This is a genomic window from Rhodothermales bacterium (assembly GCA_041391505.1).
Taxonomy (GTDB): Bacteria; Bacteroidota; Rhodothermia; order Rhodothermales; family JAHQVL01; genus JAWKNW01.
In genome coordinates this window covers 1-57,671 of sequence record JAWKNW010000002.1, presented here as the reverse complement: position 1 = coordinate 57,671, position 57,671 = coordinate 1, and the positions used below count along the sequence as shown (strand labels likewise).

General features: G+C 66.0%; 46 protein-coding genes. 22 read left to right on the top strand and 24 right to left on the bottom strand.

Features of this window, described 5'->3' with window-relative positions; genetic code table 11:
• The first annotated feature begins 90 nt into the window (after positions 1-90).
• Together R2834_02330 and R2834_02325 are read left to right on the top strand one after the other, a co-directional pair.
• Positions 91-1,092 carry a sugar phosphate isomerase/epimerase gene (locus R2834_02330; protein MEZ4699142.1) on the top strand — a complete coding sequence of 334 codons (1,002 nt, stop codon included), beginning with the start codon at positions 91-93 and terminating at the stop codon, positions 1,090-1,092.
• 115 nt (positions 1,093-1,207) lie between these two features.
• Complete coding sequence (locus R2834_02325) at positions 1,208-2,524, top strand: Gfo/Idh/MocA family oxidoreductase (protein ID MEZ4699141.1); 1,317 nt, start codon at positions 1,208-1,210, stop codon at positions 2,522-2,524.
• Positions 2,525-2,582: 58 nt separating this feature from the next.
• Here the strand turns inward: R2834_02325 and R2834_02320 are convergent, their stop codons facing one another.
• The gene (locus R2834_02320; protein MEZ4699140.1) at positions 2,583-3,536 is read right to left on the bottom strand and encodes a hypothetical protein; all 954 of its coding nucleotides are present in this window, start codon (positions 3,534-3,536) and stop codon (positions 2,583-2,585) included.
• 293 nt (positions 3,537-3,829) lie between these two features.
• Here R2834_02320 and R2834_02315 point away from each other — a divergent pair, with 293 nt between their 5' ends.
• From R2834_02315 to R2834_02300, 4 genes are all read left to right on the top strand, one after another.
• Positions 3,830-4,243: an arsenate reductase ArsC gene (locus R2834_02315; protein MEZ4699139.1), complete on the top strand. Its 414-nt coding sequence runs from the start codon at positions 3,830-3,832 to the stop codon at positions 4,241-4,243.
• Between the two features lie 63 nt (positions 4,244-4,306).
• Entirely contained in the window at positions 4,307-5,461 is a 1,155-nt protein-coding gene (locus R2834_02310; GenBank protein ID MEZ4699138.1) for an NAD(P)/FAD-dependent oxidoreductase, read from the top strand.
• Positions 5,462-5,463: 2 nt separating this feature from the next.
• Positions 5,464-5,697 (top strand): 4Fe-4S binding protein, encoded by a 234-nt coding sequence (locus R2834_02305; protein ID MEZ4699137.1) that lies wholly within the window; start codon positions 5,464-5,466, stop codon positions 5,695-5,697.
• Positions 5,698-5,762: 65 nt separating this feature from the next.
• Positions 5,763-6,728, top strand: a complete 966-nt coding sequence (locus tag R2834_02300; protein MEZ4699136.1) for a TIM barrel protein — start codon at positions 5,763-5,765, stop codon at positions 6,726-6,728.
• 6 nt (positions 6,729-6,734) lie between these two features.
• Here the strand turns inward: R2834_02300 and R2834_02295 are convergent, their stop codons facing one another.
• Together R2834_02295 and R2834_02290 are read right to left on the bottom strand one after the other, a co-directional pair.
• Positions 6,735-7,028, bottom strand: coding sequence for a hypothetical protein (locus tag R2834_02295; GenBank protein ID MEZ4699135.1), 294 nt, complete (start codon positions 7,026-7,028; stop codon positions 6,735-6,737).
• Positions 7,029-7,101: 73 nt separating this feature from the next.
• Positions 7,102-7,455 carry a S24 family peptidase gene (locus R2834_02290; GenBank protein MEZ4699134.1) on the bottom strand — a complete coding sequence of 118 codons (354 nt, stop codon included), beginning with the start codon at positions 7,453-7,455 and terminating at the stop codon, positions 7,102-7,104.
• A 222-nt stretch (positions 7,456-7,677) separates the two neighbouring features.
• Here R2834_02290 and R2834_02285 point away from each other — a divergent pair, with 222 nt between their 5' ends.
• The 3 genes from R2834_02285 to R2834_02275 all read left to right on the top strand — a co-directional run bounded on the left by R2834_02285 (position 7,678) and on the right by R2834_02275 (position 11,105).
• Positions 7,678-8,691, top strand: a complete 1,014-nt coding sequence (locus tag R2834_02285) for a Y-family DNA polymerase (GenBank protein ID MEZ4699133.1) — start codon at positions 7,678-7,680, stop codon at positions 8,689-8,691.
• A 1,427-nt stretch (positions 8,692-10,118) separates the two neighbouring features.
• Positions 10,119-10,310, top strand: a complete 192-nt coding sequence (locus tag R2834_02280) for a general stress protein CsbD (GenBank protein MEZ4699132.1) — start codon at positions 10,119-10,121, stop codon at positions 10,308-10,310.
• A 381-nt stretch (positions 10,311-10,691) separates the two neighbouring features.
• Complete coding sequence (locus tag R2834_02275) at positions 10,692-11,105, top strand: T9SS type A sorting domain-containing protein (protein ID MEZ4699131.1); 414 nt, start codon at positions 10,692-10,694, stop codon at positions 11,103-11,105.
• 197 nt (positions 11,106-11,302) lie between these two features.
• Here R2834_02275 and R2834_02270 read toward each other — a convergent pair whose 3' ends face one another.
• Positions 11,303-11,773 carry a YbaK/EbsC family protein gene (locus tag R2834_02270; protein MEZ4699130.1) on the bottom strand — a complete coding sequence of 157 codons (471 nt, stop codon included), beginning with the start codon at positions 11,771-11,773 and terminating at the stop codon, positions 11,303-11,305.
• Between the two features lie 370 nt (positions 11,774-12,143).
• Here R2834_02270 and R2834_02265 point away from each other — a divergent pair, with 370 nt between their 5' ends.
• The 3 genes from R2834_02265 (at position 12,144) to R2834_02255 (ending at position 14,091) form a co-directional block, all read left to right on the top strand.
• On the top strand, positions 12,144-12,941 hold the full coding sequence (locus tag R2834_02265) for a hypothetical protein (protein MEZ4699129.1): 798 nt from the start codon (positions 12,144-12,146) through the stop codon (positions 12,939-12,941).
• A 52-nt stretch (positions 12,942-12,993) separates the two neighbouring features.
• Entirely contained in the window at positions 12,994-13,320 is a 327-nt protein-coding gene (locus tag R2834_02260) for a hypothetical protein (protein ID MEZ4699128.1), read from the top strand.
• 294 nt (positions 13,321-13,614) lie between these two features.
• A complete protein-coding gene (locus R2834_02255) occupies positions 13,615-14,091 on the top strand; it encodes a hypothetical protein (GenBank protein ID MEZ4699127.1) in 477 nt (158 codons plus the stop codon).
• Positions 14,092-14,117: 26 nt separating this feature from the next.
• Here R2834_02255 and R2834_02250 read toward each other — a convergent pair whose 3' ends face one another.
• Together R2834_02250 and R2834_02245 are read right to left on the bottom strand one after the other, a co-directional pair.
• Positions 14,118-15,329 (bottom strand): response regulator, encoded by a 1,212-nt coding sequence (locus R2834_02250; protein MEZ4699126.1) that lies wholly within the window; start codon positions 15,327-15,329, stop codon positions 14,118-14,120.
• A 69-nt stretch (positions 15,330-15,398) separates the two neighbouring features.
• Positions 15,399-17,435: a PAS domain S-box protein gene (locus tag R2834_02245; protein ID MEZ4699125.1), complete on the bottom strand. Its 2,037-nt coding sequence runs from the start codon at positions 17,433-17,435 to the stop codon at positions 15,399-15,401.
• A 216-nt stretch (positions 17,436-17,651) separates the two neighbouring features.
• Here R2834_02245 and R2834_02240 point away from each other — a divergent pair, with 216 nt between their 5' ends.
• Together R2834_02240 and R2834_02235 are read left to right on the top strand one after the other, a co-directional pair.
• Positions 17,652-18,506 carry a hypothetical protein gene (locus R2834_02240; protein ID MEZ4699124.1) on the top strand — a complete coding sequence of 285 codons (855 nt, stop codon included), beginning with the start codon at positions 17,652-17,654 and terminating at the stop codon, positions 18,504-18,506.
• Positions 18,494-19,321: a mechanosensitive ion channel family protein gene (locus tag R2834_02235; GenBank protein MEZ4699123.1), complete on the top strand. Its 828-nt coding sequence runs from the start codon at positions 18,494-18,496 to the stop codon at positions 19,319-19,321. Before R2834_02240 ends, R2834_02235 begins: the two co-directional genes overlap by 13 nt.
• 35 nt (positions 19,322-19,356) lie before the next feature.
• Here R2834_02235 and R2834_02230 read toward each other — a convergent pair whose 3' ends face one another.
• The 9 genes from R2834_02230 to R2834_02190 form a co-directional block, all read right to left on the bottom strand.
• On the bottom strand, positions 19,357-20,358 hold the full coding sequence (locus R2834_02230) for a hypothetical protein (GenBank protein MEZ4699122.1): 1,002 nt from the start codon (positions 20,356-20,358) through the stop codon (positions 19,357-19,359).
• A 154-nt stretch (positions 20,359-20,512) separates the two neighbouring features.
• Positions 20,513-21,529, bottom strand: a complete 1,017-nt coding sequence (locus tag R2834_02225) for an FAD:protein FMN transferase (GenBank protein MEZ4699121.1) — start codon at positions 21,527-21,529, stop codon at positions 20,513-20,515.
• Complete coding sequence (locus R2834_02220; GenBank protein MEZ4699120.1) at positions 21,529-22,206, bottom strand: NusG domain II-containing protein; 678 nt, start codon at positions 22,204-22,206, stop codon at positions 21,529-21,531. Before R2834_02220 ends, R2834_02225 begins: the two co-directional genes overlap by 1 nt.
• 51 nt (positions 22,207-22,257) lie before the next feature.
• Entirely contained in the window at positions 22,258-23,463 is a 1,206-nt protein-coding gene (locus tag R2834_02215) for a DUF3570 domain-containing protein (protein ID MEZ4699119.1), read from the bottom strand.
• Entirely contained in the window at positions 23,456-23,671 is a 216-nt protein-coding gene (locus tag R2834_02210) for a DUF4266 domain-containing protein (GenBank protein ID MEZ4699118.1), read from the bottom strand. Before R2834_02210 ends, R2834_02215 begins: the two co-directional genes overlap by 8 nt.
• A gap of 15 nt (positions 23,672-23,686) precedes the next feature.
• Positions 23,687-24,187: a TlpA disulfide reductase family protein gene (locus R2834_02205; protein MEZ4699117.1), complete on the bottom strand. Its 501-nt coding sequence runs from the start codon at positions 24,185-24,187 to the stop codon at positions 23,687-23,689.
• Between the two features lie 152 nt (positions 24,188-24,339).
• The gene (locus R2834_02200) at positions 24,340-27,231 is read right to left on the bottom strand and encodes a carboxypeptidase-like regulatory domain-containing protein (GenBank protein MEZ4699116.1); all 2,892 of its coding nucleotides are present in this window, start codon (positions 27,229-27,231) and stop codon (positions 24,340-24,342) included.
• Between the two features lie 127 nt (positions 27,232-27,358).
• On the bottom strand, positions 27,359-28,330 hold the full coding sequence (locus tag R2834_02195; protein ID MEZ4699115.1) for a FecR domain-containing protein: 972 nt from the start codon (positions 28,328-28,330) through the stop codon (positions 27,359-27,361).
• Complete coding sequence (locus R2834_02190; GenBank protein ID MEZ4699114.1) at positions 28,327-28,950, bottom strand: RNA polymerase sigma-70 factor; 624 nt, start codon at positions 28,948-28,950, stop codon at positions 28,327-28,329. Before R2834_02190 ends, R2834_02195 begins: the two co-directional genes overlap by 4 nt.
• A 485-nt stretch (positions 28,951-29,435) precedes the next feature.
• On the opposite strand from R2834_02190, the gene R2834_02185 reads away from it, so the two are divergent.
• The 7 genes from R2834_02185 to R2834_02155 all read left to right on the top strand — a co-directional run bounded on the left by R2834_02185 (position 29,436) and on the right by R2834_02155 (position 44,622).
• Positions 29,436-31,046, top strand: a complete 1,611-nt coding sequence (locus R2834_02185; protein ID MEZ4699113.1) for a CHAT domain-containing protein — start codon at positions 29,436-29,438, stop codon at positions 31,044-31,046.
• Between the two features lie 56 nt (positions 31,047-31,102).
• Complete coding sequence (locus tag R2834_02180; protein MEZ4699112.1) at positions 31,103-34,504, top strand: hypothetical protein; 3,402 nt, start codon at positions 31,103-31,105, stop codon at positions 34,502-34,504.
• A 14-nt stretch (positions 34,505-34,518) separates the two neighbouring features.
• A complete protein-coding gene (locus tag R2834_02175) occupies positions 34,519-35,463 on the top strand; it encodes a hypothetical protein (GenBank protein MEZ4699111.1) in 945 nt (314 codons plus the stop codon).
• Positions 35,464-35,513: 50 nt separating this feature from the next.
• Positions 35,514-41,270, top strand: coding sequence for a FlgD immunoglobulin-like domain containing protein (locus tag R2834_02170; GenBank protein ID MEZ4699110.1), 5,757 nt, complete (start codon positions 35,514-35,516; stop codon positions 41,268-41,270).
• 202 nt (positions 41,271-41,472) lie between these two features.
• Positions 41,473-42,621 (top strand): acyl-CoA dehydrogenase family protein, encoded by a 1,149-nt coding sequence (locus R2834_02165; protein MEZ4699109.1) that lies wholly within the window; start codon positions 41,473-41,475, stop codon positions 42,619-42,621.
• 145 nt (positions 42,622-42,766) lie between these two features.
• On the top strand, positions 42,767-43,516 hold the full coding sequence (locus R2834_02160; GenBank protein MEZ4699108.1) for an electron transfer flavoprotein subunit beta/FixA family protein: 750 nt from the start codon (positions 42,767-42,769) through the stop codon (positions 43,514-43,516).
• Positions 43,517-43,656: 140 nt separating this feature from the next.
• Positions 43,657-44,622: an electron transfer flavoprotein subunit alpha/FixB family protein gene (locus tag R2834_02155; GenBank protein MEZ4699107.1), complete on the top strand. Its 966-nt coding sequence runs from the start codon at positions 43,657-43,659 to the stop codon at positions 44,620-44,622.
• Between the two features lie 150 nt (positions 44,623-44,772).
• On the opposite strand, the gene R2834_02150 is transcribed toward R2834_02155, so the two are convergent.
• Both R2834_02150 and R2834_02145 read right to left on the bottom strand, forming a co-directional pair.
• Positions 44,773-45,765, bottom strand: a complete 993-nt coding sequence (locus tag R2834_02150) for an ABC transporter permease (protein MEZ4699106.1) — start codon at positions 45,763-45,765, stop codon at positions 44,773-44,775.
• A gap of 129 nt (positions 45,766-45,894) precedes the next feature.
• Complete coding sequence (locus R2834_02145) at positions 45,895-46,896, bottom strand: sugar ABC transporter substrate-binding protein (protein MEZ4699105.1); 1,002 nt, start codon at positions 46,894-46,896, stop codon at positions 45,895-45,897.
• A gap of 224 nt (positions 46,897-47,120) precedes the next feature.
• Here R2834_02145 and R2834_02140 point away from each other — a divergent pair, with 224 nt between their 5' ends.
• On the top strand, positions 47,121-47,405 hold the full coding sequence (locus R2834_02140) for a hypothetical protein (GenBank protein ID MEZ4699104.1): 285 nt from the start codon (positions 47,121-47,123) through the stop codon (positions 47,403-47,405).
• A gap of 45 nt (positions 47,406-47,450) precedes the next feature.
• Here the strand turns inward: R2834_02140 and R2834_02135 are convergent, their stop codons facing one another.
• From R2834_02135 to R2834_02105, 7 genes are all read right to left on the bottom strand, one after another.
• Positions 47,451-48,191 (bottom strand): ATP-binding cassette domain-containing protein, encoded by a 741-nt coding sequence (locus R2834_02135; GenBank protein ID MEZ4699103.1) that lies wholly within the window; start codon positions 48,189-48,191, stop codon positions 47,451-47,453.
• Positions 48,192-48,196: 5 nt separating this feature from the next.
• The gene (locus tag R2834_02130) at positions 48,197-48,631 is read right to left on the bottom strand and encodes a GNAT family N-acetyltransferase (GenBank protein MEZ4699102.1); all 435 of its coding nucleotides are present in this window, start codon (positions 48,629-48,631) and stop codon (positions 48,197-48,199) included.
• A gap of 234 nt (positions 48,632-48,865) precedes the next feature.
• Positions 48,866-51,769 carry a ThuA domain-containing protein gene (locus tag R2834_02125; protein ID MEZ4699101.1) on the bottom strand — a complete coding sequence of 968 codons (2,904 nt, stop codon included), beginning with the start codon at positions 51,767-51,769 and terminating at the stop codon, positions 48,866-48,868.
• Between the two features lie 127 nt (positions 51,770-51,896).
• Entirely contained in the window at positions 51,897-52,679 is a 783-nt protein-coding gene (locus tag R2834_02120; protein ID MEZ4699100.1) for a (Fe-S)-binding protein, read from the bottom strand.
• Positions 52,680-52,799: 120 nt separating this feature from the next.
• Positions 52,800-54,146, bottom strand: a complete 1,347-nt coding sequence (locus R2834_02115) for a (Fe-S)-binding protein (GenBank protein ID MEZ4699099.1) — start codon at positions 54,144-54,146, stop codon at positions 52,800-52,802.
• 125 nt (positions 54,147-54,271) lie between these two features.
• Positions 54,272-57,022, bottom strand: a complete 2,751-nt coding sequence (locus tag R2834_02110) for a family 16 glycoside hydrolase (protein ID MEZ4699098.1) — start codon at positions 57,020-57,022, stop codon at positions 54,272-54,274.
• Positions 57,023-57,106: 84 nt separating this feature from the next.
• The coding region (locus tag R2834_02105; protein ID MEZ4699097.1) for an aldo/keto reductase at positions 57,107-57,671 on the bottom strand (565 nt) is incomplete at its 5' end.

The following is a 57,671-nucleotide window of genomic DNA, read 5'->3' as shown; positions in this document are numbered from 1 at the left end:
AACTGGCCGGCGTGTCAACACTGGCGTAATTATGAATTTGCCGTACATTGCTCGAACGACCTTACCTTAAGCAACCCTGGGTATCCAACGATGAGCAACCGTTCACGCACCACCGACGACGCATCGTCATCCTTCTCACGCCGGCATTTTCTGGGCACCGCCGCCGCGGCGGCCGCCGCCTATTCGGTCTGGCCAGGCACGGCCAGCGGGCGTGCCCCGGCCCTCATCGGGAAGGCCAAAGGCGTCAAGATCGGCGCGATCACCTACAGCTTCCGCACCATGCCCAGCAGCGCGGAGGAACTCCTCGGATACCTGACCAAGATCGGCGTCGACACCACCGAACTGATGGGCGGGCCCGCCGAAGAATTCGCCGGCGCACCCAAGCCCCCGAGCTGGTCGCGCGTGGGTACGCGCATGACCGACGCCGAACGCGCCGAATTCCAGAAGGCCCGCGAGGCGTACGACAAGGAAGCCAGCGCGTGGCGCAAAAACGCTTCGATGGCCAAGTTCGAGGAACTGGGCAAGATGTACCGCGCCGCCGGCGTCGAGGTCGACATCCTCAAGCTGGGCGATCCCCGCTGGTCGGATGCCGATATCGACTACGCCTTCCGCGCCGCCAAGGCCGTGGGCGCCCGCGGCATCTCGTTCGAGATCTCCGACGACGCCGCCACGCGCATGGGCCCCTTCGCTACGAAGCACCAGATGATCATCGGCATGCACAACCACACGCAGGTGGCCGATGAAGGCTTCAGCTTCGACCGCCCCCTCGAGGCCTCGAAGTACGCCATGCTCAACCTGGATATCGGGCACTACATCGCCGGCCTCGGCACCTCGCCGATCCCGATCATCCGGAAATACCACGATCGGATCTCGCACCTCCACGTCAAGGACCGCCAGTCGCCCGACAACGGCGGGGCCAACCTGCCGTGGGGCCAGGGCGATACGCCGATCGGCCCGGTGCTCCGCCTTCTGCGCGACGAGCAGTACCCCATCACCGCCATGATCGAACTCGAGTACGACGTTCCCGAAGACTCGGACGTGCTTACCGAGATGGCCAAGTGCGTGGCGTACTGCCGCGGCGCGCTCTCCTGAGCCCCCCTTTTTCGCATCAAAACCCGGAGGGCCTGTATGGCCCTTCGGGTTTTTTGCTTTTTTGCGGGCCCTGCATCATACTTCAGCAGTCCCTCTCACCTCTTCCCACACCGCCATGAAAACCCCGCTCGCCCAGGGCCGCCGCCGCTTCCTGCGTCAGGCCGCCGCCACCGCCGCCACCGTCTCTATCCTCCCGCGCCACGTGCTGGGCGGCCCCGGCTTCCGGGCGCCGAGCGACCAGCTGGTCATCGCCGGCGTGGGCGTCGGCGGCATGGGGCGCATCTATCTGGAAAACGTCGAGAGCGAACATATCGCGGTGTTGTGCGATGTCGATCAGGCGTATGCCGCGCCGGTCTTCAAGAAATACCCCAAGGCGCGGGTGTATCAGGACTACCGGAAGATGTTTGACGGCGAGGCCGGCATCGATGCCGTCGTCATCGGCACGCCCGATCATACGCACGCGCTGATCGCCCTGGCGGCCATGGAGCGCGGCAAACACGTGTACTGCGCCAAACCCCTGACGCGCACCATCGCCGAAAGCCGGCAGCTCCTCAAAGCGACCCGCGCCGCCGGCGTGGCGACGCAGATGAGCACCCAGGGACAGGCCGAAGACGGCCCCCGCCGGCTGCGCGAAATGATCGGAGCCGGCGCGATCGGGCCGATCGACCGCGTGCACATCTGGTCCGACCGCCCCATCTGGCCGCAGGGCATCGAGCGGCCGGCAGCGGCGATGGCCGTCCCCTCTACCCTCGACTGGGACCTCTGGCTCGGCCCGGCGCCCGTGCGGCCCTATCACGAAGCCTACCACCCGTTCCGTTTTCGGGGATGGATCGATTTCGGCACCGGCGCCCTCGGCGACATGGGATGCCACGGCTTCGACCCGATCTTCCGCGCGCTCGATCTCAGCGCCCCCGTCGCCGTGCACGCCAGCTCCTCGAAGATGCTCGGCGAAACCTACCCGACGGCCTCGATGGTCCATTACGATTTCCCGGCGCGGGGCGACAAGCCGCCCGTCCGCCTCACCTGGTACGACGGTGGCCTGAAACCGGCGCGGCCGGCGGAGATGGCGGCCGGCCAGGAGCTCGGCGCTGACGGCATCCTGTTCGAAGGGGCGAAGGGCAAGATCCTCTCCGGCTTCACCGGGCAAGACCCCCGGCTGCTGCCCGAATCCGAGATGGCGCACTACCAGCCGCCGCCCCAGACGCTCGCGTCGTCCATCGGGCACTACAACGAGTGGATCGAGGCCAGCAAGGGCGGCGAGCCGGCGCCCTGCCGCTTCGAATGGGGCGCGCCCCTCACGGAAATCGTGCTGCTCGGCAACATCGCCCTCCGCACCGGCCGCTCCCTCACCTGGGACGCGCGCCAGGCCCGCTTCGCCGGCGACGACGAGGCGAACGCGATGCTCGAAGCGCCGGGGCGGACGGGGTGGTGAAGGAGTGGGGGAGTACGGGGGTAAAGAATTTCGCCCGAATCCCCCCCCAACCCCCCCGCTATTCCATCAACACCGGTTCAATACGGAACACGTTCGCGTCCCGCGCATCCACCGACACCTTCAGCCAGTGCACATCCGCGGCGCCGAAGGTCTCGACGCGGGTGAAGTGGATCAGGCGTCGCCCGGTGCCGGTCTCGAGCAGGGGTTTGTCGATCCGGAAGTAGTGCGAGTCGCCGTGCGCGAGTACGACGGGTTTGCCGAAGGCGCGCGTTTCCTCCTCAAGGGCCGCCAGAAAACGGTCGAACGGCGGCGCCACCCGGTTGTCGAACCCCGGGTTGGCGTGGATCATCAGGAACACGCCGGGGCTGTCGATCGCCCGGGCGCGCTCGAACGCGGCGTGTAGCCACGCGATGGCGGCGTCCATCCGCCGGGCGGATTCGGCGTCGTCGGCTTCCGTGCGCCCCTCGAAGGGCAGCAGGCCGTTCTGGCTCCCGACCACGTGCAGGGCCGCGAACACCACGCCGGCGCGCTCCCAGCGCACGTGCTCCGGAAATTCGGCGTAGCCGGGCTCCGCCGCCTGCGTCGTCAGCGCCATCGGGCGGCCGAGGCTCTGGCCCGGCGTCGGGTAAAAAAGAGCCCGGAGCCTTGCGAGGCGCTCCAGCGGCTGGAATCCGCCGGCGGTGGCGCGGTGGCAGTCGGTCCACTCGTTGTCGCCGGGGATGAGGACGAGCGGCAGGGTGAAGCGCTGCAGCAGGGCGAGCCGTTCGCTCAGGTAGGCGTCGGTGCAGGGCGAGGCCCCGGTCTTGATGTCGCCGGCGTGGAGCACCCAGGCGAGGGACCGATCGCCGTTGATGGCGGATTGCAGGCGATCGAACCGCGGCAGGTCGGCGTCGGCGTAGGGCATGTCGCCGATGAGCGCGAACGCAAACGGCGGGGCGGCAGCCGGCGCCGGCGGGCGGGATGCCGCGCACCCGGCGAGGCAGACGATGAGGAGGATCCAGACGTAACGCATGCGCTGCGGTTTGGGGTTTCGGGTTCAGGGCACCGGAAGGTAGCAACGGCGGACGTCCCGCGCCGGGGTGCGGGCCCAACATCACAAAAGGATCATCCCGCCAGGTTGTATCCCGCTCCGTCCGCACCGAAATTAGGTGCTGTCTGGAAAACCGTTCAGATAGCAACGCATCCTGAACGTGATTCAGGCTCCAACGCCGTTCTGGAGGTTTTTTGGATGCTCCGGGTCGACCCGAACGATTTTTCAGACACTGCCCAGGCCGGCACCCGGTCGAAGTCACCCGGACGACGTCCATGGAAAAGAAAAACGTACTCTTCATCTGCACCCACAACTCGGCGCGCTCGCAGATGGCCGAAGGTCTGCTCCGCGCCCGGTTCGGCGACCGCTACAACGCGTTCAGCGCCGGCACCCATCCGTCGCGCGTGAATCCGTTCGCCGCGCAGGCCCTCGCGGAACGCGGAATCGACGCGTCGAGCCATACGTCGGACTCCGTCGACGTCTACCGCGATACCCCGATGCACATCGTCGTCACCGTGTGCGACTCGGCGAAAGAGACCTGCCCGTATTTTCCCGCCCTGGAGCGCAACATCCATCACCGATTCGAGGACCCCTCGGCGACCGAAGGCAGCGATGCCGACAAGCTGGCGGCGTTTCGCCGTATCCGGGACGAAATCGAGGCCTGGATCGAGACGGCCTTTGCGCGGTAGGGCTCGAACGGATCCGCGACCACGGCGTACCTATCCCCCTTTCCCACTTCAACGGTTGCGTGTTTGGACTACGATGTCGTCGTCATCGGATCGGGGCCGGCGGGGGCCACAGCGGCTCGCCGCGCGGCCGAGGGCGGGCTGCGGGTGCTGCTGGTGGACAAACGCCAGGAGCTCGGCGCGCCCATCCAGTGCTCCGGCGCCGTCAGCGCGCATGCCCTGTCGGATGCCGCCATCGCGCCCGACCACGAGATCGTGGTATGCCCCATCTACGGGTTCGCCGTCTACGATGCCGCCGGCCGGCAGACGCGGCTGGATTACCGCCAGCTGAAGCCCGCCGATTACGGGGACCGGCCGCTCGGGTATGTGGTCGACCGCCGGCGGTTCGACCGGCACTGCATGACGCTCGCCGAACGCGCCGGCGTGACGGTGTGGCTTAAAACGGAGGCGCTGGGCTATACGCCCGGGGGCGAGGCCGGCGCCGAGGTGGCGCTCCGCCAGTTCGGCCAGCCGCGTACGGTGCGTGCCCGCGTCGTCGTCGGCGCCGACGGCATCATGTCGCAGGTCGGGAAATGGGCGGGGATGCGGACCGACATCCGCCTCAACGAGCTGGCTTCCTGCCTGCAGTATGTGGTAGATGGCGTCGAAACCGACGGACTGCTCGAAATCGTGACCGGGTACGACTGCGCGCCCGGCGGGTATGCCTGGGTCTTCCCGAAGGGCGGCGGTTACGCCGAGATCGGCCTCGGGGTCATCCGCTCGGTCACCGACGTCGACGCCCGGACCCATCTGGAGCGGTTCATGCAGTCGTCCTTTATGGCGGAGCGGTTCCGGAACGCGCGCATCCTCGAGATCCAGGGCGGAGGGGTGCCTCTCGCCGCGCCACTCAAGCAGCCGTATGCCGACAACCTCATCCTGGTCGGCGACGCCGCGCGGCACGTGAACCCCATCACCGGCGGCGGCATCCACACGGCCCTGCGCGGCGGTGTCATCGCCGGCGCGTTTCTCGCCGATCATCTGGCGGGCGGCGGGCGGCTGGACGCCGCCGGCCTCGCCGGCTATCACGAACGCTGGCGGGCCGAGCTGGGCGATGCCCTGAACCGCATCTACGCCATCAAGCGCGCGATCTTCCGGGGGCGCGACCGGGCGGTGCAGGATGCGCAGCTGTACGACGCGCTCGCCGGCTATTTTCATCCGGAATCGGCATTCAAAAAGGTATGACCATGGCCGAACCCGTCGTATTCGAGGTCGATTGGAACAGCTGCATCCGCTGCGCGGCCTGCATCGCCGTATGCCCGCATCCGCCGGGCTTCGTCTCGCCGTTCGACACCATCGCCGTCGATACCCCCTGCGACATCGCCTGCATGCGCTGCGAGGCCGTCTGCCCCGTCACGGCGATCCGGCACGAGAGCGTCCCGGCCGGCAATGTTTCTGAGTCGGGGCCGCGCACCCCTTAGCCCTTTTCATGGGCAGTGATTACCTTGGTGTCGACCCCTGTTCGGACGACTATCCCACCGATGCCATGATGACCCGTCGCACCTTCCTCGCCGCCGGCGCCTCGGCGACTGTCCTCGCCGCCTGCCAGCAAACCCCGACCCCCGCCGTCGCCCATCTGGACCGGGTGGGGCTGGGACTCTTCACCATCCCCCGGCTGCTGAACGACGATTTCTCCGGCACGCTCGCGATGCTGGCCGGCATCGGGTACAAGGAACTCGAATTTTTCGGACCTTACACCTACAGCGTGCCGGAGGCGCACGCCTACTGGAATCCCATCGGCGAGCAGCTGGGCATCCCGAAGACCGGCTATTTCGGGTACACGCCGCAGGAGATCCGATCGATGCTGGATGAGCACGGGCTGACGTCGCCGTCGATGCACATCGACCTGCCCTCGCTGCGCCAGAGCCTCGGCCCGATGCTCGAGGCGGCCACGACGATCGGGCAGCGCTATGCCGGCATCTCGAACATTCCGGAGGCCGATCGGCCCAACCTCGACGGGTACAAGCGGATGGCCGACGAGTTCAACGAGATCGGCGCGAAGATGAAGGACGCGGGCGTGAAGCTGCTGTATCACAACCACGGCTACGGGCTGGTAGAGATGGAGGGCGAGATCCCGCTCCAGGTCGTGCTCGAACGGACGGATCCTGATCTGGTAGCGTTTGAGATGGATGTGTACTGGACGGTGGCCGGCGGGGCGGACCCCGTCGCCTATCTGGAGGCCTACCCGAACCACTACCGCCTCATGCACCTGAAGGACATGAAGGAGGCGGTCCGGTTCGCCGGCGACGGCAGCGACGCGCAGCAGTGGATCGACCTGTTCCCCTATATGTCGGATGCCGGCGACGGCGTGCTCGACCTGCCGGGGATCCTGTCGGCGGCCAGGCGGGTCGGCGTGCAGCATTTCTATCTCGAACGCGACATCGCCGAAAACCCGAAGGCCACGCTCGAAAACAGCTATCGCTACCTGTCTACCGTCGATCTCGTCGCATAGCGCCCGTCAGGGCTCGGTGTCGAACGCGTGATGATGATGGTGGTGCGCGACTTCGCGGGGCGGCGTCGGGCGGCGGATGATGTAGGCGCTCGCGACGGTGCCGAAGAGGATGATCGCCGCGGCTACCCAGTTCAATTCGTGGGATACGGCCGGCGTGCGGTACTGCTCGTCGCCGAGGTACTGGGCGATGGACTCCCGGACCGGGTTGTAGAACGGATTGCCCCGGATGGGCTCGAATCGGATGATCGCGGCCGCCAGCGTGAAGCCGACGATAAGGATCGCAAACTGCTTGACCTTCATAGGTGTCCTCCGGGTGTTGAAGGGTTCACCTTGGAGTATCGGCGGCAATCCGGGGATGATAACCCGCACCCCCTCATTTCACCCGGTACCGGTTGATCGCGGCCACCACCACGCCCCAGATCTCGTCGTCCTCGCCGAGGGGCTCGTCCGGGTAGTTCGGACTGGTAGCGCGGAGCACGGGGCGGTCGGCCACGAAGCGGAGGCCGCGCAGCATGAAATCCCCGCGGACGGTGGCGACCACGATGTCGCCGCTGCGGGGTTCGAGGGAATGATCGACCACCAGCAGCGCGCCCTGGCGGATGCCGGCGCCCTCCATCGCATCGCTCGAGGCCCGGATGAACTGGGTGGCGGCCGGCCGCTTCACAATCAGTGTATGCAGGTTGAGCGGTTCGTCGGTGTAATCCTGCGCCTGTGTTTGAAAACGCATCGGGGTTGTGTCATAGCTATCGGCCGGGGGGATCCGAACGTCAGGAAATGACCTTGAGGCGACACGCAACGTACGGCGCCGAAAATCGCCGTCATACATCCGACACAAAAATTACACATGCTTCACACATACATCCGGACAGGCGCTCCGAGATTGTACTCGCGGTGGGGTATGCCCCTCCCCCGGTCCCTCCTTGATCGCTAATCGCTAATCACAACTCCCTTGGTCGCCCTCGTCGATTGCAACAACTTTTTTGTCAGCTGCGTGCGGGTGTACGAGCCGCGGCTGCGGGGCCGGCCGGTGGTGGTGCTCTCCAACAACGACGGGTGCATGATCGCCCGGTCGAACGAGGCGAAGGCGCTGGGTCTGCCGATGGGGGCGCCGGCGTTCAAGCACCAGGAGACGATCCGCCGGCACGGGGTGGTGGTCAAGTCGTCCAATTTCACCCTGTTCAACGACATCTCCGAGCGGATCTACGGCACGCTGGGGATGTTTTCGCCCGAGGTGGAGAAGTACTCGATCGACGAGAGCTTCCTGCGGCTCCCCGAGATCGTCGATCCCACCCGCATCCAGCGCGAGGTGTACCGCTACACCCGGATCCCGGTGTCGGTGGGCATCGCCGGCACGAAGACGCTCGCCAAGGCGGCCAACAACCTGGTGAAGCGCAACCCGGCCTTCGAGGGCTGCCTGCGGCTGCCGGCCGGCGAGGGGGCCGATCCGTTCCTCGAACAGGTGGAGGTCCGCAGCGTCTGGGGCATCGGGGGGCGGTGGGCGGCGAAGTTGACGGCCCTGGGCATCGGCAACGCCCGCGAGCTGAAATACGCCCGCGACGCGTTGATCAAGCAGAAGCTGAACATCGTCGGCCTGCGCGTGGTGCACGAGCTGCGGGGGATGGCGTGCATCGGGCTGGAGATGGTGCTGCCTGACCGGCAGCAGACCATCTGCTCGCGCTCCTTCGGCGCCCCGCTCGAGGCCTACGACCGGGTGCGCGAGGCAGTGTCCGCCTACACCGCCATCGCCGCCAAACGCCTCCGCGACGCCCGCCAGCAGGCCACGACGATCCACGTGTTTATCACCACCAAGAGCTTCGGGCAGGGGCCGCACTACAGCAACTCGCACGCGGTGATGCTGCCCGAGCCCACCGCCTACACCCCGCTGCTGATTCGGTATGCCTCGAAGGCGTTCGACCGATCTGGCGGCCGGGGTACGCCTACCGCCGCGCCGGCGTGGTGCTGACCGGGCTATCCAATAACCGCTTCGTCCAGCTGGACGCCTTCGAGGGCGACCGCCGGCAGAGCGAGTCCGCCCCGATGCGTGCGATGGACTCGATCAACGAGCGGTACGGCCGCGATGCCGTCTTCCTCGGCTCCACCGGCACCGAAAAGGAGTGGCTATCGCGGTGCACCGAAAAACCGCCGTGCTACACGACGCAGTGGGGGATTTGCTGCGGGTGGCGTAGGATCGGGGCATCGCAAATCGCAAAAGGCCAATCGGGGGACGGAGTTCGTAGGCCGGCGCAGCGTCGGATGGCCGCAGATGGAGGGCGAGGAATGATCCCCGCTTTCGCGAGGAAGAATCCCCGCTTTCGCGAGGGGGACGCTCCGGGAGAACGCTTTCGGCTCCATGTGCACGTACGAAGTCCCCTTTTTGACGCAGCATCCAGGGTCGGGGGCCCGGGTCGCGTGACGCTAAAACCCGACGCCGGCCCCTGCGCCAGCTCCTCCACAAACCGCCGATCCCGCTGCGCATTGCCAACACCAGATCCAGATCGAGCTGCTCCGGGCGATCCACCACGCAGTCCTTCACGAACTCGATGCTGAGGTCGCCTGGAAACCGCGCTCGCCGAAGGCCCGGAAGAGCGCGGGTAGTCGATGTCGGCTTCTTCGAGGAAGGCCATCGCGTCGTTCTTGCGGCCCTGGAAGTGGATGTGCCGGACATGCTCATGCAGCGCCTCGAAGTCGGCCACGGCCCGCGGCGTGTCGGTGAAGTCGTACGGCTGGAAGCAGAGGCCGAGGTGGGGGAGCCGACTTCCTCGAGGAAGCGCGCTGCCGCCGGCACGCTGTCGCATAGCGTGTTGGCGTGGGTCTCGGCGGTGACGTCCATCCCGTGCCAGTGCGCCCACTCGACAAGTTCGCGGGCGGCGGCGATGAGCGCCGGCGGGCGTCCGCGTCCGGTCGCCGGAGGCGCGCATGCCGGCGAAGAGCTTCACCCGCCGGGCGCCGAGCCGGGCGGCGTAGCCGACGGTCCGCTGGAGCCGGCGCTGTTCCTTGAGCCAGGCGTCCCCGCGAGGTGAAACTGGGGATAGAGGCCCACGATCGGGCAGGCGATGGAGCGCCTCCGCCGCCTCGACCAGGCGTTCGAAGGCATCGGTCCGCAGGGCGGTCAGGTGGTATTGCCACACCTCGAGATGGTGGAAACCGGCCCCCGCGCAGGGCCCAGGAGGTCCTCCAGCGCGTAAAAAGGCGTCTTGTCGGCTGTCCAGCGGTTGGGCTCAAGGGCGATGCTGTTCAGGAGGATCGGCATCAAAAAGACTGTTTTGGAACACGGAGGGCGGTTGTATGTACAATATTTGCATTGATTTATGCAAATCTGAATGAGTCGATGCGGTCCCGCCGGTCGTTCGCCGGCTTCTGGAGCATGTTCAACGTTAGACGAGGTGACGCATGGCTACGCCGCGGATGGATGAAAGCTGGAACCGTATTAAAACACAAATTCGCGCGATCTTTGGCGATGCGCTCACGGATACCGAACTCGACAAGGGCCGTCGCGATCTGAACAAACTGGTCGACATCATCCACGATGTGACCGGCGAGCCGCCCGCCTCGATTCGCGGCCGGATGAACGCCATTATCTGACGTTCTGCCGGGCCCTGCTCCCCGCCGCGCGCTGTGTCCACCTGGGGCATGGCGCCTTTTCCCGGCAGCAGCCGGGCGTGGAGCACCCAGGCGGCCCTATACGGTCTTCCGACCCGGTCCGCTATGCGCGGGCCGGGTCTTTTTGTGCCGCAGCGCGCATTCCTCTCCCAGCAGCGAGGAGTTCCTCACACGCGTGCGACCCCTCTTGCCGTAGATTGCCGCCCAGGCATGGCGCTCGCTTCAGGGCGTCGGTACTCTTTGTATTGCCGGCTTGCCAGCCGGGAGGGACGATCGATGGACGCAGTAAAAACCAGTTCGGGAAGAAGGAGGCCGGCGGGCGCGGGACGACTCAGGATGGCGCTTGGCGGACTTCTGACGTGTGTGCTCTGGTTGGTGCCGGCCTACGCACAGGTGGGCGCTGTTCAACGGATCCCGGCACAGATCGACGCTACCCCGGATCGCCTCGCGATGGATGCCCCCGGCCGGATCCCCGCAGGGGTGGGGTCGCTTCTCGACGATTCGGGGTTACCGCTGCCCGAATCGCCGGCCGGCGCCCATCCCAACCCGTTCATTCCGGTGACAACGGTCCGCTACGCCGTGCCGCAGACCGGATGGGTGCGGGTCGCGGTATACGACATGCCGGGGCGCCAAATCCAGGTACTCGTGGACGGCCTGATGGCGGACGGTACGCACGAAGTAACGTTCGACGGCGGCGGGCTGCCCGGCGGCACGTATGTGTACCGGGTCGAGACGCCGACGGCCATCGAGACCTACACGATCCTTTTGCTCAAGTGACGTTGCGTACGTTAGCGAGGCGGTCACTGAATACGGGATGCAGGATGCAGGATGCGGGATTTTAACCGAAAAACGGCGCCATGGATAGGTGATCCTGCATCTCTGCATTCTGCATCGAGACAGGACGCCCGATAAAAGGAAAAGCCGGCTCGCATCGCGCGGGCCGGCTTTTTTTGTCCATGGGATCCACGCCGGTGCTACGCCATCTCGTACGCAAAATGGAGCACGATGGGGTCGACGAGTCGCGCGAAGTCGGAGTACGACATCTGGATCAGCTCGGTAAAGGTGCCGGCATTGAAGGCGATGCGTTCGTCCTCCGTCAGCTCGGCGGCCACGAACACAGGGATGCCATAGAAATTGCCGAAAGGCGGCATCGCCCCGGCTTCGCATCCCGGAAACAGCTCCTCGAAATCGTGCTCCTCGGCCAGGGCTACGTCCTCCGTCCCCACGGCGCCGCCCAGCAACATGAAATCGATTTTGGACGATGCTGGCAGCACGGCCATCGCCAGGTCGCCATTCATCGTAATGATGACCGTTTTTGCCAGTTGTTTGCCCGGGATGTGCGCCGACGCGGCGATTTCCTGGGCCGTATAGGCCGGCGAGTGGAGGATGGTGACGTACTTGATACCACGTTCGTCCAGAAAGGCCTTGACGTTTTTCGCAGGCATGACACACCTCGCAGGGTTGGTTGCACAGCGGAAGAAAACACCTGCCGGCTTGCCGCAGGGTCACGTGCAGTATACCATCTCATAATGCCCGTCGCTGCCGGCACACGCGCGGCCCTCGCTGTAGGGCCGCATCCGTCGTGATCGATTCGTGGCAGGTGTACAGCTCTTGGACAGTCGCGTGGGCCCGAATGGTTTCCGAGGGATGGGAAGATGCACTATATAAATCCATCTAAATTCTTGTAAGTCATTGTCGTGCAAATGCTTATGGGATATGCCCGGACGGCGTGCCGCGATGGGGCCGCCGGCTGCCCGTCCGGATGGCACGGAGCTTGGCCTCTGGACGGCGTTCCTGTCACGATCCGCGCTACCCATGCCGATGTCACGCATCCCGAAACCCATCCCGTTCCTCTTCGCACTCAGCCTGTACGCGCTCACCGGCTGTCATACCTCGATTCTGGCGCCGGATCCGAACGACTCCGAATTCACCCAGGAGCAGGTCGGTACGGGGGAGACCGGGACCGGGGATACGGGTACGGGGGATACCGGGACCGGGGATACGGGTACGGGAGATACCGGGACCGGGGATACGGGTACGGGGGATACGGGTACCGGGGGCACGGGGGATACCGGGACGGGCGATGGCGGCACGGGAGCCGGCGATGGAGGCACTGGGGCCGGCGATGGAGGCACCGGAGCCGGTGATGGCGGCACGGGAGCCGGCGATGGCGGCACGGGGGCCGGTGATGGTGGCACGGGAGCCGGTGATGGAGGCACTGGGGCCGGCGATGGCGGCACGGGAGCCGGTGATGGCGGGACGGGTACGGGCGACGGGAATGAGGATCCGGGTTCCTGGCCGGCCGAGCTCAGAGCCCCTCTGGCGGCCACGCCGGACGGCGGGGCGGCCTATGGCGACGCCCGATACGAGTTGCGGAGCGATCGCATCACGTTCAGCACCGAGATCGCACAGGTGGCCTTTAACGGCATCGGCAAGGTGATCGTGAAGCGGGCGGGGGCCGTGGTCCTGGATGAGGCCATCCGCGTCGCCGGCGGCCGGGGCGATCTGAACCTGGATTCGCGGGATGGCGATGCCGTGCCCCGCCTGCGCGCCGGCGACACCATCCAGGTTTTTTCGCCGGACGGCACCGAAATCCTGAGCGGTTCGTTCTGAGGCCGCGCGCACGGCCTCACCCGGGCGCCGTGAATGCCCTACACGGTAGGCGGTGAACGAACGTACGCGGCGCATCGCGAAGATCGTCTATACTCTATCGATGCCGGCGCTGCATCAGGGGCCGGCGGTATTCGAGCCAGAGGACAACGCGATGATCCACTACCGATTTTGCGCCAACAAACCGCCTCTATTGACCTGCGACGCCTGCGAGCGTCCGATCGAAGAAGAAACGGCTGTGCTCCTGCGATCGCATTGTGCCTTGCCTGAGGAAGCGACCTATCACGTGCATCCGGAATGCCTCGCATCGTTTGAAGGGACCCATCCGGGCGAGTGGGACGTGATCGACCTGCATTCGCTGGAAGCCGGCTGGCTGATCTGACGGAGCGGACGCCCCGGGCGGCGGAGACCGGATGCCGCATCAAAATCGGGCCGCACCCGAGCCGGAACGCGCATCGCGCGCTTCACAGCCCTTCGCAGGGTCGAATGCGCGTCAGCCCTCCACGGTGTGTCGGGGCGTGCCGGGATTTTTTTAGCGCGAGCGGAGTATGCGGGGTAAAACGTTTTTACGTTACGGGGGCTATGTGGCAGATCGATCTCTAGCGGATCCCATCCTGGCTACTCCATACCTGGCCCCGGTCGCTATTCTCCCGCGTGTTATTCCGATCGCAATCGCTTGTATTATCTCACCTACGTCTTGCACTGGCTGGCCGGTTGTCTGGGCATCCTGGCCTATATGATCGTTTTTTCGTTCATGCCCAGCCTTCTCGGGGTGGCGAGCAGCGATCATGTGCGCGCGATCGTTCTGGGCATTCCCCTGTCGGTGGGTGTGTTGCATTCGTTCCACACGGCCTGGCAGATCGGACTGCTGGTCGTGGGCGCCGCCCTGTTCGTCTGGATCTCCTTCATGTTTCTGATGTCCACGCACAACCTGATCGTCGGCGTCGTCGGCGATGCGACGCGGGACCGTGAGGACGGGGAGCGCTCCGCGCAAATCGCCATGGCGGTGTGCCTGGTGATCCTGGCCCTCGTGTTTGCCTGGATCATGTTCGGATCGCTCTTCACGCTGGGCGCGCCCATCTACGCCCTCCTTCTGATCGGCGGGACGTTTCTGCTGCTCCGCCAGAATTACGGGGAGTTTATCGATATCTGAGCCGGCGCGCCTCGGTTCGGCCCGGCTCAGAGGATGGACAGGTTTTGCTCGATGCGCTGCTGCGCGATGCGGCGCCAGTCGTCCAGCTGGGGCGTCACCCCCAGGCGATCCAGATAGGCGTAGTCGAAATCCGCGTAGTGTTCGCTGCCGAGCAAGGGATCCGAGGATTGTTCGTGCACCAGGATATTGGCGACGTAGATGGCCTGGGGCAGGTCGAACTGATCTTCCGACATCCTCCAGGGCTCGTGATGGTGCGCGACGGCTTCGACGATGCTGTGCGGCAAGCCCCAGAGGTTGAGCATGTAGGCCCCGATCTCGGCATGGCTCACGCCGTACTCGCGGCGCTCCACCACATGCATGGGCAGCCGGCTTTCCTTCATCAACGCGACGAGGCGCTGGTACCGATCCGGGTCTTCCGACGCCAGCACGCGCTTGCCGATATCGTGCAGCAGGCCGGCCACGAACAGTTCGTCGAAGGTGCTTCGTCGGGGAAGGATGCGCGTCGCGACGCCGGCGACGAGCAGGGCGTGCCGCTGCATCGACTCGAGCCACTGTTCCGGCGGGTGGGTCTTCCGCGCCTCCGGATTAAAGAGTTCGATGGAGAGCACGAGGTTTTTGACCAGCCGCAGCCCGAGCTGGTTGATCGCGTGTTCGATGCTGGTGACTTCCTTCCGGGTGCCAAAAAACCCTGAATTGGCGATGTGCAGCAGCGTGGAGCTGATGCTGGCGTCCTGTTCGACGATGCGGGCGATGCCCGGGATAGAGATGGTAGGGTCGTTGAGGGCGCCGAGGAGCGCCGAATACACCCGCGGGATCGCCGGCAGGCTCGACAGGCCGCCGATCAACCGGCGCAGCGTGTCGTCGACGAGGAGATCCTTCAAGTCGCACGCCCGCGTGAACACGCTGCGGAGCGCGCCGGCTTCGCAGGGCTTGCTGAGGAAATGATGCGCCACGGACAGGGCGCGCAGCATGGCGCTCAGCTCCGCATGGCCCGAGAGCACGATCCGCACGATATCCGGGTAGTCCTTCTGCACCCTCGACAGCAATTCCGAGCCGTCCATGCCGGGCATGCGCATGTCGCTGACGATGACGTCGAACGGCGCCGAGGCCAGCATGGAGAGGGCTTCCTCGCCCGAACTCGCAAACTGCATGTCCCATTCGTTCCGGTAGGGACGGAGCATCCGCCGGATGCCGTCCAGAATGCGGGATTCGTCATCTACAAAAAGAATGCGTCTCATGATACGGTGCGGTTATCTGGGTCTGTGCAGGCGACGCGCGGCATACCGGGTGCCGGGGAGGACGCACGGTCAATGGGAAAGCGGGAGGGTGATGATGAAGGTCGTGCCGACCCGTTCTTCCGTGACGAAATCGAGCGAGCCGCCGTGTTTGTCGACGATCACGGCGTAGGCGATGGCCAGCCCCTGGCCGGTGCCCTTGCCGACGGGTTTGGTCGTAAAAAATGGGTCGAATACCCGCTGTTGGATATCGGCAGGAATGCCGGCCCCCGTATCCTGGACCCTGATTTCGACCGATTCGCCGATGCGCCGGGTCGATATCGCGATACGTCCCTTGGTCAGGCCGTCGGGCCCCACGACATCCTCGATGGCGTGCGCGGCGTTGACGATGAGGTTGAGCACGACCTGGTTCAGCTCCCCCGGGAGACAGGGCACGAGGGGCAGGTCCGGCGACAGGTCCGTCTCGAGTTCGGCCACGTATTTCCATTCGTTGCGCGCGATGGTCAACGTCGTCTCGATGGCGTGGTTGAGATCGATGTACTTCTTGTCCTCGCTGCCGGGGTGCGAAAATTCCTTCATGGCCGCCACGATGTTGGCCACGTGGTTGATGCCTTCGAGGGACTGGCTGATGGCCTTGGGGGTCTCCTCGAGCAGGTAGTCGAGGTCGGCCGCCTCGAGGGCCGCCCGCTCGGCCGCGATGGTGTCCGGGCTCAGCGAGCCTTCGCCGGCCTGCTCGAGCAACGTGTCCAGCCGCTCGGCGAGCGGATAGATGCTGCCCACGGCGTCCTGCAAAAACCGGATGTTGTCCCCGATATACTGGATCGGGGTATTGATTTCATGGGCGATGCCGGCGGCGAGCTGACCGATCGATTCGAGCTTCTGGGCCTGGCCGAGCTGCGCCTCGAGCATCTTGCGCTCCGTCACGTCCATCAGCACCCCGTTCCACAGGACCGACCGGCCGGCGGGCGATTCAGGCCGCGAGGCGCTCTGCACCCAGCGCATTTCCCCCTCGATCTGGATACGGCCCTCCCAGATGGCCGGCGACAGGCTCGGCTGCGCCGCCGCGAAGGCCTCGAGAAACGCGTCGCGGTCGTCGGGGTGGATGAGGTCGATGAGCAGCGAAGGCGACTCCTGCACCAGGCCGGGGTCGATGCCGAGGATCTCGCCGGCGCCGGGGCTGACGTACGGAAACGCGATCACCTCGTTGTTTTCGAGTTCGAGCTGATAGAGCATCCCCGGGACGTTGTCGATCAAGCGGTTGAACCGCGCCATGCTTTCCTGCTCGGCCTTGGTCTGCTCCGCCTCGATGCGGTCCTGGATGTCGGTCACGGTGCCGATCCACTCGTCGACGCTGGCATCGACGTTCAGGACGGGCACGGCGCGGAGATCGATGTGCCGGTACTGTTGCTGGGAGGCATTCCAGAGCCGGCAGCTCGTTTCGAAGATCCCTCGTTCCTTCACCGTCTCGTACCAGAGGTGGCGGATGGACTCGCGGTCGTCGGGATGGATGGCTTCCAGCCAGCCGAAGATGGCGTGCGCCTCCCAGGTCTGCCCGGTATAGTGCTCCCACGAAGGCTGCGGCATGGAAAAGTACCCGCCGGGGCTCGCGTTCCAGACGATGGATGACGTCGCGGCGACGAGGGATCGGAATTTCTGTTCGCTACGCCGCGCCGCCTCTTCCACCAGCATGCGTTCGGTGAGATCGCGGACCGTCAGGAAAAAGCGCACCTGGGTGGCGGTCTCGATGCTGGCGATCGAGAGGTCCACGAGGAAGAAGCTCCCGTCTTTCCGCCGGCCCCGGCAATCCATGTGGGCCGAGGCCCGCATGTACTGGTTGAGCCCGCGTTTGGCCGACTGCAGCCAGTCGAGCGTGGCGTTGGGGATGATTTCGCTGGCCGGCAGCCCGTCGATTTCGCCCGGTTCGTACCCGAACATCTTTAACGCTGCGGAATTGACGATGCCGATCCGACCGTTCTGAAACAGGGTGACGATGCCTTCGCCGCTGCTTTCGATCACGGCCTCGAGGGAGGCTTCGCTCAGACGCAGCGCTTCTTCGGAGGACTCGAGGGCCTCGCCCCAGGCTTCGTAATAATGTGAGTCCTGTTTCATCGCGCTCTGTTCTGAAACCCCATCGAAGGCGGCCGGTCGCGCGGCCCGGTTTGCGGGTCGGGCGCCGGCCTCCGAATAGCGCTAGTTTCGGCGCCCGGGTGGTTCGAGTTAAGCGGATCGCTCGTTTCGCGGAACGTAATGGACGGGTGCGAGCTAACATGAAGCCGGCAAAACGGGAAAGCCGCGGCGGCGGCGCGGTTGGTGCATCAGGGTGTTATGATTACTTCGACGGACAAGCGGAACTGGGATCCCTGGTGGGGAGCGTTCACCCTCGACGAGGGCGGCGCGAGCGTGTGGAAGGTGGGGCCGTGCACCATCTGGGTGGCGCGGCTGGCCAACGAGTGGCGGATCGCCCGGTATCAGGTGAACGATCCGTATCAGGACGGGGCGGAGGTCGGGCATGGACGCACGCTGGACGAATTTACCGCCTTCCTCGACGAAAAAGGGGACGCCGCGTCCTTGAACCGCTTTGGCTTCAAGGTGCCCGGTACGGAAATTCATGTCCGGCCGCGTCTGGCCGATCGGGCCATGGTCGTCCAGCCGGAAACGCCGCTCCACATTCTCCCGCGCGAGGAAGTGACGCTGTACATCAGCACGCCGCTGTGGGTGCAGTTCGAGGCCGGCACTCCCCGCCGCGTCCTGCAGGAGTTCCCGCTGTACCGCCCGTCCGACACCTGGTTCGGCGCCTCGACGATCGAGGGCGAGTTGTGTTATGCCGGCCGCACGGCAGCCCGGATGCGTCTGCAGGACCTCACGGCGCGGCCCTACCGCGTCATCACCCCCGTGCGCGTGAAGAACCGGGCGGAGGATGCGCTGCTGCTCAACCGTTTCCAGGTGCTCGTGCAGTACCTCTCGATCTTTGAGTCGGCGAACGGACACCTGTGGACGCAGACCGTGACCGTGGAACGCGTCCGGAGCGGCGATTTTGCGGCGATGAAGATCGGGGCGGGCACGCCGGCGGAGGCCGGCGAGACGCGGCCGATCGAGCGTCCGCGCGAGGCGATCGAGTCCAACCTGATCTTCCGCGCCTTCGGGGGGCTGTTTAAGGATAAATCGATATGGACATCCTGAACGATCTCTGGCAGAGCTTCGGCCAGTATTTTGCGAGCGACAACGCCGTCCACGTCTACCGGGCGCTGGTCATCCTCTTCATCGGCTACCTGCTGGCGAAGGCGATCACGGCGCTGGTCATCCAATCCGTCGGCAAACGGTCCACGCCGCATCATGTGATGCTGCTGCGTCGCGTGAGCTTCTACACCATCCTGGGCATCTTCGCGTCGTGGTCGCTCGTCTCCACCGGCTTCGAGCTGAGCATCCTCCTCGGGGCGGCCGGCGTCCTGACCGTGGCGCTCGGCTTCGCCTCGCAGACCTCGGCGTCGAACGTGATCAGCGGCCTGTTCCTGATCGGCGAGAAGCCTTTCGAGATCGGCGACATCATCCGCGTCGGGACGACCACGGGGGAGGTGCTCTCCATCGACCTGCTCTCCGTGAAGCTCCGCACCTTCGACAACCTCTTCGTGCGCATCGCCAACGAGAACCTGATCAAGTCGGAAATTACCAACCTGAGCCGGTTCCCCATCCGCCGCATCGACATCCAGGTCCATGTGGCGTACAAGGAAAATCTCAACCAGGTGATGGACGTGCTCCGCGATGTGGCTACCGCGAATCCGCTGTGTCTGCAGGAGCCGAAGCCGCTATTCATCTACAACATGTTCGCCGACTCCTCCGTCCACTTCCAGTTCTCCGTGTGGGCCATGCAGGAGCATTTCCTGGACGTGAAAAACCAGATGCACATGCAGATCAAGGAAGCCTTCGACGAACACGGGATCGAGATTCCGGTGCCGCATCGCAAGCTGGTCATGGAAGAGGGCATGTTTACGCGGTAAAGGGGGGAAGGAGCCTCCTCCTCCCCCCATTCCACCTAACGCTTGCCCCAGGCGCCGCCGCCGAAGTGATGGCGGCCGCCGTGCATGCCGCCGCGATGGCCCATGCCGCTGCCGCGGACCGTGAGGGCGTCGTGGATCTGCACGATTTCGAACGAGGTGGCATCGAGGAGCGCCTCGAGTTCGGCCAGCCGCGTGGTTTCGAGTTCGTCGATCGCGGCCTGGAAGTCGGCGACCGTCAGATCGCCGGCGGCGAGCTGGTCGTACAGCGATTCGCGGGCGGCGAGCTGATCCGCGTAGAGCCCGTCCATCGCGGCGATCTGCGCGTCGGTGAGGCCGAGCACGTCGTTGCGGACGGCATTGACCTCGGCGCGGAAGGCCTCGAATTCGGCTTCGCGGTCGGCGCGGAAGGTCTCGAGCGCCGCCTTCTGATCCCCGGTGAGCACCGCGTCGATTTCATCCTGCTTGGCGGTTCGCAGGGCCAGCATCTGGGCGAGGAAGTCGTCTTCCGTCAGCGTGCCGGCGTGGTAGGCATCGACGAGCGCGCTCATGGAGGCGCGGTAGCGGGTGTGGATCTCCTCGAACGCGGCGATCTGTTCGTCCGTCAGGTTCAGGACCGAGTCGGCGGCGGAGAAGCCGTGATGGTCGGAGCCGCCGAAGAAGCCGCCGGCCCCGTAGAAGCCGCCGGCGCCCGGGAAGCCGAACAGGCCGCGGAACGAGAAGCCGTCTTCCAGATCGGTCGTGCGCGCGAGGAGTTCGGCCTTCTGCTCGTCGGTGAGCGTGGCCTGGTATTCGGCCGCCAGTTCCCAGAGGAAGCCGGGTGACCGATCGGCATGATCGAATTGGGCGTAGGCCTGCGTCAGCGCGGCATCCTGGGCGGCGCTGAGACCCAGCTCGCTGGAAAGGGACTGACTCAGTTGCGCGAGCTGCGGGTCGTCGAGGGCGCCGGAATCCGTCGTACTGTCGCAGGCGGACAGGGCGACCCCCAGCACGAGAGCGGCCAGCAGCGGTTTTGCGGTGATGAGGAAACGTCGATTCATGGTCGTTAGCCGTAAGAGCGCCGGAGGGGTCTGGCGATGTCGGCGCCTGAAGTCCGTCGCGATGTGGTTGCGAGATGGGTGTCCCCTACATTACCCGTAGGGGCGAGGCGACGCGTATCCTGAAACAGCGGTGCGCCGCTAAAAAAGGCGGGGCTTACTCCCAGGTTTCGAGCTGGTACGCGCGGAGCCGGTCGCCGGCGTGCAGGCTGCCGTCGGCGCCGATGACGAGGAAGGGGGCGTCGATGCGGCCGGCCGCGGCGCCGGCCGGGCCGATGAGGAACAGGTAGGTGGCCATGGCATCGGCCTCCTCGGCCGTGGGGGCGACGATGGTGGCGCTCCGGCTGAGCGTTCCCGGGTAGCCGGTGCGCGGGTCGAGGATGTGGTGGTAGCGGACGCCGTCGAGGTCGATATACCGCTCGTAGTCCCCGCTGGTGGCGACGGCGATGTCGACGGCGTCGAACGCGGCGACGACTTCCTGGGTGTTGCGGGGGTGTTTGACGCCGACGCGCCAGGGCTGGCCGTCGGCTTTTTCGCCGGCCGCGAAGATGTCGCCGCCGGCGTTGAGGAGGAAATGCGTCATCCCCTGCTCCCGTAGCACCGCGACGCCGCGGTCGATCGCATACCCCTTGGCGATGCCCCCGAGGTCGATCCGCATGCCGGGTGTTCGGAAGGCGACGGTCGTATCCGCCGCGTTCAGCACGATGCGCCGGTAGTCGACGAGCGCCCGCAGCGAATCGATGGCAGCCCGATCGGGCACGACGATGGGCGCGTCGCCGCTAAAGCCCCAGCGGACGCTGAGCGGCCCGATCGAAACGTCGAACAGCCCGTCGAACCGGCGGGCGTAGGCGACCGACCGCTGCAGGATCTGGAAGGTCTCCATCGACACGTGCACCGGATGGCGGCCGGCCTCGCGGTTTATGCGCGAAATTTCGCTGTCGGGTTTGTGGTAACTCAGGAGGTTCTCGACGCGCTCCATCTCCTGGAAGGCGGCGACGAGCGCCCGCTTGCTGGCCTCGACGCTGGGCGTGCGCACCGTGGCGTCGACCCGCGTGCCCATCAGGTACTTGCCGACGTTCACCTCGAAAAGCGTCTCGCCGGCCTGGGCGAGAGTCCGGGCCGGCGAGCAGGCGAGCGCAAGGAGCGCCAGTGCGATACACGCGATGCGTTTCATCAGAACGTAAGGCTGTCGATGCCGTTGGCGCGTGGCCCGTCGATCTGCACGCTGATGCGGGCGGGGATGCAGACCAGCGACTCGCCGGCCCGGTCGATCCCGCCCAGCCGGGTGCAGGTCTTGTGCCGGCAGCTCGCGTCGACGATGCGGGCCGCGCCCTGGTCGACCGCCACGGTCACCGAGCCGTACGGCCCCTCGATCCGCGTCGCCGGCAGGTCCCGCGTCAGGTCCAGCCGCATCGCCACGCGGTCCTCGATCTGGACGATGGCCTCCGTGGCGGCGCCGCCGGTGGCGTGCTGGAAACGCAGCAGCACCGGGTCGTTCACGGGCATCGGCAGGCGCAACGCCTGCGCCGTTTCCCGGAGCGCTTCGGCGAGCGCGTCGTCGCCGGCGCGGTAATCGACGAGCCCCGGCCGGGCGAGCACGATATCGCCGACATGCGCGCCCTGGATGCGCTGTTCGCGGAAGGCGATGGCCCCGCCGCGGAACGATGTCTTCAGCGCCGCTTCGGCGCGGCGGATGGCTTCATCGGGGCGGTCGGTGAGGATGGACAGGCTGAATCCGGCCTGCGAGGCGGCGGGATGCGCGAGGGTGCGGCCGTAGGCGCCGTGCGCCAGCGCGGCCGGCACGGCGAGGGCGCCGAGGCGGAGAAACGTTCTGCGATCGATGGTAGGCATGACAGGCTTCTTGAAAGAGGGAAGATAGGACACGGACTCCGTGGGCCGGCTTCACTCGAGTTTATAACGTAAACCGACGTTGAAATACGCGGCGACGAGGCCGCGGCGATTCGAATAGGAATCGGGGTTGGCCGTCTGGCGCTGGTAGATGTTGAGCGACAGATTGATCTGCGCCCGATCGTCTTCCAGGAGCGCCCAGCCTTCGAGACCCTTGCCGCCGAGCAGCGTGAGGTCGAACTGGAACTCGGTGGAGACGGCCTGATCCAGCTTGCTGTCGACGGTCATGAAGTTCTGCAGGATGCTGTACGAGGGCTCGTAGAAGTCCGCCGCGCCCTGCAGGTAGGATCGGACCCCGACGCCGAGGTCGACCGCCGGCGCCATGTGCCGGTTGTAGTTCACCGAGACCGTATGGGATTGGACGTTCCAGGTATCCCAGTAGAAGCGGTACCCCAGCTGGATCGTCGACGCCGCGTTGAGCCGGTAGATGCCGCGCAGCGCGGCGGCCTGCCGGATGCGGGAGTCGGGGCTGGCGGATTCGTATTCGGTGCCGCCGATCGTGACCTTTTTGTAGGGATCGGCCAGGTAGCCCGAGTTATCCGAGTAGGAATACAGCCCCTGCATGATCAGGCGCCGGCTGATGATCTGGCTCAGGCTGCCGCTCACCGTGAACACGTCCTTGGTGCGCGTCCAGTTTTCGCCCGTCGGGAAGCTGCGGTCCCAGCTGCGGACGATGCCGAGTTGCAGGGTGGTGTTCTTTCGAGCCAGATACTGGGTGATCGAGCCGGCGATCGTCGCCGAAGCGTAGTCGTTTTCGTGGCTGTAGATCCCGTTCATGGACACCAGCCGGCCGGCGACGATCTGCGTGATACCGCCGCTCAACTCGTGGCGGATATCGTCCGGCCCCGAGATGACCTGCCCGCCCAGCCCGCCGCCCCGGGAGGAAGCCGCCGACACGGCATCGACGCGCTGGCCGCGCTCGCGCTCGTCATCGTCGTCGCCGCCGCCGCCCGTGCCGGTGGACGATGCGTTCCGGATCGACGCGGCGGATACCATGTCGACCAGGTACCGTCCGGTGAGGCTCGTCTTTTCCCCCACCCGTTTGGTGAGCGAGACATTGGGGTAGATCACCGTCACGTCGAAGTTGTCGAAATAGCCGCTCAGGTTGAGCTGGATCTCATCCTGGGGCAGCTCCTGGGCGCGGGCCCCGGTTGCGAGGCAGACCGCCAGGAGCAAGCCGATCAGTGCGCGTTCAGCCACAGCCGCAACCTCCGCTTTGCGCACCCGTCGCGCCGACCGAGCCTTCCCGGTAGTCGATGTGGTGCTCCTTGAAGCCGGCTTCGATGGGGTTTTCATCGAGGATCATGATGGGGTCGGCGAGGCCTTCCCGTTGCCAGGGTTGCACCGTCACGCAGCCGGACGCGGCGAACGCCACCAGGCACAGGGCGCAGCATGCAAGTTGTTTCATGTGGTTAGTCCCCGTTCAGTGGGTTTCGGCGAGCAGCGTTTCGATTTCCTTCAGGTAGCGCGGCTTGTCCGAGTCCTTGAAGCCCGAATGCCAGTAGCGCACGACCCCGTTGGCGTCGACGACGAGGGAGGTGGGCATCGAATCGATATCGTACAGGGCCGGCAGCTTCTTTTCCGGGTCGAACACGACCGGGAAGGCGATGCGGGGCTTGATGTCCTTCAGGAAGTCGTTCATGTTCGCTTTTTCATCGTCGATGTTGATGGCGATGACTTCGAACGAGGCTTCCGGAAAGTGGCGTTTTAATTCGCCGAGGTAGGGCAGTTCACGCCGGCAGGGCCCGCACCAGCTCGCCCAGAAATCCAGAAAAACGACCTTGCCCCGGTAGTCGGCCAGGGTGATGGTCTGGCCGTCGCCGGTCGTCCCGGTAAAGGGCGGCGCCGGGGCGCCGATGCGGTCGTCGTAAGGTCTGGGAGAGGCCGCCGTCATCACCAGAAGGAGGAGCAACAGGGGGGCCATTCGAGTCGATCGGTGCGTCATAGCGCAAAGGCAGGATGGTACATGAAGCGTGTTACACTACATACTCCCGGGGCGTCCAGAATGCGTAGGGCTGTCGCCGGCCTGCGAAAAATATTTTACGGCGTGACGGGAGAGGGGGCGTGGGGCATCTCTTAGAAGCCCAGCCGGACCGTAATCGTCGGCAGGAAGGGGGCCAGGGGGCGCTCGACGACCCGGTAGGTGCCGGCCGTCTCATCGTACGCGAGGCTCCACTCGTCGACGTTGGTATGGGCCAGGAGGTTGGCCAGCGAGAGGCGTACCTGGACGTTCGCGTCGTTCACGCGGCGCGTATAGGCCAGGCTGGCGTCGAGGCGGTTGTACATGGGCAACCGATGGGCGGTGGGGTCGGAGAGGTCGAACGGGGCGAAGAGCTGGGTCGCGGCCACGGGCTCCAGGTAGTTGTAGTAGGCTTCGCGGAACGCCCACAGCCGGCCGATGCTGGCCTGCCAGCGGATCGAGGTGGTCCAGTTGGGCGCCGGCGTGGCGTCCATGGACAGGGTCACGCGGTGCGGGACATTCCACGACGTGGGCAGCCACGCCCCGCCGAAGCGGTTGGCGATCTGCTGTTTCGCGACGCTGTATTCGTAGCTGGCGGCAGCGACCAGGTGGTCGGTCTTTTTTTCGATCGACACGGCCGCGCCGTAGGCGAAGCCCCGGGCGCCGGTGAGGATCTCGCCTTGCCGGCTCCAGTACGGCGTGTTGATGGTGTTTTGCGCGAGGCCGGCGTAATCGATCACCAGCTGATGTGGCTGATTTTTGTAATAGGATTCGAACCGCACCTGCCACGTAGGGGCCGGCATCAGCAGGAGCGCCGCCGTGGCATGGTAGGCCTTGGGCGGCCGGAGGCCGTCGTCGACGGGGAGCCAGAAGCGCATGTAGGGCAGCACCGCGTTGACATCGATCGCCGCCACGTCGTACTGGTTGACGAATTGCCGGAAGATGCCCACGGCGGAGCGGAAGGCCCAGGGGCCGAGCGGTCCCTCGGCGGCGTCGTAGCGGAGGGCGGCGCGCGGCTCGGCGTACACGGTGGCCTCATTGCCGAGATGCGTGAGCCGGATGCCGACTTCGAGATGCGTCCGGAGGCCGAGCCCGATCAGGTCTTCGGCATACAGGCTGGACCGCTGGTGGTCGCTCTGGATCAGGGCGCGCCCCCGCGAAATCGGGTTGGGACCCCGCGCGCCCGGCAGCTCGAGGGCGAAGGCGCTCGAGCTGAATCGGTTTTCGATGCCGGCCGTGATGAAGTGGGATGAAACGGGGCTGTAGTTGACCTCCGCCCGCATCCCGAACTCGTCGATGGTGTTGACATCGTTCGTCGCGGCGTGCGTCCACGTAGCGCCGCTCCCGGGTGCAGGGGCGTCGTCCTCTTCCTCGTCGTCGCCGCCGTACTCGCCATAATTCCGCTCGAAATACTGGGAGAGGTCGAACCGGCTCACCCAGCCTCCCACGGAGGCAAAGGCGGCCTTGCCGATCACGCTTTCGTAGCGGACCTGCCCCATGGCGTTCGACCACCGGTACACGCTCTCGAACTGCAGCGGCGTGGTGTTCCGGGCATGTTCGCCGGCGAAGGACTGCGCGATCGCGTCGACGTTGCCGAAGGTGTTGCTGCCCCGGTAGAAAGAGGCATACAGGCTCTTCGAGGGCGTGAAGGCCACGCGCATCGCGCCGTGGAGGTCGCCGAAGTTGAAGTCGTCCCGGATGCGCGCTTCGGACGACCGGCCGGCGGTCAGGGAATCGGGGAGGAGCCGAAACGTGTTCTGGTGTTCGCCCTGCTCTTCCGTCTCGACGAGCGACGCCGGCGTGAGGGTGTCGAGCAGGAACAGATCCGGCGCGCTCCACTGGCTGAAATGCGATTCCAGCGATGCCGGATGGATGACGTTCCAGATGCTCTTCCGCCCCGCCAGCATCCAGCTGGCGTGCAGGCCGTTGCGGTCGCCCCACTGGCCTTTCCACCGTGCATTCAGGCTGAGCGGGTCTGCCTGGACGGTCAGCGCCGCGGGGCCGCCGCCGAGGGCGTGCTCGGCCTCGATGACGCCGGCCAGGTTGCTGCCGTAGCGCACGCTGTAGCCGGCCTTGCGCACCGTCAGGCGGCCGAGCGCGAACGGACTGAACGGACCGATGACGCCGCCGTTCGGTATGGGGATGAAGATGGGGGCGCCGTCGAGCACATAGGCATGATCTCCCGCCTCGCCCCCCTGCACGTGCACGTCGGCCATGGCGTCGCCGACGCGGATGCCGATGATGGTGTTGAGGCTGCGCGTGACGTCGCCGCCGGCCGACGGCGCGTCCGCGATCGCCTTCGCGTCCCGCTCGGTTTCCTGCAGCGACTCCGACGGTAGCCGCCAGTTCATGTCGGATACGACGATGGGGGCGGTGATGATGGCCTCTTCTTCGAGCGCGATCCGGATCGCCGTCGACCCGCCGGCTTCCACCGACAGGGTGTCCACCGTATGGCGGTATCCCACATAAGAAATCGCGATCGGGTATCGGCCCGGTTTCAGGCGGTTGAAGGCGAAGCGGCCGGCCTGGTTGGTGACGGCGCCGCCGGAGGCGTCGGCGAGGAGGACATGCGCGTCCGAAAGGGGTTCGCCGGTGTTCGCGTCGACGACCTGGCCGGTGAGGGCGCCGAAGTCGCCGGCTGCCTTGCTATCCGCGATCAGCACGTAGGTGCCGGACGAGAGGCGGAGGTAGTCCAGACCCGTATCGCGGAGGAGACAGGCCAGCACCTGCTCGATCGGCGCGGCCTCGATCTGGCAATAGGTCTCTTTGCCCGCGACGAGATCCGATTCATAGACGAGGTTGACGTTCGTCTGGGCGATGAGGGTTTCGAGGGCGTTGGCGAGCGGGATGTGGAGGGCGTTGACGGTATGCAGCCGCACTGTGCCGGCGCCCGCCGACTGTGCGCGAGCCGAAATGGAGATGCCGGCAGAAAGGATCAGGCCGGCAAGCAGACAGGCGGCCCAGCGACCGGGCTGCCCGTAACTATGATCGAACGCGGGTTGCGGCATAAGAACCAGGTGCTGTCTGAAAAACCATTCAGACAGCACCGTATCCTGAACGTGATTCAGGATCCAACGCTGTAATGGAGGTTTTTTGGATGCTCCGGGAAGACTCGAATGATTTTTTAGACACGGCCTAGGTACCGGGATCGAACAGTTCGAAACCGCGCCGAGTTTCCCGGTACTGCAATCCCAGCCCGCCGCAGAGGTCCCGGATGAGCGCCTCGGCCGATCCCGGCTGGCGGATCGAGACGCTGAGCCGCGTCGCCCGCCGGCTGGCCGGGGTGACGGAGAGCTCGATGGCGTACCGCCGCTCGATGTCCGTCAGAATCGAGCCCAGGGGCCGGTCGCTGTAGATGAAATCGCCCTGGCGCCACGAAAGCACCCGATCCGCGTTTTCGGGGTCGACGGCACCGACGGCGATGCGTGCGTCCTCGACGACGGCGGTCTGCCCGGGTTCGAGATACGCCGGCTCGCCCTGCTCGGCGTCGCGCGGCGTGAGCATGACGCGCCCGGTCTGCAGCGTGACCGACGTGGCCGGGTTCATGTCGTTGGGCCACGAGCGGACGTTGAAGGTTGTCCCGAGCACCGTCAGGAAGGCGTCGTGGGTTTCGACGACGAAGGGCCGGCCGTCGTGGGCGACGTCGAAGAAGGCCTCGCCTTCGAGCGCGATGGTGCGGGTCGATCCGAAGCGCCGGGGATACCGCAGCGTGGCGCCGCTGTTCAGCTCCACGGTGGATCCGTCGGCGAGCGTGACGGCGAGGCGATCGCCCAGCGGGGCGGTGACGGAGAGGGGGCGCGACCAGATAAAGAGGCCGATGGCGCACAGCGCCGCGACGGCGGTGACACCGGCGAACCACCGCGAGGTGGCGCGGCGCGCCGCAGGCCGGCGATCCCTGCGGCCGGGTGCCGCCGGCGCGGGGGCGCCGGTCACGGTTTCCAGGTGTCGCCAGATGGCATCGAGACGGGCCGGATCCGGGAAACCTTCCGCCGGCTTGCCCGACAGGCGCCATACCTCGGCCAGGCCGGCGGCTTCGTCCGCCGCCAGCTCCCGCATGTGTTCGCCGAGGCCATTGGGGATGGGAGTATGTCGATCAGGTGCGTTCACGGTGCATGCTTCTGCTGTTGTAGCGCGTTGAGGCGGATCCGGAGATCCTTCAGCGCGAGGAAAATATGCGTGTTGACGGTGCGTTCGCTGAGCCCCATCAGTTCGCTTATTTCTTTGTGCGTCAGGTCGTGTTGCCGGCTCAGGAGAAAGGCCTCCCGCCGGCGTTCGGGCAGTTCCTGGATCCAGGTGTCGATCTGGCGCTGGAGCGCCTCGGCGTCGAACCGCTGGTCCGCGGCGACTTCATCGCTTTGCGCGAGGGCGATCGGTCCCAGGTCGTCTTCTGAATCGTGCACGATATAACCGTTTTTGCGTCGAACGTTCAGACAGGCGTTGCGCGTCATCGTGTAGAGCAGCGCCTGCAGCGACGAGGCCGGGTCGAGCGCGGCGCGGCGTTCCCAGATCTTGAGAAAAACATCCTGGAGGACATCGTACGCGCCAGCTTCGTCGTGCAGGATGGTCTGGGCGTATCGCACGAGTTTCTCGCTCATCGCCTGAAACAGGGCTGCATACGCCGCACGATCCGAATCGCGGAGCCTTCGGGCCCATTCCCGAAACTGGTCGCGGCGCTGGTCTTCCGCGGGTCTGAGGGCGTTGTGCCCTGGGCGAGTCGGTGTATCCATAGGCGTTCTATGGGTATGCTACACGGGAAACGGCCGGGATGCGTAAGGAGGGTCGATGCATGATTTTCCGGGCCCGCGACGCGACGAGACCGCGTGGTTAAAGGGCTTTCGGTCCGACCATCCCGACAAAAACCCGCTCCCGGTGTCGGGGCTCCGTTCGGAACTGCGTAAAAAATTGTTTTATTAGGGTTTCATACGGTATAATAAGCGTCCGCGTTCGCTCGCGACGTCGCGTCCGTCCTGTCCCCAATGCGGTCGTCCCCCCCGATCAAGCTGGTCGGCCCGTTGCTACCCAACGGCATGTATCCGTAGGGCCGTTTTATATCGACCGGCGTCCGGGCGCGATGGCCCGGTCGGTCGTACCATAGAGTCCGCGCCGGGAGCGGGAGCCCTCTATGGCCTGGTTTAAGCGAATGCTGAGCCAATTCCCTCCGTGTTGCTGTGTACGACGGTGAAGGATACACTGCCGCCGTGGAATCAACGGAATGAACAAGGGATCGATCACATATCAGGATTTTACCCTGAAGATAGGGCCGATGAAGGGGGAGGAGTATGCGGTAACCCTCCAGGATGCGGCATCCGGCACGTCGGTGGGCGATCTGTGGTTCAACATCGCGTCGATTGCGGCGCCCGGGAGCGCCGGCGCCGGCGGCACGGCCCCCACACGCGGCGAACGGGAGAAAACCCCGCGGGCCGGGGCGATGAAGGGCGATGAGCTGGGACTCCTGCTCTTCAAGGAACTCATCAAGGAAGGCGCCCGGGACGCCTACATGAAAAGCCTTGGGGCCACGCAGTCGCTGCCGGACCGCGCCCTGCGCGTCAAGCTGGTGCTCGACCTCAAGATGAACGGCATGGACCGGATCGTCGGTTTGCCGTGGGAGTTACTCTTCGACGATTCGCAAAACAGTTTTCTGAATCTGTTGCCTCGCGACTGCTCCGTCGTGCGTTATCTGAACATCGCCCGTACGGCGAATGTGACGAAAGCCATCGAGCCGCTCGGATACGAAGGGCCGCTGCGGATGCTGCTCGTGATGGCCAACCCGGACGACCCCCACCTGCCGAAGCTGAATCTGGAGGCGGAGCAGAAGAAGATCCTGGAACGCTTCGGCGGGAAGGATTCGCCCATCCAGGTCGAGGTCGTGGAACATGCCACCACCGAGAAGCTGATGGCGAAGCTGGAGGAGGGCCCCGAGTACCACGTCCTCCACTTCATGGGGCATGGCCTGTTCAAGGACGATGGCGAGGGCGTCCTCGTGATGGAGGACGATGAGGGCCAGCGCGACGACCTCAGCGCGAACAATCTGTATTATTTCATTCTGTCGAAGGCGCAGTCGATCCGGCTCGTCTTTCTGAATGCGTGCGACACCGCCAAGAACCGGGTTGCGAACGAACGGCACCCCTTCGCCGGCGTGGCCCCGGCCATCGTCAGCACCGGCACCCCCGCCGTCATCGCGATGCAGAAGCCGATCTCGGACCCCGGCGCGATCGCTTTCGCCGAAACGTTCTACAAGCGCATCGCCGAGGGCGCGCCGGTCGATTTTGCCGTCAATGAAGGGCGGCTGCAGATGTTCAACAAGGAGCCGGGGACGTTCGAATGGGCGACGCCGGTGCTGTTCATGCAGGCCGAAGACGGGGTGCTTTTTACGCCCAAGACCGCCGCGCCGGCGCCCGAGCCCGAGCCGGCCTCAGCCGCTGCCGGGGCCTCCGTCTACATCCTCTGCCGGTCGGCGGACAAGGAATTCCTGATGCCGGTCTTCAAATACCTGCGCGCCCAGGGGTTTACCGTCGGGAAATCCCCCTTTGAAGGGGAGGAAAACACCATCCGCGAGGCCGATCGCGCCGCCATCGCGACATCGGATGCCGTGCTCATCCTCTGGGGATCCGGAGGAGACGCCTGGCGTCGCGAGCGCAACGCCGACATCAAGGAGGCGCTCAAGACGCGGAGTCCGCTCCGCGCCACCCACCTGTACATCTGCGGGACGCCCGACGACGACAAGGAATTTTTGATCGACGTGGAAGAACAGGAATTTATCAATGCGCTGCAGGGTTTCGATGAGGCCCTGCTGACGGACTTCATAGCCAGATTGAACGCTTAATCACCCCAGCGATGCCCACGGATACGGTTGCCGACCACCCACATCGTGAACGAAAGATGGTCTATCTGATCTGCCTCGAAACGGATCGGAAGCAGATCATCCCGATCTACAAATACCTCCGGAAGCACGATCTGGATGTGGAGACGCCCCTGTTCAACGGGACGCCCAACCAGCTCCGCGAAGCCGAGCAGACCCTGCTGAAGGCCTGCGACGCCGTGCTGCTTTTTTATGGCGAGGGCAACGACGACTGGCGATACAGCAAGGACATCGCCATCAAGAAGGCCTCGGGCTATCTCCGCGCCCGGCCGTTGCGCGCCTATGCGACCTATCTGCACGGGGTGATCAACGACGACAAGGCCTGCCTCAAGCGGATGGAGGCGAATGTGATCGACGCGAGCGCCGGCCACGAAGACGCCCTGCTCGACGCGTTTGTCCACCAGATCGAAACGGACACGGAGCGGTCCTCCGCCCTGCAGGTCAAGCCGTATCCCGGGCTCCGCCCGTATCGCCGGCGGGTTGCCGAGGCGCCTTGCGAAGCGCGCAGCGGGGAGGAGCACTTCTTTTTCGGGCGGGACCGCCACATCGACGCGATGACGGCCAAGCTGGCCGAAACCCGTTTTCTCTCGGTGCTGGGCGTCTCCGGCAGCGGGAAGTCGTCGCTGGTCACGTCGGGCATGCTGCCGGCGCTGCACGGCGGCTACATGGCGGATGCCGGGCCGTTCTGGCACGTCGCCTACATGCGCCCGCAGGAGGATCCCATCGGCAACCTGGCGCGCTCGATCGGACGGACCTACGGGGAAGACAAGACCGACGCCGGCGCCATCGAGGCGCGGCTGAGGGCGGGCGAAGCCGGCCACGAACCGCTGCTCAACCTGATCCAGCTCTATGAAGAACTCCAGCCGGCCGACCGCGCGGAAGCGTCGTCCGACCGGCCGGACGAGCCGAAGACGCCGCGGGACAACCTCCTCGTGATCGTCGACCAGTTCGAGGAGCTCTTCCCGCGCAATGCCTGGGAGAGCGCCGTCGAGGCCGAGCAGGGCATCGCCGACAAGCAGCAGTTCGTCCGCCTGCTCCTCGGCGTCACCCGGCAATGGCGGCACCCGGTCTACGTCTGCATCACGATGCGGTCGGATTTTATCGGCGAGGCCGCGCGGTATCCGGGGCTGCCGGACGCCATCAACAGCGGGCTCTACCTCGTCTCGCGCATGCTTCCGAAGGAGATCGAGGAGGCGATCAAGGGGCCGGCGGCGATCGCCGGCGCGTCGTTCGAGCGGGACGTGCTGCAAAAGCTCGTGCGCGACGTGGCCGATCCGGCCCATCTGCCCATCCTCCAGCATGCGCTGAGCCGCACGTGGGATGAATGGATGGCGAAGGGTGGCCAGGGACCGATCGCGCTCCGCCACTACGAAGCGATCGGCGGCATGGAGCGCGCCATCGACTGGCACGCCGAGGCCGTGTACGCGTCGCTGCCGACGGACCGCCACCGCGCGCTGTGCGAAAAAGTCTTCCGCGGCCTGACCGGCTTCACGTACGACGGACGCGGCGTGCGCTACCGGACGCCGCTCGATACCCTCTGGCGGATCGCCAACGTGCTTTCGGGCGATACCGGCGAGCAGGTGTCGAGGGCCGACGTCGAGCGCATCGTCGAAGCCTTCCGCGCCGCCGAGAACTCGCTGCTGATGCCTCCTCCCGACGTGGCGCTGCGCGGCGATACGCGGGTGGAGGTCTCGCACGAAAGCCTGATGCTGGGCTGGGACCGCATCAAGCAGTGGATGACGGCCGAGGGCGCCGACGCACAGACGTACATCGACCTGATGCGCGCCGCGCGGCGGTACGAGTCGGTGGATGCGGCGCCGGAAAAGAAGCGGGACTACCTCTGGAGCGGCAACGAACTCGCCCGCGGCGAGGACCTCGAGCGGCGCACGGGCTTCGTGCCCGAATGGGCCAGCCGGTACGATCCGGAGGTCGAGAAGGCGCAGGGATTTCTCCAGTCGAGCAAGCAGGAGGCGTCGCGCCGGCGTCGCAACCGCCTCGTCGTCTTTTCGGTGCTCGGCGCCCTGGCCGTCGGCATCCTCGCGACCTTCGCGCTGCTCCGCGAATCGAAACAGGAAACGGCGACCGAGCGGCTCCGCTCCTCGGCGCTCGTCTCGTCCTATAACGCGCTGCGGTTGTATAAGCTCGACGAGTCGGAACGGGCGCTCGCGCTCGCCCAGGCGGCCTATTTCCTGAGCACGCAGAGCGGCGGGGCGCTGCAGGACAACGTCCACGACGCGCTCCGCGAGATCTACAACGACGCCACGCTGGATTTCCAGGGCCTCGAGCCCGATCCGGTCCCGCTCCCGATGTCCGGCCAGGTGCGGAGCATCGCGTTCAACGACCGATGGATCGTCGCGGGAAGCGACACGAACCTCGTGGGGGTCTGGCCGGCGGACCGGTTCGCCTCGGCGACCCGGCCGAGGCTGCTCGACCTGCATACCGGCCCGGTCCGCGGCGTCGCGTTGAACCCCTCCAATCCCGACGAACTCGCCAGCGGCAGCCGCGACCGCACGATCCGGATCTGGGATCTGGCCACCGGGACCTCGAAGCGCGTCATCGAGAGCCCGGGCGAGGTGTGGTCGATCGCCTACAGCCCGGATGGCCAGTGGCTGGCTTCCGCCGGCCGACGCGCCGAGGTGCTGGTCTGGAATCTCCGCTCGCCCGGCGACCGCCCCGTCGTCTTGCCGCTGCCCCAGATCCAGCGGGCCGGCATCATCGACACCAACTGGGTCAACGTCGTGGCGTTCGGCGAGGTCGAGGGCAAGGCGGTGCTGGGCGCCGGGAGCGAGGACGGGAAGGTGCGGATATGGCGCGACTGGCAGGATGGCGGCACGGCCCAGATGCGCGAACTCGCGCCGGCGAACGCCCGTCTCGAACCGATCAATGCGCTGGCCTTCAGCCCGGCAGACCCCCTGCTCGCCGCCGGCGGCGACGATTTCTCCGTACGCCTCTGGCTGATCGACGGCAACGCCCGCGAACTGGGCGTGATGCCGGGCACGGCGGCGGTGATCAACGCCCTGGCCTTCAGTCCGGACGGCCACTGGCTGGCCTCGGGCGACGGCGGGGTGGAGCACACCATCATGATGTGGAATCTGGAAGGCAGCACGAGGCGGTCGCTGTGGCGGCGGCTCGCGGAAGGCGACCGCGAGGCGGAAGTCGATCGGCCGTATGTCTTCCGCCGGCATCAGGAATGGGTGTATGCGCTGGCCTTCGGCGAAGCCCCCGGCGGCCGGCTGCGTCTCGTTTCCGGCGGCAAGGATCGCACGGTGCAGGTATGGCGCACCGATCCGGGCCAGATGGCGACCGACCTCTGCCATACCATCGCCGCCACGTCTCCGGGCACCGACCTGCGCAGCTTCTGGGCTACGTATGTCAGCCAGCAGGTGCCCTACCAGAAAGCTTTTGATTGCCCGGTGCCATGAACGTAGTAGCCCATATGCGATACGCATTGCTCGTCCTGCTCATGCTCGCCGCCTTCGTGGACGCGGCGCCGACCCGCGCACAGGGGCGCGGCGATTGCGAACTGGTCCTCTGGCGCGCCCAGCGGCAGTATGACAACAGCCGGTTCCGGGAGGTGATCGGACTCTTCGAGACCTGCCCGCCCGAGAACATCGCCGACGAAAAGCAGCGGATCGAGGCCTATAAGCTGCTCGCCCTCGCCTGGATCGGGGAGGAGCGCACCTACAAGGCGCGCGAGTATGCGGAAAAGATCCGGGAACTGGACCCGCTGTACGAACCGGACGAGGCCGAGTTTTCCCGCTATTACCTCGAGCTGTTCAAACCCTCGGATGCCAAGCAGGAGATCTCTGTCGCCTTTGCGGCTCGCGATGAAGCCGTTGCGCTGGCCGAGGTCCAGGCCGCCCGGGCCAGCGCGGCCGAGCAGCGGGTAGAACAGGTCAGCCTCCAGGCGGCCGAAGCCGACTCCCTCGCCCGTCTCGCCCGGATACAGGCGGACGCCGCCAAGCAGCAGGCCGACTCGCTCGACGCGATCGCGCTTCTTGCCAAAGAGGAGGCACGCCGGGCCGACTCGCTGCGCGCCGATGCCGCCCTGCGGGCGTCGTTGGCCGAGGCGGAGGCAGATTCGGCCGAGGCGCGCGCCGACCGGGCCCGCCGGCTGCTCGCCTCCGCGGAGACGGAGCGGGAAGAGGCGAACGAAGCGGCCGCCGTGGCGGCGGAACGGCTTGCCGCGGCGCTCACCCGCGCCGAACTGGCGGAGGCCACCGCCCGCGCGGCGGAGCATAAACTGGTCCTGCGTCGCCGGCGCATCGTCGGCGCCGCCGTCGGCGCCGGGCTGATCGGAGGCGCCATCGCCTGGATCGTCAAGCCGCCGGAGGACCAGTCGCTGCCCGTCCCGCCGGCCTTTCCCTCGCCCACGAACTGATGCCGGCGCGCGCGATGCGAAAAACGCTCGTACATAGGCTTTTCGGGCTCATGCTCGTCCTGGCAGCGCTGGGTGTCGGCGCGCGGCCCGTCGCGGCGCAGACGGATCTGCGGTGGACGGAATCGGTGTGCGTCCAGAGCAACGGAGGCAACGGCTCGGGATGCCCCACGATCGACTCGCTGTACCTCGATCCGGTGGGCCCGGAAGCGGGCGCCGCCCTGACGCTGGCGCTCCGCGTCACGAACAACAGCGACTTCAAGGACGGCGAAGACGACGGCGTGTCGATGCGCTGGTGGGTGAATGGCGTCGCGCAGCCCGACCAGCGGGTCCTGCTCGCCACCACCAAGGATGAGGCGATATCGACGCCGCAGGAGCATGTGTTCAGGCCGGCGTTCGATCTGGGCCTGGTCGATGACGCCGCCCAGGTGGAGGTCGCCTTCGAACTGCTCGACCACATCTTCATCGGCGGGGTGCTCCGGCGCATCGATACCGTCACGAACGACGGTTCGTTCAACGTCGTCCCCGCCGCCCCGGACGGATTGGCCGCCTCGCCGGCCGCCGGCGCCATCGAGCTGACGTGGGATGCGGCTGCCGGCGCGGATACCTACGCCATCTACCGAACGACCGCCTCGACGCTGCCGGGCGAGCCCGCCGAAGCCGATCTGCTCGCGACGACGACGGCCCCCGCGTACCGGGATGCCGCCGTCTCGGCCGGAGAGACCTATTTCTACCGCGTGCTGTCCCTCGCCGACGGCGTCCGTGTCGACGCCTCGACGCTGACGATCCGGGGCGCGTTTTCCGGCGAGGCGAGCGCCGTCCCGGGAGGCTCCGGCCTGATCGCGCCGACGCTGCTGTCGGCCGACGTCGCCGGCCGCGATGTCTCGCTGGCGTGGACGGCCTCCGCCGGCGCGACGGGGTACAACGTGTACCGCGACGGCGCGCTGATCGCCTCGACCGGCGCGCTCGGCTATGTCGACGCCGGCCTGGCGGACGGGACGTACAGCTACACGGTGACGGCCACCGACGCCGCGACCGAAAGCGCGCCCTCGAATGCGCTGCTCGCCACGATCGCGACGCCGCCCCTGCCGGCCCCGGTCATTGCCGCCGCCGCTGCCGGCGACGGCGAGGCGCGCATCGGATGGGGACCGGTTGCGGATGCCGAGGCCTATCGTGTCTACCGGGAGAACGTGCTGGTGGGCGAGACACCGGATACGGTTTTTGTGGATGCCGGCCTGGTCAACGGCGTCGCCTACACCTACGAGGTGAGCGCCGTGTCGGGCGAGCAGGAGAGTCCGCGCTCCGCGCCGGCGATCGTGACGCCGCAAGCCGTTCCGCCTGTGGTTGCGGGCCTGACGTTCGCGCCGCTCGCGCCGTCGGCCCTCGATGCCGTGCGGGTCGAGGCGGTCGTTTCGGATCCGGACGGGAATCTCGTGGCCGACTCGGTGCAGGTCGTCTGGTGGCTGAACGACGTGCCACAGGATCCCGTCACGATGAGGGCCGGAGCGCCGTTCGTGGGTACGATTCCTCCGCAGGCCGCCGGCGATACCGTCGCGTTCACGGTGCGCGCCGTCGATGCGAAGGGCCATGCGGCGGCCGGCGATACGCTCGGCTACCGCGTCGGCGCGCCGCCCGAGGTCTTGCTGAGCGCCCGTCTCGACACGCTCGCCGCCGAGATCACGCTGACCTGGTCGCCGGCGGGCGCCGGACCGTACACGCTCTATCGCACGGGAGCCCCTGCCGACAGCACGGCGCTGACAGCGGACGATATCCTGCAGGCCAATTTGTCCGACACGGTGTACGTCGATGCGGACCTGACGCGCGGCGCCGCCTATTTCTACCGCGTCCGATCGGCCACCGGGGCGTTCTCGAACGAAGCGGGCGTGGCGGTGCCGGATGTTCCTCCCGCGCCGACCGGCCTGACCGCGCGGGCCGGCGACAGCGTGGTCGACCTCCTCTGGCGGACCGCCCCCGGGGCCGACACCTACAGCCTGTACCGCACGTCGCCGGCGCTGGATACCCTCCGCGTGACCGGCCTGGCGGATACGGCGTACGTCGATACGGCGGTTGAAAATGGCACGACCTACCGCTACTGGGTCACTGCATCGAATCGTGTTGGCGAAAGCGCCCCGTCGGAGCCGGCGGAGGCGACGCCGTTCCGGAATTTGCCGCCGGCCGTGATCGGCCTCGTCCCCGATACCACCCTCTTCGTCGACGCGCCGCCCTACGTCATCGGGCTGGATACCCTGTTTGCCGACCCCGAAGGCGATCCGCTCGACTTCAGTGTCGCGGCCAGCTCGGATGCCGTGGAGGTGACCCTCGATTCGCTGGCCCGGACCGTGCGCGTCGCCCCGCTCCGCGCAGACACGGCGCGCGTTACGCTCGCCGCGACGGACGGGTTGCATCCGGCCGTGTCGACGTCGTTCCTCGTGACGGTGCTGGAGCCGGGCGCCATCGCCCTGCTGGCCCGCGTCGACGCCATCGCCCCGTCCGTGCTCCTTTCGTGGACGGATAACGGCGGCGCGCCGTTCACCCTGTACCGCACACTCGACGCGCGCGCCGACAGCGCGCTCACACCGGCGGACATCCTCGTGACCGGCCTGGCCGGTCTCGTGTATCGCGATACCACGGTCATCCGCAACCAGACCTACTACTACCGCGTCGCGGATCGCAACGGCGCCTTCTCGAACCAGATCGGCGCCGCCATCCCGGCGGTGCCGGATGTGCCGACCGGTCTGACAGCCATAGCACGCGACCGGCGAGTCGATCTGACGTGGCAGCCGGCGCAGTGGGCGGCGTCCTACACGCTCTTCCGCACCCGCTCGTCAGCGTCGGATACCCTCGTCCTGCCCGGGATCGTATCGACGGCCTACCGCGATACGTCGGTCGTGAACGACACCACCTACACGTACTGGGTCGAAGCCGTCAACGCCCTCGGCGCCAGCGGGCCGTCCGACCGGGCCAGCGCCACGCCGCGCATCGTCGCGCCGGTGATTGTCGACCTCGTCGCCGCGCCCGACCCGCCCCGTTCGACGGAGTCCGTGGAGGTCATCGCGACCATCGTCGATCAGGATGCGAACCTCGACGCGGCGTCCGTGCGGCTGCTCTGGCGCGCGGTCGGCGGCGAGAGCGACAGCACCGTGGTGATGCAGCCGCTGACCGACTCGACCTTCGCGGCCCTCATTCCGCCGGCCGCTCCGGGCGATACCATCCGGTTCGCCGTTTCGGCCGGCGACCTGCTCGGCAACACGGTGCGCAGCGGCGATCGGCTGTACCGGGTGCTCAATCTGGACGACTTCCGGCTGTCGCTGTCGCCACGAAGCCGGCGCCTGATCCTCACCTGGGAGCCGCCGCAGGGCCTGTTCGATTCGTACCGGGTACTCCGCACCGACCGGGCCGACGGCGCCGACTGGGTCGATCTCGCGGAGGGCTGGTCGGATACGACGTTCGTCGACGAGCCGCTCGAAAACGGCCGCGTCTATTTTTACCGAATCGCGGCCGAGCGCGGCGGCCAGGAGGTGGCTTCCTCCAACATCGCCGGCGGCCAGCCAGGCATTCCCGTGACGCCGTCGTTCTCGCCGGCCGTGCCCAACGTGCGCAGCAGCGTGCTCGTATCGGGCACGTTCAATGCCGACCCGGCGGACCTCGCCCTCATGGAAACCGTGCTGCTCAACTGGCGGCTGAACGAGGCGCTCCAGCCCCCGCTCCCGATGGTGCCGGCGACGGCCGCGCAGCTCGCCGCCCTCGGGCAGGCCGGCGATGCGGTCGCCGCGGCGGCGGATCGCTCCACCTACGTCGCCGTGCTGCCCCCTCAGGCGGAACTCGACGTCGTCACCTTTTTCCTCACCGCCGCCGACGGCGCCGGCGACATCCTGGCCGAGAGCGAGCAGCGCACCTATGCGGTGAACGCCCGGCCCCGCATCCGCACGACGGGCTTCGAGCCGATGACGCTCGTGCTGGGCGACCCGCCGCTGCGGATCGCGCTCGATGACATCTTTATCGACCCGGACGGCGACCCGCTCGCGTTTGCATCCGACAGCCTGTCCTATGCCGCCGCCTCCGTGGCGCTGGCCGGCGACACCCTGAACGTATTTCCGCAACGGCCGGGTATCGCGCGCATCGCCGTCCAGGCGGCCGATGCTTTCAGCGGTAGCGCCGTGGATACGCTCGAGGTGACCGTGACGACGCTCCTCGCGCCGCTGTACGTAGCCTCCGAGCCGGCCGTCGCGCAGGCGCGTTCGCCCTATACGATCGACGCCGTGGTGGTCGACGAGGCCAGCCGGCCGGTCGATGGCCGGTTCAGCATCGACACGGTCGATCTCTATTATCGCAATGGCGGCGAGACGGCCTACCGGAGCGTCGCCATGCAGCCCTCGGGCGAGCCGTCCGCCTACGCGTACCAGATCCCCGCCGGCGAGGTCACCGAACGCGGCATCGAATATTTCATCAGCGCCACCGGCCGCACGACGCGGAGCGACTTTGTGCCGCCGAGCGACGTGCTGACGCAGTCGCTGCGCGTCCGCGTCGACGGCTTGCGGTCCCGTCAGGCACTGCCCGGGCTGACGTACCGGATCATCTCATTCCCCCTCGAACTGGACGACCGCGCGCCGGCGGCCCACCTGGTCGACGATTTTGACGCCTATGACCCGAAAAAATGGCGCTTTTTCGAGGCGCATCAGGCCCCGGGCGCGGACTCGACGCTGACGGAGTTCCGGGCCATCGAGGCGCTCGAACCCGGTCGCGGCTACTGGCTGATATCGTTCACGGGCGCGCCGGAGTTTGACATGGGCGCCGGCCTCACCGAGGCGATCCACGAACCGTTCGCCCTGGAGGTGCCGGCGGGCTGGAGCCTCATCGGCAATCCGTTCGCGTTTTCCCTGCCGGTGGGCAACCTCGCGCTCGCGTCGGGCCGGCCCATCCGCGACGTCCGCGATTATACGCGGCCCGTGGCCGACTCCCTCCGGCCGTACCAGGGGTACGCGCTGTATGTCGACCAGGCCGACGTGCTGCTGTTTGATCCGCACATCGGCTCCGCGTCCGTCCAGGCGGCGCAGGAGGATTCGACGGCCTGGGGCATCCGCATCGTGGCGTCCAGCGGGGCGGTGAACGATGCGAGCACCGAGCTGCAGGTACGGGAAGGTGCTACGCCCGAATGGGATGCGCATGACCGTCCGACGCCGCCTCGCCTGGGCGCGTATGTCGGGGTCGATGTGGTCCAGCCGGCCCGGCCCGGCCTGCCTGGCCGCTACCGGGTGGACGCGCGTCCGCCGGCGGAGGAGGGGCTGGTGTGGTCGATCGAGGCGTACGGGACGACGCACCAGCCGGTAGACCTGGCCTTTGAGGGGCTGGATGCGGTGCCGGCGGAATTCGGGATCCGACTGATCGACGAGACGCTCGGGCAGACGATCGATCTCCGGTCGGAGCCGGGTTATACGCTGGCCTCGGCGAGCCCCGATGCGCCCCGCCGGCTCCGGATCGCGGTCGGCACGCCGGCGTTCCTCGCCACGCAGCAGCCCGTCGATCTGCCCACGACCTTCCAGCTCGGGCAGAACTTCCCCAACCCGTTCCAGGCCGCGACGACGATCCCGTTCGATCTGCCCGCGTCGGAACGCGTGACGCTCGAAGTCTACAACGCCCTCGGCGCCCGCGTGGCGGTGTTGCTGGCGGGCGAGGAGCGCCCCGCCGGCCGGCACAGCGTCATCTGGGACGGGCGCACCACGTCGGGCACGCCGGCGGCCAGCGGGCTGTATATCGTGCGCATCCAGGCCGGCTCGAACGCCGAAACCCGCGCGACGGTGCGGGTTCGCTGAGTTGACGCCGTGTGACGCCCGCGCTAAACGTTCGCCGCTCCATCGCCGATACTGCCGGGAGTATTTGATCCCGGCCACAGCCGTTCTCCGTAGTGGCCGAATCCTGAAAGGACAGAGGGTAGGATTGCACACGGTTCCAGGCTTCCCCGCATATCCACCCGCACGGATTCGATAGACTCACAACGGTATCAGCGTTTTATATATGGATTTTTCTCTGACGGAAGACCAGAAGATACTCCGGGATGAAATTGTCTCGTTTGCCCGGAGAGAATTGAGCGAAGGCGTCATCGAGCGCGACCGCAACCAGGAATTTCCGCACGAATTGTGGTTGAAATGCGGCGAAATGGGCCTTCAGGGATTGCCTGTGCCGGAAGAATACGGCGGCCTCGGGCTCGATCCGGTGTCGACGGCCGTGGCGCTCGAGGCGCTCGGCTACGGTTCGGCGGACAGCGGGCTTTCGTTTTCGATCTGCGCACACCTGCTGGCCTGCGTCATCCCGGTTACGATGCACGGGAGCGAGGAGCAGAAGCGTAAATACCTGCCGAAACTCAGCAACGGCACCATGATCGCCGTGAACGCGATGTCCGAGCCCGGCACCGGGTCGGACGCCTACGCGATGAAGACGCGCGCCATCCGCGACGGGAACGGCTACCGGATCAACGGCACGAAGATCTGGAGCACGAACGGTCCGGTCGCGGATCTGGCTATCGTGTACGCGATGACCGATATCGAAAAAGGATATTACGGCGGGACGTCCGTTTTCCTCGTCGAAAAAGGGGAAGGGGGATTTAATCCCGGCCAGAAGTTCGAGAAGATGGGGCTCCGCACGTCGCCGATCGGCGAGGTGGTGCTCGATAACGTCTGGGTGCCCGATTCGGCGCTCGTGGGCGGCGAGGGCGCCGGCACGAACATCTTCACCCAGTCGATGGAGTGGGAGCGCGTCTGCATCGGCGCCAAACACTGCGGCACGATGCAGCGGCTGCTGGACAAGTCGGTCGCCTACGCAAAGGAACGCACGGCCTTCGGTCAGCCGATCGGCAAGTACGAAGCCGTTTCGCACAAGATCGCCGACATGAAGATCCGCCTCGACGCCGCCCGCCTGATCACGTATAAAGGCGCGAGCCGGCTCGACAAGGCCCGCGACGTGGCCATCGATGCGTCCATGACGAAGATCTTCGTGGCCGAAGCGCTGGTCCAGACCGCGCTCGACACCGTCCAGATCTTCGGCGGCAACGGCTTCACCACCGAATATGAAGTCGAACGCGCCCTGCGCGACTCGATCGGCGGCAAGATCTACTCCGGCACGAACGAGATCCAGCGCAACATCCTCGCCAAGTGGCTGGGATTGTAGGTCTCAGGTTCAAACAGCTGTCGCCCGGTAGTCTCAAAGCGGTTCGTCATCCCCGACCCCGATCGGGGATCCAGTAGGGATTGCGCATCGTTCAGGGTTGCACGTGTTTAATAAGGGCTAATTCAAAGCACACGTTACGGTATCTATGAAACTCGCAGTCTGTGTAAAAGCCACGCCTGACACCACGACGAAGGTGCAGATCGCGGCGGATGGAACGTCGATTCAGGAAGACGGCATCCAGTGGATTATCAGCCCCTACGACGAGTTTGCGATCGAAGAGGCGGTAAAACTGAGCGAGACGAACGGCGGCGAGGTGACCGTCGTGGTGATGGGGCCGCCTTCGGTGGAGAAGACGATTCGTGAAGCCCTGGCGATGGGCGCCCACAAGGCCATCCGGGTGCACTGCGACGCCGTGCCGGCCGATCCGGCCGTCACCGCGAAGGCGCTGGCCGACGTCCTCGGCCCCGCCGGCTTCGATATCATCTTCACCGGCCGCCAGGCGATCGACGACGACCACGGGCAGGTGCCCTCCCGGCTCGCGCAGATCCTCGGCATCCCGTGCGCGACGGTGGTCGTGAAGCTGGAGATCGACGGCAACCAGGCGACGGCGCTTCGAGAAGTCGAGGGCGGGCACGAAAAACTGCGGTTCAGCCTGCCGGCGGTGATCGGCGCGAACCGGCATCTGAACGAACCGCGCTACCGCTCGCTCCGCGGCATCATGCAGGCGAAGCGCGTCCCGATCGACGTGGCGCAGCCGACGCTCCAGGCGCCGGCGCTCCGCATCGAAAAACTCACGCTGCCGCCCCAGAAATCCGGAAGCAAGCTCTTCACCAACGGCGCTGCCGATGCCGCCGAGGTGGTCCGGCTGCTGCATGAAGAAGCCAGGGTGATTTGATCGGAAATCGCAGATCGCAGAAGGCAAATTGATCGCTTTTTGCGAACAGAACGCCGTTTCCGATCTGCGACACGTCATCCCGCCTTGCGATTTACGCGCTCCATTTTGCGATTTACGATTTCCATTTTACGATCTCTCCCATGATCCTCGTCATTACCGATATCCTGCAGGGCAGCGTTCGCCCGATCAATCACGAAGTGTTTACGGCGGCCGTTGAACTCGGCAAGGCCCTGTCGAAGGACGTGGCGGCGCTGATGATCGGCGGCAGCGGTGTCGCCGCGCACGCCGGCGAGGCGGCGGCGTACGGGGTCGGGACGACCTACGTGGTGGAAGACCCGAAGCTCGAGGCGTTCAGCCCGGATGCGTATGCCGCGGTCGTGGCCGACGTCGCCCGGCAGCAAAACGCTTCGGTGGTGCTGATGGGGGCGACCTTCACGGGGAAGGATGTCATGGCGCGCGCCGCGCAGGCGCTCGGCGCCGGCCTGGCGCAGGACTGCACCGCCTTCCGCGTCGATGCCGGATCCATCGTCTTCACGCGCCCGATGTACGCCGGCAAGGCGCTCGCGGAGGTCAAGGTGACCGGCCCCGTGGTGATGGCCACCTTCCGGTCGAAATCGATCAAGGCGGCGGAAGCGCCCGTCGCCGGCCGGGTCGAGACGTTGAGCGTGACCGTGCCCCAGCCGCTCGTCGTCGTCGAGGCCTATGAGGGCGGCAGCAGCGACAAGCTGGACGTGACGGAAGCCGACATCATCGTCAGCGGCGGCCGCGGCCTCCAGGGGGCCGACAAGTGGGGCATCATCGAAGACCTCGCCGGCGCCCTCGGCGCGGCGACGGGCTGCTCGCGCCCGGTCTCCGACGACGGCTGGCGCCCCCACGAAGAACACATCGGGCAGACGGGCAAGACGGTATCGCCGACGCTTTACATCGCCTGCGGCATCTCCGGCGCCATCCAGCACGTGGCCGGCATGTCGTCCTCCAAATACATCGTCGCCGTCAACAAGGACCCCGAGGCGCCCATCTTCAAAGTGGCCGATTACGGGATCGTCGGCGACGTGTTCGAGGTCCTGCCGGCGATGACCGAGGCGGTCAAGAAGGTGAAGGGCTGAGCGCTTCGTACGAAAATCCTGCTGGATTTTCGCACCGGTTCAAGGTTCAATGGGTAAGGTTCAAGACGGGACTCCCTGTGCTTAAAGCTTCAACGTGTACCCTCAAACCGAAAACAGTTGGATTCGCCAGAATGCGTGCATTTACGTGCGTCACTCCGCCAGCCGGCGCAGCGAGGTCTTCGCCGAGTCGAACAGCACCGCGAGCAGCACGAGGCCGCCGCGGATGACCTGCATGTAGTGGGGCGGTAGGCCCATCACGTTGATCGCGGTGTCGATGGTGCTCAGGAGCAGCACGCCGGCGATCACGCCGCTCAGCCGGCCCACGCCGCCCGTCAGACTCACCCCGCCGATCACGACCGCCGCAAAGGCCTCGAAGAGCATCCCCGTCCCGAGGTTGGCCGTCGCCCCGTTCGTCCGCGACGCCAGCAGCCACCCGGCCAGTGCGGCCAGCACGCCCGAAAGCACGAACGCCTGCCACAGGATGCGGTCCACCGCGATGCCGGCGCGGAACGGCGCCGTCGCGTTCCCCCCGATCATGTACAGGTAGCGCCCGAACCGCATCCGCGTCAGCACCACGTGCAAAACCCCGTAGACGGCGGCCAGGATGAGCACCAGAACGGGGATCCCCAGCAGCTCCGCGTTGGCGACGCCCCGGAAGGCATCCGGCAGGCCGAACACCGACCGCCCGCCGGCCAGCACCAGCGCGAGGCCGCGGACGGTGATGAACGTCGCGAGCGTCACGATAAACGCGTTGATCTTCAGCCGGATCACCAGCCAGCCGTTGAGGAGCCCCACGCCGGCGCCCACCGCCAGCGACAGCAACAGCGTCGCCCAGACGGGGATCGCCAACCCGAGTCCGGCCCCGTTCGACCCGACGAGATACGCGGCCAGCATCGCCGAAAACGCCATCACCGACTCGATCGACAGGTCCATATGCCCCGCGATGATCACCAGCGCGAGGCCGGCGGAGAGGATGCCCACAAACGTCGCCTGCCGCGCGATGTTGACGAAGATGCCGGTCTGGAAGAAGTTCTCGATAGTCAGCGAACACACCACGAGCACGCCGGCGAGGATGATCCACACCAGATGATCGATGAGGCTAGGGAGGATGGCGGGTCTGGCCGAAAGGGTGGCTGTGGGCATGTGTGGTATGTAGCGTCGAATTGGCGAACGTCGCGGTAGCCATCCCCAACCCCGATTGGGGATGACGATGCGGTCCACCAACATGAAACGTGTAACCTGAAACATGAAACCCTCCCAGATGCAGGGGCATCAGGGAGGCGTCAGATTCCCCCAGAACCGCGGGTCGTCGACGTTGTCCGCGCGGATGGCCGCGCCGGGGATCTTGAGGGTGGGGCCCCAGGGCTCGTCGGTCAGCGTGCTCTCCAGGCCGAGGATGGTGTAGCTGCCCGGGGTCAGCGCCTCGCCGGCGATCAGCCGGTCCAGAAATTCGATGATGCCGTACACCTGGGCGTAGAGCGGCTGTTCGACCTCCACCTGCTCCCAGCCCTGGCGGATGAGGTCCAGCCCGACGGGCGCGCCGTTGGAGCTGACGAGCATGACGTCGCCCGGCTGCTTGCCCCGTGCCTCCATCGCGGCCACGACCGGCACCGCGAGGTGGGCCGCATGCACGAAGATGAGGTCGATTTCGGGGTGAACGAGCAGCTGGTCCTCGGCGATGTCGCCGGCGTTGGCGGCCTCCCACTGCAGCGCGGCGTTCGAGAGGATCGTCACGTCCGGATACGCCGCCATCACGTCTTCAAAGCCTTTCTGGATGTCGAGCGTGTAGTTGTCGCCCGGGTCGCCCAGGATCTGGAGGACCGTGCCGCGAACCGACCCATGCCGGCCCTCGAGCAATCGGGCGATCTCGCGGGCGGCGATTTCGCCGATCTCGACGGTGCCGGCGACGACCGTCAGGTCCAGCTTTGTGCTCGTGATGAGGCGGTCGTACGAGATCACCGGGATGCCGGCCGCGCGCACCTTCTCGATGCCGGGGCCGACGGCGTCGAAATCTACGGCGCTGACGATCACGGCCTTCGGGTTCAGCAGCAGGGCGTCGTCAAGCTGGTTGAGCTGGATGTCCGACCGGTTCTGCCCGTCGAGCGTCCGCACGGCATACCCGCTGGCTTTTAGGGCCGACTCGATGGTCGACACCGATTCGGTCTGGAACTCGTCGAGCAGGGTGGGGGCGAGGTAGATGACGGTGCCCTTGCCGGTATCGCCGGCGGCGCAGCCGGCGAGGAGGAGCAGCGTAAGGAGAAGCAGATATTTCATTGGATATATGGTGCGGGTTTCAATAGGGCTAAGTATACTGGAAAGTGGGCATTGCGTCCTAGCGACTTGACCCTGTGTGTCGTTTAACCCGTAGAATTATGACGCTACGTTATCTGTAGCAGAGCAAACCAGGATGCCTGCCAGGATCTACACTAGATGCGGGCGACCGGTAAGGGATCCTCCCCACACAACCAGAGCCGCCGTAGAGGCAGGAATCAGGGCTTATGGCAACGCTACGCATCGAACACGCCATTAACGATCTCCAAACTTGGTTGACGGCGTTCGGCAGATTTGCCGATGCAAGAGAGCGGGGTGGCGTTCGCTCGTTTCGGATTTTTCAACCTGCCAGTGACGATCAGTACATACTGGTCGATTTAGATTTTAACTCGGCGGCCGAGGCAGAAAAATTCAAGCAGTTCCTCGAAGCAAACGTGTGGTCAACACCGGCGAACTCGCCGGGACTCGCCGGTGCGCCTCAGGCGCAAGTACTGGTCTCAGTTGCCGTGTAGGATGCAGCGGCAGGCCGTCGTTCGCCGGCTTACCGTGGGGGCAGTTCAATCGCCCGTTATTGCCGAAACGGCCTCGTCGGCGTTCGTCTCCGCCGTCGGCTTGTCGCTGACGACGCGGCCCTGACGCAGCACGACGACCCGGTCGGTGCCCCGGAAGGCGTGCGCCATGTTGTGGGTGATGACGATCACGGCGATGCCGCGCTCGCGCACGCGCTGGATGAGATCGAGGCCCCGGCGCGTCTGCTCGACGCTCAGGGCGGCGAAGGGCTCGTCGAGGATGACCAGCCGGCCGCCCCAGTGGACGAACCGCGCCAGCTCGATGGCCTGGCGCTGGCCGCCGGACAGCTGCCCCACGTGCGCATCGACCGACGGCAGCTTCGCGCCGATGCGCTCGAGCGCCTCCACGGTCTCCGTCGCCATCGCCTGTTCATCGAGCATAGGCAGGCCAAAACGCCGGCGCACCCGTTCGCGCCCCATGAAAAAGTTGGCGACCACCCCGAGGTTGGGGCACAGCGACAGGTCCTGATACACCGTCTCGATCCCGAGCGACCGGGAGCGCGCCGGCGACAGCGGCAGCACCGATGCGCCGTCGACCAGGATGTCGCCCTCGTCGGGCGCGATGTTGCCGGCGATGACTTTGATCAGGGTCGATTTGCCGGCGCCGTTGTCGCCCAGCAGGGCGATCACCTCGCCGCCGCGCACGTCGAGGCTGACCTCGGACAACGCCTGCACGGCGCCGAACCGTTTCGACACGCGGTCGACGCGCAACAGGGGAAAATCGGCCATCGGGATCAGGGACGATCGAAGGTGAAACGGTAGACGTTGGTGATACGCTGGTCGAAGCCCAGCCGGCGGTAGAGCCGGTTGGCCGCCTCCCGCTCCGGCCGCGACGTCAGCTCCACACTCGCCGCGCCGGCCTCGCGGGCCAGCTCCAGCGCGTGTTCGACCAGCGCCTGCCCGACCCCTCGCCCGCGCGCGGCCGGCGTCACGACGACGTCCTCAATCCACGCCCGGACGCCCGTGGGAATCCGGTACATCGCCAGCGCCAGCGCGCCCTCGACGGTCCCGTCGAGACGGGCCAGCAGGAGCGTCGTGCCGCCGGAATCGAGCAGACGAGCGAGCGCGTCGCGGTCGGGCGGAGCCACCGAGTCGGTCAGGTGGGGGACCAGCCGGCCGAAGGCTGCAACGAGTTCGTCAGTGACGGCGGTCGCGGTTTCGATCGTCATGGGTTGTGGGATAGCGTACCGCCGGGATGATACGCACTGGCGCCGTATTTCGCACGAGGGACTGAGTTTGGGGGTGTGGAAGTATGGGAGTTTGGGGGTGTGGGGGTTTGGGGGGTAGAATTAATGGGCGGGTGGAGCATGCCAAGCACCTTCCCACACCGCCAAACTCCCATACCCCCCACCCAAACACTCCCTACTCCCACACCCCCATACCCCCAAACTCCCACACCCCATTCACGGCGCGTCCGTCGAGGATCCCGCGCCGGAGGCCCGGAACGCCACCCAGTCGAACTTGGCGACATCGCCGGCCGGCCCACGGAAGACGACGTACACGTCGTGGGCGCCCGGCGGAGCCTGAATCGGCACGTCTACTTCGGTCCAGCCCTCGATCCGTACGATACGGAAGCGCGGCGCGCCTTCTCCCGGCGGTGGGTCGCCGGTGGTCTTGTCTTCAACCTTCGGCGCCGGCGTCAATGCGGCGCGGCCCAGGAGCAGCCCGTCGGGCGCGTCGAGACGCAGCTCGACCGAGCCGGTCGCTTCGGGGACGACGCGCAGGGCGACCGAGGCGATGCCCTGAAGGTCGGCGCGGCCGAACATCGCATAGGCGTCGCTTTTCATCTCCAGGAAGACCTCGGTTTCGTCGACGAACGTCGGCCGCTGGCGGTTGTTGGTCACCACCAGCTGGGCGCCTTCCGCATCGGTGTAGTTCTCTGCCTGCCAGCGACGCGGATGCAGTCGGATCCGGTGGGGACTGCCCTGTGACGGGTCGAGGGGCGCGGCCTCGAGTTCGACAAACTCGTCGATGATGTAGGGCCAGTGCGACAGGTCAGGCACGACCGTGACTTCCCCGGTCTCGCCGTGGACCGGTTTGAGGCGGTGCGTGTGCGTATCGTGCCCGAGGTAGGGCTGGACGCCGGCCGCGCCGGCGACGCGATACGGGATCGGATGGCCGTAATCGAAGAAGCTGCCGTCGCGCGGCTCCTGGATCAGCGACGCCTGGGGCGCGGGCTGCTTCATGGTCGGTTGGGCGTGCGGCTCGTCGCCGTAATAATCCAGCCGCACGAGCTTGCCGTTGCGGTTCTGCCCCCAGAATTCCGTGCCCCATTCGAGCGCGTAGAGCCGGCCGTCGGGGCCCTGCTCCAGGTCGATCGGGCGGATGAATTCCAGATCGCTGAAGAGCGGGTTGATCTCCATCAGGTCGCCCTGCTCGTCGAGCTTCGCCTCCATGATCCAGTTCCGCATGAAATCGTAGATGAAGACGCTCTTGTCGTAGTACGCCGGCAGGCCGCGCGGGCTGACGGTCTTCGCATCGTAATGGTAGATCGGTCCGGCGGCGGCCGACATCCCGCCGGCGCCGAGTTCGGGGAAGCGGTCTTCGGGCGTGTAGAAATACCAGATGAACGCCGGCTGGGCCGGGGGCAGGTTCCGGATGCCGGTGTTGTTCGGTGAGTCGTTGACGGGATGTGCGGGATCGGCCCAGGTCGTGTACTCGCGCGTGGCGGGGTCGCGATCCCGGTACGGCAGGTTCGGGCCTACGAACTGCGGCCACCCGAAAAAGCCGGGCTTCCGGGCCTGGTTGATCTCTTCGTAGCCGGTGGGCGCGTTGTCCGGGTTCGGCTGGTTTCCGGGGCCGACGTCGCCCCAGTAGATCCACCCCGTTTCGGCGTCGACATCGAACCGGAACGGATTCCGGTGGCCCATGGTGAAGATCTCGGGACGCGTGCGGAGGTCGTCGTCCTCGAAGAGGTTGCCGGCGGGGATGGTGTAGGAGCCGTCGGGTTCGGGATGGATGCGCAGGATCTTGCCTCGCAGGTCGTTCGTGTTCGCGGTGCTGCGCTCGTTGTCCCAGTAGGCATCCCACTCGTAGAGGCCGGGCGTGTATTCACCGGTCGCGTTCCAGCCGCCGCCGTTTTCCCCGGTGCTGAGGTACAGGTTGTTGTCGGGCCCGAACTGGATGCTGCCGGCGCTGTGACAGCAGCGGAGACGCTGGACGGGCACCTCGAGCATCACGATCTCGCTCGTCATGTCCAGCTCGTTACCCTTCATGGTAAAGCGGGAGAGGCGGTTCGGCTTCTCGTCGAGCGGCGCGTAGTAGAGGTAGAGCCACTGGTTGGTCGCGAAGTTCGGATCGAGCGCCAGGCCGAGCAGACCGTCCTCGATCTTGGTCGTCACCGGGATGTAGGCCGCCATCGTCGTGCGCTCCGTCTCGGGGTCCCAGACCTTCAGCGCCCCGTCCCGCTCGATGAAGAAGACGCGCCCGTCCTGGGCGATGTCGAGTTCCATGGGATAGGTGGTGTCCTCGTCGAGGACCACCTTCTCGAACGCGCCGGCCATCGTGGCCGCGGCGTCGCCCTCGGCCTGGCCGGCCGCCCAGCGGATGCCGCCCAGGATATGCTGGAGGTAGAGGGGGGCGCTGTAGCTGGCGTCGGTGTGGCCGAGTCCGGTGTAGAACGCCCGGCCGCCGTCGTAGACGTGCGCCCAGCTGATCGGGTGGTCGGCGCCCATCTGTCCCCCTTCGTAGCTCGTTTCGTTGAGGGTGGCGAGGACGTGGACCTTGCCGCGCGGGTTGGCCTTGTAGTCATACCACTCGTCGGTGCGGCTCCACCGCGCCGGCAGGCCGGCCGTGGCGGGGAAGTGCCGGTCGAGGACCTGCACGTCGGCCTGATGAACGCCCGGCGGATGATGCTTGAAGTAGCCGCCGACGAGTTCGCCGTACCAGGCCCAATCGTATTCGGTGTCGGCCGCCGCGTGGATGCCCACGAAGCCGCCGCCGCCGCGGATGTAGCCCTCGAACGCCGCCTGTTGCGTCGCGTCGAGGATGTCGCCCGTGGTGCTCAGGAAGACGACGGCGTCGTACTTCGCGAGGTTGTCGGGCGCGAAGACGGCGGCATCCTCCGAGGCGTCGACGGAAAAGCCGTTCCGAGCGCCCAGCGCCTGGATCGCGGCGATGCCGGGTTCGATGGAGGCGTGCCGGAAGCCGGCGGTCTTCGAGAAGACGAGGATGCGGAAGGATTTCGGCGCCGGCGTTTGCTGGCTGGTAGCGGTTCCGCCCGCGCAGCCGGCGAGGATGAGGAACAGGCACAACGAAGGGATCCAGCGACGAGCGATGGACCCGGAGGGGTAGTGGGTAGCAGGCATGACGCGTCTGGTGGTTGGAGAAAGCAGCCTGATGGGATCCCCTCATGGAACGGGGGGAGGACGGGATAGTCAAGGGCTGAATCGAAAAAACCAGGCGCCGGGCGCGTCAAATCGAGATTTTTTGGACCTATTCCGGTCGGATCCGGTCCAGGATCAGCTCCGATAGGTCGTAGACGGCGACCTGCCCTTCCTTGCCCTTCGCGTTGACGCCGTCGCGCAGCATGGTGAGGCAAAACGGGCAGTTGGCGGCGATGGCGGTCGCGCCCGTCGCCAGCGCCTCCTCGGCGCGCTCGATGTTGATGCGCTTGTCGCCGGGCTCGTCTTCCTTCCACATCTGCGCCCCGCCGGCGCCGCAGCACAGCCCCTTCGTCTTGCAGCGCTTCATCTCCACGAGCTCCACATCCAGCACTTCCAGCAACGCGCGCGGCGCCTCATAGACGCCGTTCACCCGGCCGAGATAGCAGGAATCGTGGTACGTGACCTTCTTCCCCTTGAAGCTGCCGCCTCCTTTCAGCTTCAGCCTGCCCGTGTCGATCAGTTCCTGGAGGAGCTGGGTGTGGTGGATGACCTCGTACGAACCGCCGAGCGCCGGGTAGTCGTTCTTGAGCGAATTGAAGCAATGCGGGCAGGCGGTGACGATCTTCCGGATGCCGTAGCCGTTGAGTGTCTCCACGTTCTGCAGCGCCGTCATCTGGAAGACGAACTCGTTGCCGGCGCGGCGCGCGGGGTCGCCCGTGCACAGCTCCTCGTCGCCCAGGATCGCGTAGTCGACGCCCACATGGCCCAGGATCTCGCAAAACGCGCGCGTCACCCGCTGCGCCCGTGCATCGAAGCTGCCGGCGCACCCGACCCAGAACAGGATCTCGGGGGTCTTTCCCTGGGCAATGAGATCGGCGAGGATGGGGATCATCTGGGGTGTAAGGTTCTACGTTCAAGGTTTAATGCGTACAGGAGGTCAGCATGGCAGGTTGGTTATTGGATTCAGAAAAAGCGCCTGGAACCTCAAACCTTGAACCTGCAACGGAGGGCGTCAGCCCTCCCCGATCCACCCCGTCCGCGCGTCCGATACCTGCCAGACGGCGCCGTTGTTCTCGATGCTGTTGAACATCGGGATCCATTCGGAGGGGCCGCTGGAAGCGGTCAGGATCTCGTAGCGCCGCATCGCGAGGATGGGCTCCAGCGGATTGATCATGACGGGGCAGGCTTCCACGCAGGCGTTGCACGTGGTGCAGGCATGCAGCTCCTCGGGCGTGATGCGGTCGAAGAGCGACTTCCCGTCGGCATAGTTCGCCGGCTCCAGTTTCGAGGCCCCCGAGGCCGGGTCGATGAACGTCGCATCGCCGGTCGCCAGGTTGGTCGCCACCTCCTCGACGCGGTCGCGGATGTCCATCATCACCTTGCGCGGCGACAGCTTTTTGCCGGTAAGGTTGGCCGGGCACTGGGCGGTGCAGCGGCCGCACTCGGTGCAGCTGTACGCGTCGAGCAGGTTCTTCCAGCTCAGTCCGAAAATGTCGTTGACGCCGAAGACGGGCAGGTCGCCCTCCGCCGGCGTCTCCTCGATCAATCCCATCATGCTCTTGACCTCATTCATGATCTCGGGCATGTTGTCCATCTCGCCCCGGGGTTTGAGCCGGCTGAAATAGACGTTGGGAAACGCCAGCACGATGTGCAGGTGTTTGGAGATGGGGAGGTAGTTGAGAAACGCGTAGACGGTGAGGATATGGAGCCACCAGCCGAAGCGCTCGATGCCGGCGAGGGTGCCCGGCGCCAGCCCGCCGAAGAGCATCGGCCCGAGCCAGCTACTGACCGGCAGCGTCCCCGTGCTCGGGTAATGCTCCGGTTCGATCTGCTGCAGGAGCGTGTCCGCCCCGTTCATGCTGAAGATGCCCACCAGCAGGATCAGCTCGCCGATCAGGATGAGGTTGGCGTCGAGACGCGGCCAGCCGTCGAGTTCAGACTTGACGAACCGGGGGATCTTGAGGAGGTTGCGCCGCGCCAGGAATACGATCGTCGCGACGAAGGCGAAAAGCGACAGGATCTCGATGAACCCGATGACGAACGTGTAAAACCCGCCCAGCGGTTCGGCAAAGACGCGGTGGCGCCCGGTGAACCCGTCGATCAGGATCTCGATCAGCTCGATCTGCGTGATGACGAAGGCGGCGTAGATGAAGAAATGGAAGACGGCCGGCGTCCACTCCTTGAACATCTTCTTCTGCCCGAACGCAACGAGCAGCACGTTTTTCCACCGCGCACCCGTATCGCCTTCGATGACCTCCGGCTTGCCAAGGGCAATGTTCGACCGGATGCGGCCGAACTGACGGTACGCCCATCCGAATGCGCCGGCGGTGACGAGGATAAAGAGGATCTGCTGCAACATACCGTTCTATCGTCTCCAGATTGGTCGGTTGCAGAACGGTTAAACGGGTTTAAGGTTCGAGGTTCAAGGCTCAAAGAAAGGTCTAACCCATCCTTGAACCTTGAACCTCAGTCCTTAAACCGGCTTCACTCGTGCATCGACGCGCTGCTGGGGCCGTCGAGGCGCTTCACGCGGATGTTGCGGTACCATACGGGTTTGCCGTGGTCCTGCAGGCCGATGTAGCCCACACGCGCAAAGGCGGCGCCCGGCGTGGCGAACTTGTTCGGCGTGCCGTCCGGATTGCGGTTCGCCTCGCGCCACTGGGCGAGGTCGACATCCAGCACGCGCTCGCCGTTGAGCTCGACGCGGACGCGGCTGCCGGTGGTCCGGAGCCGGTACGTGTTCCACTCGCCCGGAGCGTTTATGGCGTTCTTGACGGGGGCCTTGAGGTCGTACAACGCGCCGGCCGTGCCCGTTCGGGAGAGCGTGTTCTGCCCGTACGAGTTGGCCACCTGGATCTCGAGACCGGTCCAGACCGGGTCGAGGATGTCCGCCGTCCGGAAGAAGACGCCGCTGTTGGTGCCATCGACCACCTTGAATTCGAGGTCGAGGATAAAATCCCCGTACGTATTCTCGGTCCAGAGGTAGTCCAGGTTGTGCTCCTGGCCGTCGGGGTTGTCGCGCTTGACGGTGAGTTCGCCGTTTTCGACGACGAACTTGTTATTCTCGCCGGTAATCCAGCCCGTCAGGTCGCGCCCGTTGAAGAGCGTCTCCCAGCCGTTCGGGTCGTCGGCCGGGTCCGTCACATCGAGCAGGGCCTGGCCTTTTTCGAGCGGTCGGATCCAGAGGTTGCGGAACTGGACGAGGCTGGAGGTGGAGATCATCTGTTTGGTTTTTGGATCCATCCCGCCATGGTGCTGGAGGCCGATCGGGCCGCACGCCGGCAGCGCCGCGATCGGCGTCCGCGTGATCACCATGTTGCCGTTTTTGTCCATGCTCGTGCCGGCGTCCACGCCCTCGGTGATCCGGGCGTTTTCGATCACCCAGTGGCCGTTGAGCATCACGGAGACGCGATCCCCGATCATGTTGATGTCCATCGAGTTCCACTCGCCGATGGGGTTGTCCGCCCGCATCTTTGGCACCGCGGCGGCGCGTTCCTCGGGGGTGGCCTGGTCGTTGTTGCGCACGGTCCAGATCTCGCCCGACCCCACCGGCCAGTTCCACAGGTTCACCTGGTGGTCAGGGCCGCGCAGGTAGATGCCGGAGTCCGAGTTGGGCATGGGCTCGGTGATGATCTGGCCGGTCTCGTCGGTCTTGTAGGAGCCGTCGGGGAGGATGGTCGGCATGTCGAACATGCCGGACGCTTCCTTGAAGCGCCAGTCGACATGCAGGCTGTAGTCGCAGTATTCCTCCTCGGTCCACAGGTCCTTTTCCTTGGCTTTGGACATCGCGTCGTAGTCGATCGCGAAATCCACCACCTTCCAGTGGCCCCCGTCGCCTTTCGGCACCTTCCATCCCGTGAAGTCCTTGCCGTTGAACAGCGTCGTGTATTCCGGCCACTCGCGCCACGTGGGGTACGTGTAGTAGGGCGCGAGGTCGTTGGCGAAGTTCGGCGTGGGCGGGTTGCCCTTGTTGTAGAAGATGTAGAGGCCGGTCTTGCCGGCGAGCACGACGTCGTTCTTGCCGTCGTGGTCCATGTCCTTGATGTTGATCTTCATCCCGACGCCGACGACGTTGTTCGGCGGCGGGCCGGCGCCGCCTTCGTCCGGGTAATACGGGACGTGGTTGTACGAGAGGATGTGGCGTTCCGGGGCGCCGTCCTTCATGTCGTACCAGAACACGAACGAGGGATCGCTCACGCCTACGTCGCCGCCGTAGTGCGCGAAGAGGCGCTTGCCGGCCACCAGATCGTCCTTACCGTCGCCGGTCAGGTCGCCCAGCGCCATCGTGTGGAAGACGCTGTGCTGGGTCTCGATCCAGTGGTGCTCGAACGAACGCTTGCCCGAGGCGTCCACGCGCTGTTCGTACCAGGCCAGACCGTACGAGTGGGCCGAACCGATGATGACGTCGTTCAGTCCGTCGCCGTTCACGTCGTACACCAGGTTCGGGTGCGCCGTCGCGGTCGCCTTGTTCGCAAGCGCGGCCTCGAAATTCCAGTCGGCATGGAACGGCCAGTTTTTGCTCCGCACGTCCGCCGGCTGCTCGTACCAGCCCTGGCCGGTGATGATGTCCATCCGGCCGTCCATGTTCACGTCGCCCAGGCCGTTGCCGTGGGTGTCGGCATCGGTGCCCACGACGTGTTCGACGAACCAGGGCGCCTCGTCGATGTTTTCGATCCAGGTCATGCCCTGTCCCGGTATCAGCGCCCAGTGGTTGACCAGCACGTCCTCATCGCCGTCGCCGTCGATGTCTCCATGGATGACGCCCTCCATGTTGTAGGCCTGGTGAATCTTGTGGGATTCCCATTTTTTGCCCGGCTCGGCGTTGGGTCCGGGGTTTTCGTACCAGTAGGCGCCTTTCATGAACATCCAGCCGGAGCTTACGATGTCGGTCCAGCCGTCCTTGTTGACGTCCATCGCGAATTCGCTGTTGCTCTCGGTCTCGGGGCCGTTGATCTCGGCGCCGGGGCGGAAGTCGCTGTGTTTGATCCAGAGCGGCGCCTCATACCAGTTGCGGCCGGCGGCGATGTCGTAGTCGCCGTCGTTGTCGATGTCGAGCACGGACGCCGTCTCGGAAAACGGGCCGTACCAGTAGGTATTGTTGAGGGGGTCATGGACGGGGCCGTCGATTTTGACGGGCGTGAAGATGACTTCCTGGGGTTGCGCCGCGAGCGCGCCGGGCAAGAGCATCAGGCTTGCCACGGCGATCCGCGCGAGGCGTGATCGGGTCGGTTTCATGGTTGGTGTCCTCCGTGATGGCGAGGCCATCACTGTGGGGCAGGCGTTGGGCCCGCCGGGTAGGGCGGGCGGCGCCCGCTGGATTTAGCGAAGCCAGGCTTGCTTGATGTCGGGATTGCCGGCGGTGGTGAGCCGTTCCATCTGATCTTCGGTGAGCCGCACGTTGAGCGCGTCGAGGTTTTCCTTGACCTGCGCCGGCTTGCTGCCCGCGATGATGGGGAGGATGGAGGGTTCACTCTGCCGCATCCAGGCGATGATCACCTGGCTCGGGGTTGCGTTGACTTCCTCGGCGACGGCGCGGAGCATGGCGAGACGATCGTCGGAGTCCGGGCCGGCGAACTGCGCGGGTATCGGCTTCTCGGAGCGCGTGTACGCGCCCTGGAGCAGGATCGAATACCCGATCAGCGTCATCTCATGGGCGGTGGCGAAGCGCTTGAGATCGTCGGAAATAAAAATCTGCGGGCCGAAATCGGCGCCGTGGCGCGGCCGCAGGTAGGTATAGCGCTGCTCGATGACCGAGTAGGGCGCGAGGCCCTTCAGTTCGGCGAGCATATTGGCTTCGGCGATGCGCCAGATCCACAGGTTGCTGGCGCCGATCGCGCGGATCTTGCCGGCGCGGAGCAGCCGGTCGAACGCCGTCAGGGTCTCT

Coding starts and splice junctions, on each gene's coding strand:
- R2834_02140 (MEZ4699104.1), top strand. CDS start 47,121: ATGGCAACGCTACGCATCGAACACGCCATTAACGATCTCCAAACTTGG.
- R2834_02220 (MEZ4699120.1), bottom strand. CDS start 22,206: ATGCCTACCATCGATCGCAGAACGTTTCTCCGCCTCGGCGCCCTCGCC.
- R2834_02155 (MEZ4699107.1), top strand. CDS start 43,657: ATGATCCTCGTCATTACCGATATCCTGCAGGGCAGCGTTCGCCCGATC.
- R2834_02185 (MEZ4699113.1), top strand. CDS start 29,436: ATGAACAAGGGATCGATCACATATCAGGATTTTACCCTGAAGATAGGG.
- R2834_02270 (MEZ4699130.1), bottom strand. CDS start 11,773: ATGCCTGCGAAAAACGTCAAGGCCTTTCTGGACGAACGTGGTATCAAG.
- R2834_02230 (MEZ4699122.1), bottom strand. CDS start 20,358: ATGAATCGACGTTTCCTCATCACCGCAAAACCGCTGCTGGCCGCTCTC.
- R2834_02200 (MEZ4699116.1), bottom strand. CDS start 27,231: ATGCCGCAACCCGCGTTCGATCATAGTTACGGGCAGCCCGGTCGCTGG.
- R2834_02205 (MEZ4699117.1), bottom strand. CDS start 24,187: ATGGCCCCCCTGTTGCTCCTCCTTCTGGTGATGACGGCGGCCTCTCCC.
- R2834_02325 (MEZ4699141.1), top strand. CDS start 1,208: ATGAAAACCCCGCTCGCCCAGGGCCGCCGCCGCTTCCTGCGTCAGGCC.
- R2834_02330 (MEZ4699142.1), top strand. CDS start 91: ATGAGCAACCGTTCACGCACCACCGACGACGCATCGTCATCCTTCTCA.
- R2834_02280 (MEZ4699132.1), top strand. CDS start 10,119: ATGGCTACGCCGCGGATGGATGAAAGCTGGAACCGTATTAAAACACAA.
- R2834_02190 (MEZ4699114.1), bottom strand. CDS start 28,950: ATGGATACACCGACTCGCCCAGGGCACAACGCCCTCAGACCCGCGGAA.
- R2834_02250 (MEZ4699126.1), bottom strand. CDS start 15,329: ATGAGACGCATTCTTTTTGTAGATGACGAATCCCGCATTCTGGACGGC.
- R2834_02265 (MEZ4699129.1), top strand. CDS start 12,144: ATGCCGATGTCACGCATCCCGAAACCCATCCCGTTCCTCTTCGCACTC.
- R2834_02180 (MEZ4699112.1), top strand. CDS start 31,103: ATGGTCTATCTGATCTGCCTCGAAACGGATCGGAAGCAGATCATCCCG.
- R2834_02170 (MEZ4699110.1), top strand. CDS start 35,514: ATGCTCGTCCTGGCAGCGCTGGGTGTCGGCGCGCGGCCCGTCGCGGCG.
- R2834_02320 (MEZ4699140.1), bottom strand. CDS start 3,536: ATGCGTTACGTCTGGATCCTCCTCATCGTCTGCCTCGCCGGGTGCGCG.
- R2834_02145 (MEZ4699105.1), bottom strand. CDS start 46,896: ATGAAATATCTGCTTCTCCTTACGCTGCTCCTCCTCGCCGGCTGCGCC.
- R2834_02175 (MEZ4699111.1), top strand. CDS start 34,519: ATGCGATACGCATTGCTCGTCCTGCTCATGCTCGCCGCCTTCGTGGAC.
- R2834_02130 (MEZ4699102.1), bottom strand. CDS start 48,631: ATGACGATCGAAACCGCGACCGCCGTCACTGACGAACTCGTTGCAGCC.
- R2834_02295 (MEZ4699135.1), bottom strand. CDS start 7,028: ATGAAGGTCAAGCAGTTTGCGATCCTTATCGTCGGCTTCACGCTGGCG.
- R2834_02315 (MEZ4699139.1), top strand. CDS start 3,830: ATGGAAAAGAAAAACGTACTCTTCATCTGCACCCACAACTCGGCGCGC.
- R2834_02225 (MEZ4699121.1), bottom strand. CDS start 21,529: ATGAAACGCATCGCGTGTATCGCACTGGCGCTCCTTGCGCTCGCCTGC.
- R2834_02110 (MEZ4699098.1), bottom strand. CDS start 57,022: ATGAAACCGACCCGATCACGCCTCGCGCGGATCGCCGTGGCAAGCCTG.
- R2834_02165 (MEZ4699109.1), top strand. CDS start 41,473: ATGGATTTTTCTCTGACGGAAGACCAGAAGATACTCCGGGATGAAATT.
- R2834_02305 (MEZ4699137.1), top strand. CDS start 5,464: ATGGCCGAACCCGTCGTATTCGAGGTCGATTGGAACAGCTGCATCCGC.
- R2834_02300 (MEZ4699136.1), top strand. CDS start 5,763: ATGATGACCCGTCGCACCTTCCTCGCCGCCGGCGCCTCGGCGACTGTC.
- R2834_02240 (MEZ4699124.1), top strand. CDS start 17,652: ATGATTACTTCGACGGACAAGCGGAACTGGGATCCCTGGTGGGGAGCG.
- R2834_02125 (MEZ4699101.1), bottom strand. CDS start 51,769: ATGCCTGCTACCCACTACCCCTCCGGGTCCATCGCTCGTCGCTGGATC.
- R2834_02120 (MEZ4699100.1), bottom strand. CDS start 52,679: ATGATCCCCATCCTCGCCGATCTCATTGCCCAGGGAAAGACCCCCGAG.
- R2834_02210 (MEZ4699118.1), bottom strand. CDS start 23,671: ATGAAACAACTTGCATGCTGCGCCCTGTGCCTGGTGGCGTTCGCCGCG.
- R2834_02245 (MEZ4699125.1), bottom strand. CDS start 17,435: ATGAAACAGGACTCACATTATTACGAAGCCTGGGGCGAGGCCCTCGAG.
- R2834_02150 (MEZ4699106.1), bottom strand. CDS start 45,765: ATGCCCACAGCCACCCTTTCGGCCAGACCCGCCATCCTCCCTAGCCTC.
- R2834_02135 (MEZ4699103.1), bottom strand. CDS start 48,191: ATGGCCGATTTTCCCCTGTTGCGCGTCGACCGCGTGTCGAAACGGTTC.
- R2834_02290 (MEZ4699134.1), bottom strand. CDS start 7,455: ATGCGTTTTCAAACACAGGCGCAGGATTACACCGACGAACCGCTCAAC.
- R2834_02235 (MEZ4699123.1), top strand. CDS start 18,494: ATGGACATCCTGAACGATCTCTGGCAGAGCTTCGGCCAGTATTTTGCG.
- R2834_02160 (MEZ4699108.1), top strand. CDS start 42,767: ATGAAACTCGCAGTCTGTGTAAAAGCCACGCCTGACACCACGACGAAG.
- R2834_02115 (MEZ4699099.1), bottom strand. CDS start 54,146: ATGTTGCAGCAGATCCTCTTTATCCTCGTCACCGCCGGCGCATTCGGA.